The sequence below is a fragment of the Paraburkholderia metrosideri genome (assembly GCF_904848625.1).
Classification (GTDB): Bacteria; Pseudomonadota; Gammaproteobacteria; order Burkholderiales; family Burkholderiaceae; genus Paraburkholderia; species Paraburkholderia metrosideri.
Genome location: NZ_CAJHCP010000023.1, coordinates 1 through 57,671 on the forward strand (window position 1 = coordinate 1; position 57,671 = coordinate 57,671).

Here is a 57,671-nt window from a genome sequence, read left to right on the forward strand (position 1 = left end):
AGCACGAGGAGTTCGTCAGCATTCACCGCTGGCGCAAGGCCGATATCGCTGTAGAGGTTCCGATGCCAGTCGGTGATGTGCTGCTGCCACCTTGCGAAATTGCCGCCGCCTTTCTGGCGATATTCCTCTCCCGTCAGGACATCGAGACCGTCAATCGTGTGGACGGCCAGGTAGACCGGACAACCGTTGCTTAACGACTTGAAGCGCTGCGACGTGTGAAAGCCAGTGACCGAGATGAGGGCGGGGAGCTTTTCAAGGCTGTAGAAGTCATTCCATTCGGCTTCGCTGGTGGGATCGGCGAAGCTGCATTCGACGGTGTAGATCATCAGATTATCCTTCGTTATAGCTTGGCATAGTGCAGCAAACGATCCTTGTTAACTGCAGTAATGTAATGATAGGCTGCCATTTCCAATGGCATATAGCGATATAAAGTCATCCTTCGGTGATGTTTTATCAAGCTGACGTCGAACGCATTCCAACCGGCGAGACTTTGATGCGACGTAAGATCCCAAGCAATTCCGCGCTCCTGGCTTTTGAGGCCGCGGCCCGACACGGCAGCTTCGCCCGCGCGGCCGAGGAATTAGCGCTGACCGAGGGCGCCATTAGTCGTCAGATCGGTCGCCTCGAGGTGTTTTTGGGTGTCGTGCTGTTCAAGCGCGTCGGGAATCGGGTGAGGCTTGCACCCAATGGCACGCGATACGCGGTGCAGGTTCGTGAGATTCTGGATCGACTGGAGCGGGACAGCCTATACCTGATGGGGCAGCCTATCGAGGGCGCGAGCATTGATATTGCCGCCATTCCGACCTTCGCCATCCGTTGGCTTATCCCTCGACTGAAACGCTTTCAAAATATGCATCCGAACATTACCGTGCATATCGCCGAGCGTATGGAGCCCTTCATTCTTGCTGGTAGCGGTTTCGACGCAGCAATCCATTTTGAGCATCCCGCATGGGCGGGTATGCATCTACATAAGCTGCTGGAGGAGGTGCTTGTGCCCGTCTGTAGTCCGGCGCTCCTCGCGGACGCCGGTGAGAACCGATCGCTAGACGATCTGCCACGCCTTCACAGGCGGCAAAATCCGGACGCGTGGCAGCTTTATGCACAAGAGGCCGGCATCGTGCTGACCAATTCGGCGGTAGGCGCACGTTACGATCTCCATTCCATGCTGATAGAGGCAGCGGTAGCCGGTCTGGGGGTCGCGTTGGTGCCGCGTCTTTACATCGGGACAGAGCTTAAACAAGGCCGTCTGGTCGCGCCTTGGCCGGACGGCAAAGCGATTACCAAAAACTTCTGCCTCGTTCTTCCTGAGCCGATCGAGTTGAGTGAAGGGCCACTGCAGGCATTTGCGAAATGGATACTTGACGAAGCCCGGGGCCTGGCGGTTTAAAGCATCGCCTGGTGCTCCCTTGCAAGGCGATTCGACTCGCCTCGAATTGACCGTCGTGAATTGACGAACGGCCGTTGTACCTTGAAAACCGTCGCAGATGCAGCGCGGGGTCGACCGGCAGCAACGGGTCGCCAAGACTCGTTCGCCGTTCTCAGAAGCCGACGTTGGCCTGCACCGAATCACGAATGACAGCAAAGCGGTGCATTGCAGCCCCGCGGCGGATAAACGGCGAGCGTCAGCTAAGGCCGATAACCTGCCGGCCAGGTTGACGGGGCGAGCGTCGGTTGTACTCCGGACGCGGTCATGGCTGTGTGACGAGCTTGAACGGCAGTTCGTAGTCGTGCGCAATTCGCTTCTACAACTCGAGAGCGCGGTTACTCCGGGTCAGTCGGTTACGTACGTACGCAACCGCCGCCGCTGGCAACCCAGATCCCTCAATGGCAAGCCGCGCACGAGGTCAAGGCACGGTAAGCGTCGGATGACGGCTTATGAGTGTGCACCCGCACGTCGCATGATGCCCGTGCAGGGCAGTCGGGGCTCCGCCAAGCATGCTGTTCCCGTCCCCTTCCGCTATGGTCTGCGTTCCGTGCTCCTTGCATTCAACCGTGTCACCCTTGCGGGCAACCGGCTTGCCGTCCACGATGTCGACGTTCGAACCGGTTGTGACAGTGCCCCCGTACGGGGCAAGCGTATCGCCTACGACAATGACCTGACGAGCCATCGGTTCACTCCACGAAAAATATCCGGCTCATGATGCAGTGCCGTTCCTGAAACCCGCTGGCGGTCATTCGATCAACCGCACGACCCTAAACATTGGACAGAAGACAGTGCGATAACGAAATACGCTAACCACGTACCGCCTGTCGCTACGACAACAATCACGAGTACGCTGACCACGTGCGGTATGCGTTTGCGCAGGAGCCAGCTTGCAGAGATCAGGCTGTCTACAAAACGATCTCGCGTATGCCGGGCATGCCGGTTTCCGCGTTCGGGCTGCCCAGATATGTCCATTGCAAGTCGTGGGCGGCGACGTCGATGAACTGCGCCGTGGGCTGCGGAAATGCGTGATCCTTCTCGACGAACGCCTGGCGATCCCACCGGTTATACAGGGTGGCCATCGGATGATCGTCGGCTATACGACCTTCCCATATTCCGGTCTGCGGGCAACGCTGCTGTCCGTTGCACCGGACAGGCGAAGTCTGCTGAGCGACCTCGCGCAAAGAGCCGGTATCGATCATCTGCTTCAGGAAATCGTACCGCTGCGGGGGCAAGGCATAGGCTTCACCAAGGTAGTGCCATTGCACATGGTCGGCGGGGAGCCATTCGAATGACGGCGCCTCGAAGCGCTCGCCGGCCTGGTAGCGTTCAGGTGTGTTCCGCCGGGCGGGAGTCAACTGGGTTTTATCAGCAGATACCGGACCGTAGAGAGCAAGCCAATAGCCATCACGCGGCACAATCTGGTTACCCATAATCGCCATCGTGCTTTGTTCCAGCGGGGGCACCGCGTACCCGTGCGAGACGAATTCACGTCCTTGAAGCGCTGCGCCCTGCTGGGCTTTGGGCGTAGGTGTGACGGCCTTTGCAGCGTTAATCAACGTTTGTGTGTTGCCGTCCCACTTGGGCAACAGCGCAGGAGGCAGGGGGAGCACCTTGTCGAGGTTGGGCAGTTTCAGGCGTCCGTCGTAGAGTTTCAGGACGTCTCCAATCTTGCTGTATCGTTGGGCACGTGCCTTATCTATGTGACCAACCAGGTTTTCTCCCCTTGTAAGACCGAACCCATTGAATTCCGTCGATAAATTGTCCGCGCAGTCCGCACAACCTAGTTTGACTCCTTCGTGCAGAACATGAAGCGCTCGAGATTTCGATTCGGACGTGGTTCCACGGTATATATACGAGAGCTTGTCAGCGGCCGGACCATAACCTTGCGCGAGGGCACATTCCAGCATCTTGCTCGCAATGGGTAAATTCCCCCAAAATTCCCCGCGCGGGTCATCATAGGTTCCGGACATCTTATCCCCCAGAAACGCCATTGCTGCTGGACTTCCCATATCCGCCGCTCGCTGAAAGAAAGCGTAGGCACTGGTGGCGTCACCGCCCTTGACCATCCTGTTGAGGTGATACACACCCATCCGGTCGTAGGCATCGGGAATATTCAGCTTCATTGCTTTCTCGACCCACTGGATCGCGGCTTCAGGATCCTGCTGTGGCACCCCGGGGCGTTTGCTCAGAATCAATGACGCGAGATTGAGCATCGCTTTCCAGTGGTTTCGCTCGGCCGCCTGCAGATAGAGCCGATACATCTTCGCGTAGTCGATCCTGTCGATAGGGACGCTCGGATCATCCAGCGCCAGTGCCTGCTGAAACCACATCTCGGCCTGCGGATCGAGGGGCGGAACCTGTTGTGCCTCATAGACGCAGTTGAATTCCTTGCGATGCGGATCGAAGAGCGGGAGTTTCTCGTAACGTGGCAGGTCAGACATGGCAGTGGTCAGCTTGTTACCCAGAGAGGTCAGGGCACCTGCGTGAGCCGAAGTTACCAGCATCAGCAAGGCAGCGGTGGCAATACACAACGCATTGAGAAATGCTTTCATGCGAGGTCCGGTCAGGCGGGAACGGATTGGGTTGAGGACGGTACGGAGATTGAGCCGTACAGGGTGGTGGTCGAACGGTGATCTTCAAACGGCAGCAGGAAGCCCGTCATGGGCTGTCCCTTCCTCATCTTCGACAAATTGTCGTTCATAGTCTTGGTCCACAGCTTAAATACATCCGGTAAGTCTTTCGGATCACCGCTATATGCAACATCACCACCGGAATGCAGCGCAAACACGCGCTGACGCAAATCGGCAGCATAGAGTTGACCCGTCGCAGCAATATTGATCTCGCTGTCGACTGACATACTGCGCTGATTCAGGTTGGCGCTGCCTACGGTAATAAACACGTCATCGATGATCATCAGCTTCGAGTGGATGTAGATTTCGCGATAAGCCATGTTGTGGTCTGCATCAGCGCCACTGGTGCGCAGGCGGGCGACACTCACCTCAAGACCTAGCGTTCGTTCGAGATCCTCCGTGCTGGGGCGGTCAAGTACCTCACCATGTCCTCTGGTACTTTTTCCATAGACAGAATTGAGATTACCCGTGTCCGCCAGATCGCCCTGTTCAGCCATCGACGAACCGGCTCCAAGTAAGGTCAGTGCGTCGTAGGTACGCGGTACCATCTCTCCGCGCTCTGGATGTGGAATCACGATAAACAGGTGCAACTTCGGCATCTCGGTGACCGGTTGTTGTGACGTTTTCATCCAGTCGCTGCAATGCTTCTGTCGCGTCTTGATCAGATTCCGCGCAAACTCCGGGTAAAAGAAGTACTGGTTCTCGATGTAGATATAGTTGCGGGCGCTACTGGTCGCCTGGAAATAGACTTCCTTGATTGACTTCTCACGCTCATGGGGCTGCGTCCGCAGGATCTGGACAAGATGCGCCGGATTTCCCGCCACCTTCGGAATCTTTACCGGTGGCTCTGGTGGCGTCTGGAACGGAACCGGGTGACCGAGTGCCGCCGCCCATCCGTTCTCGAAGTTGAAGTGCAGTTGCGCAAGCGCCGGCCCAACCACACGGCATGCGTAGTCCTGATGCGGGCGACCATGCACATAGTGTTCGTGGCCCTCCCCATGCTGAGCTGCAGGTTTCGAAAAGCTGTTTCTCACCCCCTGGTAAGCCCTGCTGGCCAGGTTGTCCTTGTCAGGCGCTTGCTGCGTTGACAGTTCACGGGCCAGCTCGTCGCTGATCTGTTTATCCGACAGGACCTCACGTTTCGGATCATCTATCGCATGGGCGGTCCGGTCCCAGTAGTCCGTTACCGAATTCAGTCCCATGACGTAGCCGACCGCCTTGCTGCCGCTGTCGTAGGCGTAGTCGATCAGGACTGGCTTCTGGTGGTGCGTTGCAAATTTTTCCAGCTGGCTTTTCTCGTCGGTTACGCTGAGCGTGGCGCTGACGGGCTGGTCCTCTTCAGCAGGTGCAACGGCCCGCAAGGCGGTCGCATCGGCTTGCGAGACACCACGTAGGACAACCTGCAACCGCGGATTCGTGCCGCGTCCACTCTTGCCGCCCGGCAAGTTGACGTTCCACCAGTCGATGCAATATTGATTGCGCGTCGAATCCTTGTAGGGTGGGTCCTGCTGCAAAGCGTACCGCTGGATCGGGTGCCCCAGGCGGGAGACTGGGACGTCGGTCAATCCTGGCATGTTGTTCTGGACCTTGGACCCATCGTCGTCGTACCAGATCAGCAGGCGCACCGTGACCGGATTCTCCTTGCGCTTCGTGATCTCGTCGAGCAGCTCGCCGTAACGGATGCCGCGCGGCCAGGTGTCGCTGTTCCGCTCAAGCTCCATGCCCGGATCGAAACCCCAGCAGACGATGTCCGCCGACTGCCTCGCTTCCCGCAGGTCTTTGGCGATCTGTTTGAATCCATCTTCGCCGCAGATCATGAAGTTCAGGGTGTTGCCCCTGGTGATCGGGCACGTGCCGTCTCCGTGTCTTTCTTTAATGTCCCTGTGTTCAACGAGGAACTGAAGCGCACTCTTCGCCTGCCGGGTCTGCTCGTCGATAGCGACCTTTGCAGGCTTGTGAGTCTTGAGTGGGAACTGGGCCACGTCTAGGTCCTCTTTGATAAATAGGGTAGGCGTCGCGCTCAGCTATGCCGTTCGCCCATGTTCGTGAGCTGGTCGACGTGATCAGGATCGGTTGCAAGCGCGTCTTTCACGTTCAGGTCATATTCCGCGCCGTTGCTCAGTCGTGCCGTGTAGGCGGGTGTGCCAGCCAGGTGATCCTTCACGACAATCCGTCCGAACTCGTCCGTGACACCTTCGCCGATCTTTGCGCTGCCCTTGTATAGCTCGTATGGCTCGCTGGCAATCTGAGGCCCTTCGCCCTGGAGTGCCTGCAATGCGAAATGCAGTTGCTCTTTCTCGGGCGGCAATGCAGGAATCGTCGAAGTGCTCACGCTGTCCGGCCCGGTGAACGTCCGGTTCGCCGAATGGACCTCAAAGCCGCCCGACGTACCGTGCCTGATCTGCCCGGATGTCCACCGGGTATAGCTGCCACCGCCGTTGATCTCGACCTCCTGCTGCGCGCTGAGCGTGATCTTGGTCGCGGTCACCGTCACGTTCAGCTTCGCCAGCAGATTGATACTGTCCTTCAGCGCCTTCACATCGATGTCGCCTGCGGCAGCGACGAGTCGCATGCCTGCCTCGGTGACGAACAGGCGAAACGCGCGGCGCGCGCTGGCAAAGAAGCCACCGCCCGTGCTGATCGATACGTGCTCGCCGGTCGTGACTGAGGTGGTCTTGCCGCTACTCAGATGAATCTGCTCCGGCGTGCTGGTTGCGACGCCTGCGGGACTTGCGATCACGAGGTGCGGTTGCTCGAACTGCTTCAATGCTCCACCGCCCTGAATGGCCTTGGCCTGCGCTTTCAAGGTACTGGCGACTGCCTTCTGTTCGCCATCCTGTGCGCCTGCTGTCTGAGCCGACTGCGCGAGGCTCGCTGCGATATCCTGGGCACTCGCCAGCTGGAGGTTGACCTCATCGACGCTGAACGCGTCACCGGTTGCCCCTGAGCGCGGATGAGTCGTCAGTAGCAGCCCGCGCGCACCACGCACGGCCGCATTCCCGTCGGTGCGCAGTTCCACGCCTTCGCCGCGCTTCTCGCCGCGACCGGACGGCTCACTGACCCGCGTGATATAGCCCGCGTGCAGCCCCGATTCGAGGTGATCGCTGCGTATTTGCGTCTGCACCTGACCGGTGGTGTCGTCCTTGAGCCAGACGTTGTTCTGGCTGCCGCCGATTTCCTTGCTGACGAACCCCGACAGCATGTGCTGATCGGGTAGGTTCCATTGCGGCCGGTTCGCTCCGTTGCCCACGCGCGCCGTAATGAGCGGCCTGTCTGGATCACCGCCGAGAAACGATACGACCGCCTCGTCGCCAATTCTCGGCAGCTGGATACCGCCAAAGCCGTCGCTTGCCCACGGCTGCGCGACACGCACCCAGCACGAACTCTGGTCATCGCGTTGGCCGATGCGGTCCCAGTGAAACTGCACTTTCACGCGGCCCAGTTCGTCTGTATAGACCTCCTGTCCTCCTGGTCCGACCACGGTCACCGTCTGCAACTGCATGACGGGCTTCTGATGTTCAAACGGACTGCGAAACGGCACGGACTTGCGCTGGACCTCGATCTCGACGCGGAAAAAACCGCTTGATCCATCCGCGTGCGTCACGCTGGAAGCCGGGTTGTCCTGAGTGTTTTCACGCGCCTGGGCTAAACGGTTTTGCAGGCTGTGCGGGAGGTTGGCATGATGGCTCGATGCCGGAATGTTGTTCTCGATCAGCCACACCGTTTCGATGATCGCGAACTGCCGCCTGTCGGCAGCGTCGGGGTCGTGCTCGGGATGCCCGGTGAGTTCGAACCAGCGACCGGCGTCGATGCCGCGCACACCGCCGACACCGTAAAACCGCTTCGCCTCCGATTCCCATTGCTCCATACGAATCTTCGACAGGTGTTCGCCGCGTTCCTGTTTCAGGTAGCTATAGGATCCCGTGTATTCGTAGACTTCCAGTTCGTCCGGCAATTCGTGCGACACCGTGGGGATGCTGGTGCCTTTCGGATTGGCGAATGACGACGGGCTTTTGTAGTCGGCTGTGCGGGTTGTCAGCACCGCGCTGTGCAGGGTGCGCTCGCTGGACCAGTGAACCAGTGCGTCCAATTCGCTGTTCGTACCGTAGCGGGAAAACTGCACCGTCTGCGGCGCAAGCGGTTCAAATGTGTCAAGCCGGTCCGTAATCGTCAGCGTATGCGACTTGCCGTCCTCGCCCTGTGTCCAGAAGCCGAACAGTCCTTCCTCTTCGATCAGCCGATGAGCAAAATTCCAGTCGTCTTCATATTGTGTGCAGTAGGACCTCGGCGGTAACGGCGTCGAGAGTTTGAACTGGAAGTGAGCTTTCGCTTGGGGGTGGGCATTGAATACATCGGTCAGGATGGCATCGGCGGACTTGTCCTGCCAGATACGCTGGTCGCGGCGGAATTTGAGGAAATTCATCCACGAAGCAAAACGGATCGAATAACTGGTTAAGCCGCCTTCTGATCCAAGTCGCCGCACGCCGAATACATAGCCATGAAAGGGGCGATAGGATTTATCCGCCTGTTGAAGCCACAGGGTTACCGGCTGGCCGATCAGTTTCTTAAGCTTGATATTGCCGTTTGTTGACTGAACGTCGAGCGTGAATTCGAAATGCCGCCCGATTCGCGACCAGCCCACCGCCCGTTGCGGTAACAACACATTGCTTCCGAGCGGCGTGTCCAGTTTCAGCAGACGGTCCTGCTGGATCAGGCCACCCTGAATGGCTCTAACAATATCCTGCGCATCCATATCCCCCCCGGTGCATTTTTTCGTGTTTATTGTCGAAAGCGGCGGAGGATTTTGCGATCCGGAAGTCAATCGATTGACCGATAAAGCCTGCATTCCGACAGGAGATTCAATACCTCTAACACGTGCGGGCCGTATCCTTAGCGCAATAAAGTGCGTAAAGACCCTCCCTTAAACCAATCAGATACTAGAGGGGAGAGTTTCATCTGATCATATCAGGCTTTGTATAATTTCAAGGCAGATTGGTGACATGAATTAGCGGTTTTATGCTGGATGGATCTATTCCACTCGCCTCGGGACGGCGCGCTCAAGTTTGTCCTGTCTTGCGACAATCGTTTATCCGGAATAAATATTGACGAACCCGTCGACTTGCGAGGTGACTACGATTGAGTGATTCCGCGCAAACTTGCGTACCCGGGTTATCAGGTAAATCATTTAAAATAAATAAATCGCGAAAAATTTCGTAAATTTTCGGATTAAATTGTTCTGGGATTTGATACACCAAAAATCGTGTAAAATATTCGCTTCCACTGAAACAACTTCTCATTGGTTCTGTGCCGTTTTCCATGATTTTTCGGAGCTTGAGATGCCGCTACTTAACTGTTCGCGAACGATGGTCTCTGGTTCGGATGGACTGGTATCGCCGACATAGTTGAACCAGTGCATCCCACGCGCGATCGCGATTAGCGGCCGCAGGATCTCGCGGCCTGGCCGCGCGGTGTTCTCACCAAGTTGCTGCGAGCCTTGGCAATGCTGCAATAACGGCAACTGCTACCAAGCGAGGTTTGACGGCGTAACACTAAACGAACCCACACACGCTGCACAAATTCGAAAAAACGGACTTCACGACAAGAAGCTGGTGATGCGGATCGCTTCTGAAAGACAAGGATATCCGACCCAACGCAAGGCTGTAGTTCGGGATTAGCTGACATCCGACCAGATAGGGCGCATACGGCGAGTGGTGGACTGCAGACGGTGGTGATATCACGCGGCTCGATGTCAGCTTCCCTCTTCAGCGAACTCACCCTTTCGACCCACTGCAGTCAGATAACTTTCTCTAAACCGGTCAGTCAGCCGAACCCCCATTTTGCGAACTGGAGTGCCAAAAAGCGGCCGTTGGCGACTTCACCCAACGGCCATGAAGCGCCATTCGCCTAAGCCGTCGAGCGAACGTTGGGACGTCGGCTCCGCACCATCAAACGGCCATTCGACTTGCGAAGTTGATGGTTGCTTAATCGGCACGTAAGCGCCCTTTCCGACTTTGACGCACGGCAACGTGCCGCCCCACACGAGCCCCGTATGTATCGCAGGTAAATTAAGACTGGTTTTTCTGTTGACTCAACAGAAGTTGTTCCGCAAACGAGGCCGGTTTATCTGCGCTGACGACCGGCGTTCCAAAACGATTGAGCGTGACGCCAGTGAGCGCCTTGTTTTCATCGAGGCCAACGGGGTTGAAGGAAGCACCCGGCGCGAGTGCCGGCGCGCCGAGGGTCTTCGCACCGGCGCCTGTTGGCAGGTTACCGGAAAGGGTTCCGACAGCGACAAGAGGAATCGGGCCAATGCTCATCTCAAATCTCCAGAGTTAGGTAGTGCGGGTGAAAAAACAAAATTCTGTGCCCCACGTCAGCAGGCCCTGTCCTTGGCATCGGGTCGGTGCGGGCTTTCTGATCCATTCAGAGTCACCGCTTCGATGGGTGAACAAGAAGATCGAAAGCCTCATCGATATAGTGCGTCAACGGATGCGCTGCCTCTTCCTGGCGCCAGTTTTCCTTGGCGAACCGAAGCGTACCCATCGCCATCATGGCGGTCAGACGTAAAGCGGGTCGCCGGGCCGGATCCGGCCATAGTTCGTACATCGCCTCGGCCAGCACATCCTCCAGCTGAACATGCAGCGCTTCCTTGCGTAACCGCAGTGTCTCGATCGATCGCAGGATCCGATCCGCCATCACTGACTCGGTGGTCTCGTACATCGAGGCCAGGATCAAAAAAGTCTTCCGGGCGGCATCAAGCGGCGATTGCTTGGGCGATTGCTGCAAAAAGGTAGGGCGCAGAAGGCGCGGGATATTGCCGCTCTCGTGCGCAAGCAGAACCTCTTCTTTCGACTTCAGATAGTAGAAGAAGGTGCGTCGCGATATCCCCGCTGCCGCAGCGATCGCATCGAGTGTCGTTGCCTCGTAGCCATTCTCTATAAAGAGCTTCAGACCGGTTTTGGCGATCAACTCGAGCGTCAACTGGCGTTTGCGTTCGCGCAGGTCACTCGTGGCGTTCTCTGTATCAATCATCGTCGTTACTTTGATGGCCGCTGAGATTCGACCTTTTCCGCTCGGAAAGAGGTCTTCACTTGCCGGTGATATAGGCCAGGGGACCGTTCCATCTCTATCGGAACGCGGTGCTGGTCAAAGGGAGGCACGGCGGCCGGCAACTCCCGTCTTTGGGATTATGCCGTAGCCGTCGATCGCCTCTCATGCGTGCCAGCCTCGAAACGAGATGCTTGGATTCCGCGATGACCTCGCGCCGAACCAGCGGACACCATTGCTCCTGGATTCTCGCCGTGCGCCCGGACACCTCATTTCGACGCGTCTTATTTCTTGACATTATTACACTCAGTGCGATAAATTGCACTAAGTGTAATTCACTTTCGGAGTCAAGAACATGAAATCGTCAAAGGTCTGGTTCATCACGGGTACATCGAGCGGGTTTGGCCGTGTCTGGACGGAAGCCGCCCTGAAGCGCGGCGATAAGGTGGTGGCCACGGCACGTCACGTGGGCGAGCTTGACGAGCTTGTAAAGGTTTATGGGGAGGCAATCGTGGTCCTGCCGCTCGACGTGACAGACCGCGAGGCCGTGTTCGGCGCGGTCGCCCACGCGCACCGGCAGTTCGGACGCCTGGATGTGATCGTGAGCAACGCTGGCTACGGTTACATGGGGGCGATCGAGGAACTGGAACCCGAGCAAGCGAAAGCGAGCTTCGACACCAATGTGTTCGGAACACTCTGGGTGATTCAGGCCGTGTTGCCGATCCTGAGGGCGCAGGGCAGCGGCCATATCTTTACCGTGTCGAGCATCGGGGGCGTCATCGCTTTTCCGACGGGAGGGACTTATACGGCGACCAAATTTGCCGTCGAGGCCATGTCGGAAGCATTAGCAGCCGAAGTGGCTTCGTTCGGCATCAAAGTCACCGTCCTGGAGCCGGGTCACTTCACCACCGGGTTTCGCTCGGCAGTGCAATCCCCGCCGGCTATCACAGCGTACGATCTCGTCCGTCGGGCCATTCGCTCGTCGTTCAAACCCGAGGATTTTGGCGATCCGGCTGCGACAGCAGCGGCGATCTTCGAAGCCGTGGATGCGGATGAGCCGCCGCTTCGCCTGGTGCTCGGTTCGACGACGATCGCGAAGTTCAGGGCGGTCTATCAGGCACGGTTGAGCAACTGGGACAAATGGGAAGCCGTATCGAACGCGGCTCAGGGCGCGCGGCAGGCTTAAGGCAGCGTTGTGTCCCCTATGTTGGCGACGAGGTTCATGTGACGATTAATTTCGAAGGTATCAAGCAATAGATCTTCGATTTTTCTTTGCGCGCAACGGATTTTTACCGACTTGCGTTGATTCGAACACCTGGATGGAATAACGCGAAAATGAAGCTGCTGCTGCTGGGTGCGACAGGATTGGTGGGAAGCAGAACACTGGCGCTTGCGCTTGCTGACGACGTCTTTTCCGAGGTGATTGCGCCAACGCGTCGGCCGCTGGCGCCGAACGACTGGCTAGTGAATCCGGTCGGGGAGTCCTTGGAAAGGCTTGTGCCGAATCTGATGTCGTATCGGCCCGATGCGGTCATATGCGCATTGGGAACGACTCGGGCAATAGCAGGCTCGAAAGAAGCGTTTCGTTACGTCGACTACGAACTGCCTGTCGCCATCGGGAAGATGGCGCACGCCGCCGGCGTGGCGAGATACGCGATTGTGACGGCCATGGGGGCATCCACACGGTCCATGAGCTTTTACTACAGGACCAAAGGAGAGGTCGAGAGAGACATCCGGAAAATCGGTTTTCCATCCCTTGCGATCTGCAAGCCCAGTCTTATCGACGGTGAACGAAATGAAAAAAGGAAGGCGGAAGGCGCCGGACTGGCGTTGCTTCGCGTCCTGGGGCCGGCTCTCCCGAGGAAATTCCGTGTCAATCCTGCGGATGCCATTGCTGCTTCGTTGATCGACGCCGTTATTACAGGAAAAGCGGGGTGTCGTTGGATTTATTCAGAAGAAATGAGTTGAACCCGTGCGACCCCGGGTTCCTCCGAGCCAACAGGGCGGTGTTACAGATCGGCAATTGACCAATGCATACGGACACGAAAACGTAAACGTTCTTCCGTTTGGAATTCCGCTTCGCTTTTTAAGCAATTGCTTCGTTGCGTATGAATGTCTCATGTCGGCGAGACAGCGGATCAGCAGATCCTGACTGAATGACTCAAACGGGTCGAGTCTCTGCCTTTTGCATCCCGGTCGCGATTGGCGATTGATCTCGGTCCGCGTCGGACCGGGTTCGGCCAGGAGGCGACATTCGACACATCAGGCGAAATCATCGAAAATCGGCGATACTGCGATTATAGGTTACTGGTTAGCAAGTGCAAATAGTTGAGTCGGGTTACATTGCAATGCGCTTAGTTCAGGACCATTTCGTTTTATACAGAATCTTAGAAACCGAAGTAAAAGTAATTGATTATCTATCGCTTCCGACAAGGGGTTGAGAGTTGGGGAAAATAATTTTTTTGTTGATGTTGCCTACACTCCTCGTCATTGTGCCGTATGGAATGGTGAAAATCGGCAAAGACGCCGAAAAGTGGCAGATAGAGATCAATAAAATATTAGAAACAAAAGGCATTCCTCAATGCATGCATTTTTTCTACTCAAAGGGAGCAGTTGCATTTGAAGCGATTTCTCAAATAGTCCTCACTGGAACGTTTCTGTTCATGAGCGCCGCGTGGTTGTGGGCTCCCTCGAAGCAGCCAAATGATCGTCTGGCTGCAATCGTGCTTGGCATAATTTTTTTGCCCGCAACAATTTTCTTTGGAAAGAAGGCTTGCGACACTGTTCGAATTTGGTGGAGCATCAACACACCCGCAGTAACGCTTTCAAAAACTGGCTATAAACACGGGAATTTTCAATTCCCGTGGGCTTTCGTTGCAAACGTAACTGCGACTAGTGGATACAGGAGAGTGCCATCGATCGTGGTGACATTTAAAAACGTCAATGGAAAATCAGAGAGGGATGTAATTAACTTGTCGCTATTGAGAGACCGGCATTTGGAGGCCTACATCAATGCCTACATGTCAACTTCTCAAGAGAACTGACGGGACGACAATTTTTAGCAATGGGAACAACCCGTGACCGGTTACTTGCCCGTGCTTTTGAGTGTCTGCTTCGGAGCGCGACCGCTGGCCGCTCCGGGGCGACAGGCGCCCTTCGAGCTATTCCGACTTTGGAAGCGTTCTGCTCGTCAGAATGCGAAGCAAAAGGGGTCGAAAGAAGCTGGGCAAGGCTTTCGGCGAAAACGGGGTTTTATACATAGAGATACGGCTACCAACGTCATCATGGCGTCCCTGGAAAGCGCTACCGGGTTGAATGTCTGGCGCTTTATCGCAGGGATCGGTATCGGCGTCGAACTGGTGACGATCGGCACCTACATTTCCGAACTGGTGCCCAAGCAGATTCGCGGCCGCGCATTCGCGTGTGAGCAGGCGGTGGGTTTTACCGCTGTGCCTGTGGTGGCGTTTCTGTCGTTTCTGCTGGTGCCGCGTACGCTGTTCGGCCTCGACGGCTGGCGTTGGGTCGTGTTGATCGGCGCCCACGGCGCATTGTTTGTCTGGTGGATCCGCCGCGCACTGCCGGAAAGCCCGCGTTGGCTTGCGCAGCAGGGGCGCGTTGCCGAAGCCGATCGCGTGATGACGCAACTCGAAGCGAAGGTGCGCCGCGAATACGGCCGCGAGTTGCCGCCGCCCGCGCCTGCGGTGCCGGTTGCACCGCGTGGTAGTTTCCGCGATATGTGGGTACCGCCGTATCGCAGCCGCACGCTGATGATGACGATCTTCAATATCTTCCAGACGGTGGGTTTTTACGGCTTCGCGAACTGGGTGCCGACATTGCTGATCAAGCAGGGCATCACGATTACCACGAGCCTGATGTACTCGAGCGTGATCGCGCTGGCTGCGCCGTTAGGTCCGGTGATCGGGCTGTTTATCGGCGACCGCTTCGAGCGCAAGACCGTGATCGTGGTGATGGCCGGCGTGAATATCGTCTGCGGGCTGTGGTTCAGTCAGGCGTCGGGGGCGGTGTTGCTGGTGAGTCTCGGCGTGTGCCTGACGCTCGCGGGCAACATCATTTCGTATAGCTTTCACGCGTACCAGGCAGAGCTTTTTCCGACCAGCATTCGCGCGCGGGCGGTGGGCTTTGTTTACTCGTGGAGCCGTTTTTCCGCGATTTTCACGGCTTTTCTAATTGCTGAAGTGTTAAAGCAGTTCGGTACGGCGGGTGTATTTGTGTTTATTGCCGGCGCAATGTTGATCGTGATGCTGGCGATTGGATTGATGGGACCGCGAACCAAAGGTCTCGAACTGGAAAAAATCTCCCGCTAGCTGGCGGGTAGCTGGCAGGTAGAGACCAGGTGCGGGAAGGTCTGGCAAGAGCGGCGATCCAGTCGCCGTTCTGGCCAGCACGCTGCCTGGTTAGCGTATCGACGAAGGATGACGCGCGAGCGCGGTCACCTTCATCGTCATATAGGGGAATAACGGCAGACCCGAGAGGATCGTGTGGAGTTCGTCGTGAGACTCGACGTCGAACACGCTGTAGTTCGCGTACTCACCGACCACCCGATGCAACTGCTGCCACTTTCCTTGCCGTTGCAGATCTTGCGAGTAAGCCTTTTCGCGGGCCTTGATTTCGTCGGCCTGCGCCGCCGGCATGTCGTGCGGAAGGTGTACGTCCATTCTGACGAGATAAAGCATTGTTTTCCTCTGCGAAATAAGACGCTCCCGCCGGCCAGATGACGGGAGAAGTCGAAATGGTCAGGTTGCGTTGAACTAGTGTGTTCAGGCGTTTTTGTCGCGACGATAAAAGGCGAGCTTGTCTTCATCGATATGAAGGCCCAGGCCCGGGCCTTCCGGCAAATGAAGATCGAAGTCCCGATATTGCGGCCGCGCAGTGACGATGTCGTCTTTCACGAGGAGCGGGCCGAACAGTTCGGTGCCCCAGGCAAGTTGGGGAAGCGCGCAGAATCCATGCGCTGACGCGATCGACCCAATACTTCCTTCCAGCATCGTCCCGCCGTACAGCGAGATACCGGCGGCATCCGCAATAGCGGCTGCGCGCATCATTCCGTAGATACCGCCCGACTTGGCGATCTTCAGCGCAAACACGTCGGCACACGCGTCGCGTGCGAGTTCGAGTGCGTCTTCGGGGCCTGTCACGGCTTCGTCGGCCATGATCGGCACGATGAAGCGCGCCGCCAGCCTGGCGAGTGCTCCGCGCTGTTCGCGCGGCGTGGGTTGTTCGATCAGGTCGACGCCAGCGGCTTCCAGGGCGGCGATGCCGAGCGTGGCGTCAATTTCGCTCCATGCCTGATTCACATCGACGGTGACTTTGGCGCGGTCGCCGAGCGCCGACTTGATCTTCGACACGTGAGCGACGTCGTCACGAACGCTGCGCCGGCCAATCTTCAGCTTGAACGTATTGTGGCGACGTTCGGCGAGAAGCATTTCGGCTTCTTCAATGTCCCGTTGCGTATCGCCGCTGGCGAGCGTCCAGAGAACCGGCAGCGTCTTGCGGACCGCGCCGCCGAGCAGTGTAGAAACCGGAACGTTGAGGCGTTTGCCCTGAGCGTCGAGTAATGCCGTCTCGATGGCACATTTGGCGAAGCGGTTACCTCGGGCAACCTTGTTCAGCTTCAGCATCGCGCTGTTGATGTTGGTCGCGTCCTGCCCAATGAGCGCGGGTGCAAGGTAAGTGTCGATGGTCAGCTTGATGCCTTCGGGACTCTCGTCGCCGTATGACAGACCGCCAATCGTGGTGGCTTCGCCAAGGCCCTCGATGCCGTCGCTCGAGCGCAGGCGGACGATGACGAGAGTTTGTTGCTGCATCGTCGCCATGGCTAGCTGATGCGCGCGAATGGTCGGGAGGTCAACCAGAATCGCTTCGACGGAGGTGATTTGCGGGTTCATACCTTGGATGGCGGAGTGGACGGGTTGGTGCAGTATTGCCCGCCTGATAATCGGCTGTCCAACACCATTAACGTCTAGTGCCATACCGCAGGGGTATGACAGGCGTTAGCGGCCCCGTTCCGTATGGGGTGTGTAGGGTATTTTTTCTTCGTCGTACAGCCGATAGACGAGTTCCAGCATGGCCTGGATGTCCCGCGACTCGTCGAGCGCGCGCATGCTCATGATGATGGGCGACACCAGCGTCGGGTCGTCCAGTTCCTTGTAGCTCACGTCGTCCCGTTTCAGGCCGTTGACGCTGCTCGGAACAATAGAAATGCCTTCTCCCGCTGCGACGAGCCCGAGCGCGATCTGCAATTCCCGTACTTCATAAATTCGCCGGGGCTTCAGAGCACGGTCGTGAAAGGCCGCCAGCACCTGGTCTGCGTAACTGGGGCGCGGCGCCTTCGGGAAGATGATGAGTGTTTCCTGAACCAGATCGCGAAGTGCAAGAACGGACTTGCCAAGTGAAAGCGGATGCCCCTCGGGCAACGCGACGATCATCTGCTCTTCGCGGAGAATCACCCGGCGGATGTTCGTGTCCTCCAGCCGGATACGGCCGAAGCCGACGTCGATGCGGCCGTCTTTTAGCGCCCTGATCTGGTCCATCGTCGACATTTCGTGGAGGCTGAGTTCGACAGTCGGGTTCTGGTCGCGAAAGCGCCGGATGATTTTCGGCAGCATGCCGTACAGCGTCGAACCGACAAAACCGACTGACAGGCTGCGCTCGATATTGCCCACGCGCCTTGTCATGGATTCGAGGTCGGCTGTCTGCGCCAGCAACTGCGCGGCATGCGAGTAAAAGAACTTACCGGTCTCCGTGAGCTTCAGCGGGCGCGAGTTGCGCTCCAGCAACTGCACCCCCAGCGTCTCCTCGAGTTGTTGGATTTGACGGCTCAAAGGTGGCTGGGCAATGTTGAGCCGTTGCGCCGCGCGCGTGAAATTGCGTTCCTCGGCCACCGCGACGAAATAACGAAGATGCCGCAGTTCCATTTCAATACCTCCTGGATATAGCCCGATACCAAATCAGTGTTGGACGCGGCTTTGTACTGTCCATTATTCTGCTTTCACACTCTGTTTCAGCACCCAATTATACCTTTCAGACATATCTAGACCAGTGCCGAATCAAGGGTTAACCCACACAAAACAGAGATTCAGGAGCAGACATGAGCGTCAAAGTGTTTGATACGAAGGAAGTGCAAGACCTGCTGAAGGCCGCTGCCAACCTCGGCAGCCAGGACGGCAATGCTCGCGCCAAGCAGATCGTCAATCGCCTGCTCGGCGACCTGTTCAAGGCCATCGACGACCTCGACATGACGCCCGACGAAATCTGGGCCGGAGTCCACTACTTCAACAAGCTTGGACAGGACGGGGAAGCTGCGTTGCTGGCTGCGGGTCTCGGTGTGGAAAAATTCCTCGACATTCGCATGGACGCCGAGGATAAGGCGGCCAGAATCAGCGGCGGCACGCCCCGCACGATTGAAGGCCCGCTGTATGTCACAGGCGCACCGGTGCGTGATGGCGTCACGAAGATCGACGTCGATCCGGACGAGGATGCCGGTCCGCTGGTTATCCGCGGCACGGTGACGGGGCCGGACGGCCAGCCGGTTGCGGGCGCAGTGGTCGAATGCTGGCATGCCAACTCGAAAGGCTTCTATTCGCACTTCGACCCGACGGGCGCCCAGAGCGAGTTCAATCTGCGCGGTGCAGTCAGCACGGGAGCCGACGGCAAGTACGAATTCCGCACGCTGATGCCGGTCGGCTACGGCTGCCCGCCGCATGGCGCGACCCAGCAACTGTTGAACGTGCTGGCCCGCCACGGCAACCGTCCCGCGCATGTGCACTTCTTCGCCACCACTGACAAGTACCGCAAGCTGACGACGCAAATCAACATTGAAGGCGATCCGCTGATCTGGGACGACTTCGCGTACGCAACCCGTGAAGATCTGATTCCGCACGTGGTCGAAAAGACCGGTGGCATAGCGCTCGGCATGAAGGCTGACGCATACAAGGAAATCGAGTTCAACATCGAGTTGACTCCGCTGGTTCAGGGCAAGGATAACCAGCTGGTCAATCGGCTGCGCGCGTCCGCCACGGCCTGAACGTTCGACGCGCGTTCAACGCGCGTTCACGCGGCTGCTACGTCCGTACCCCTGCTGCCGCCCAATTCTCCGCTCAATTTTTCTACACCGATGCGCGTGCTCCGCCAGGAGCACGCGCAGGGAGAAACTCATGTCTGCCACTATCGACAAAGCCCAGCAGCTGGATGAACTGCTGAATACCGCTGTTCAGGATGACAGGGAAAACGGCGTATTCCGTTGCCGCCGCGACATCTTCACCAACGCCGATCTGTTCGAACTCGAGATGAAGCATATCTTCGAGAGCAATTGGGTTTATCTCGCGCATGAAAGCCAGATTCCCAATAACAACGATTACTACACCACGTGGATTGGCCGCCAGCCGGTCGTCGTTACACGTGACAAGACTGGCGAACTGCATGCGGTTATCAACGCGTGCGCGCATAAAGGCGCCATGCTGTGCCGCAAGAAGCACGGCAACAAAGGGACCTTCACGTGTCCGTTCCATGGCTGGAGTTTCGCCAACACCGGCAAGCTGCTGAAAGTGAAGGATGTGAAGACCACCGAATACCCGGTGCAATTCAATACCAACGGCTCGCACGATCTGAAGAAAGTCGCGCGTTTCCAGAGCTATCGTGGCTTTCTGTTCGGTAGCCTCAACGCGGACGTGATGCCGCTGGAGGATTACCTCGGTGAGACCAGAGTCATCATTGATCAGATCGTCGATCAGGCTGCCAACGGCCTCGAAGTATTGCGCGGCAACTCTTCGTATATCTACGAAGGCAACTGGAAGATGCAGATGGAAAACGGCTGCGACGGTTATCACGTCAGCACCGTGCACTGGAACTACGCGGCGACGATGGACCGCCGTAAGGTCGATGGCACCAAGGCAGTGGATGCGAATAGCTGGAGCAAGTCGGTAGCCGGCGTATACGGGTTCGACCACGGCCACATCCTGCTGTGGACTCAAACGATGAACCCGGAGGTGCGGCCGGTCTATCAATACCGCGACGAAATCAAACAGCGTGTTGGCGAGGTGCAGGCGGATTTCATCGTCAACCAGACCCGCAACCTGTGCCTGTATCCGAATGTGTTTCTGATGGACCAGTTCAGCACGCAGATTCGCGTGGTGCGTCCGATTAGCGTCGACAAGACCGAAGTCAGCATTTTCTGCTTTGCGCCGAAGGGCGAGAGTGCAGAAGATCGTGCTACCCGTATCCGCCAATACGAGGATTTCTTCAATGTCTCGGGCATGGGCACCGCCGACGACCTCGAAGAATTCCGTGCCTGCCAGGCCGGTTATGCCGGTACCACCGCGCTGTGGAACGACCTGTCGCGCGGTGCGCCGTTGTGGGTCGAAGGTCCCGATGCGAATGCGAAGACGATGGGATTGAAGCCGCGTATCTCCGGCGAGCGCAGTGAAGACGAAGGTCTTTTCGTCTGCCAGCACGAATACTGGGTGCACGTGATGCGTGACGCGCTGAAGAAGGAACACGAGGAGGCGCTGGCATGAGCTTCGACCACCAGAAGATCTGCGCGGTGCTGTACCGCGAAGCGCGCCTGCTCGACGACCGTCAATGGGACGACTGGCTTGCCTGCTACACCGTCGATGTCACGTACTGGATGCCGGCATGGGATGACGACGATCAACTCACCGACGACCACGAGAGCCAGATTTCGTTGATGTACTACCCGGACCGTGGCGGCCTGGAAGACCGCGTGTTTCGCATCAAGACCGAGCGAAGCGGCGCTTCGATGCCTGAACCGCGTACCAGTCACAACGTCACCAACGTGGAAGTACTGGCGCAACGCGATAACGAAGTGGACGTGCGTTACAACTTCAACACGCTCAGCCATCGCTATAAGAGCACCGATCAATTCTTCGGCACGATGTTCGTCACGCTGCGAAAGGTGAATGACGCACTGTTGATTTCGTACAAGCGAATCGTGTTGAAAGACGACTATATCCGCCAGGTACTCGACATTTATCACGTTTGATATCGGGTACCGGAAGGAAACAGGAAGCACAGGAGGCAAGATGTCCAGCTACAACATTGCACTGAATTTCGAAGACGGCGTGACCCGCTTCGTCACCTGCAAGGCAGGCGAGAAGGTGCTCGATGCCGCATTTCGCGCGAAGATCAACCTGCCGATGGATTGCTCCGACGGCGTCTGCGGCACCTGCAAGTGCCGCGCAGAAAGCGGCCGGTACGATCTCGGCGACGATTACATCGAAGATGCGCTGAGCGAAGACGAAAAGGACAGCGGTCTGGTTCTGACCTGCCAGATGGTGCCCGAAAGCGACTGTGTGATTGCGGTGCCGGCATCGTCTACTGCATGCAAGACCGAGCAGAGCAAATTCGCAGCGACGGTTTCGAAGGTGGAGCAGCACAATGACGCGGCTGTCGTACTCGAACTCGAGGTGGACACGTCAGCGCCGGTATTTTTGCCGGGGCAGTACGTGAATATCGACGTGCCCGGCAGCGGCCAGCATCGTTCGTATTCTTTTTCGTCGGCACCGGGCGAATCGAAGATCAGTTTTCTGATCAAGAGAATCAGTGGCGGCGTGATGAGTACGTGGCTCGAATCCGCGCAGCCAGGTAGCAAGGTGGAATTGACGGGGCCACTCGGCAGTTTCTATCTGCGCGCAGTGGAACGGCCGTTGCTGTTTCTCGCGGGCGGCACGGGACTCGCACCATTCCTGTCGATGCTGGAAGTCCTCGCGCGCACGAATTCACAGCAGAAGATTCACCTCATTTACGGTGTGACCCGGGACCTCGATCTGGTACAGGTCGACGCCATTGAAGCGTATGCCGCGCAACTGCCGAATTTCAGTTTCAGTACGGTCGTCGCCGACGCGGATTCGGGCCATCCCCGCAAAGGTTGGGTGACGCAGCACATGCCGGCCGAGGTGCTGAACGATGGCGATGTCGATGTTTACCTCTGCGGGCCGCCGCCGATGGTCGACGCCGTGCGCAAGCATTTCGACGACAACGGTGTGAAGCCGAACAGCTTTCACTACGAGAAATTCACGCCCAACGCGAGCAGCGCACCCGTCGCTGCACCGAGGGCTGCATGATGACGCAACGATTCGCAGGCAAGGTGATGGTCGTGACCGGTGCGGCGCAAGGCATCGGTCGCGGTGTCGCGCTTCGTGCTGCGGCCGAAGGTGCGAAGGTGTTGTTCGTCGACCGTGCCGACTTCGTGTCCGAGGTGGCCAGTGAAGCGAATGACGCCGACACGGCGGGATTCGTCGCCGACCTCGAGACATACGAAGGCGCGGCGTCCGCGATGGCGTTTGCGGCAAGCCGGTTTGGCGGCATCGACATTCTGGTCAACGGTGTGGGTGGGGCGATCCGCATGCGTCCGTTTGCCGAGTTCGAGCCGGCGCAGATCGACGCGGAAATTCGCCGCTCGTTGATGCCGACGCTGTACGCGTGCCACGCGGTATTGCCGTATCTGCTGAAGCGGGGCGCTGGAACGATCGTCAATGTGTCGTCGAATGCGACGCGCGGTATTCGTCGTGTACCGTATTCGGCGGCCAAGGGCGGGGTCAACGCGATGACACAGTCGCTGGCGATGGAATATGCTGCACACAACATTCGCGTGGTTGCCACTGCGCCAGGCGGGACCGATGCGCCGCCGCGACGCGTTCCGCGCAACACCGCCGGCGATAGCGAACAGGAAAAAACCTGGATGGGCGAAGCGGTAAAACAGGTGACCGACTCCACCTTTTTGAAACGCTATGGCAGTATCGACGAACAGGTCGCGCCGATTCTGTTTCTCGCGTCCGACGAGGCCGGCTATATCACCGGGACGGTGTTGCCGGTGGCCGGTGGCGATACGGGCTGAACGAGGGGGAGTCATTATCACGTTGGCATTCGAATTTGCGAAGAGTGAAGGAGCACGCTTTGTCTAACGATATTCGCGAGCGGGCAACCGGTGACGTGGTTTCGGTGCTGCCAGCGCGGGCCGACGACCTGACACGGCTTCGAACGTTGCTTGAGAACAGCGAGCCCATCGTCACGGTCATCGGCAAATACAACCACGGTAAAAGCCGCTTGCTGAACGAACTGATTGGCCGCGACATTTTTGCGGTTGCCGACAAACGCGAAACAGTGGCATTGTCCGACAGCGTGCATGAAGGCGTGCGTTGGCTAGACGCACCGGGTCTCGATGCGGATGTCGGCACCGAAGACGACCGTCACGCGTTGCACGCTGCATGGCTGAAGTCCGACATTCGCCTGTTCGTGCATGCCGCCAAAGAGGGCGAACTCGATGCAAAGGAATTGGCACTGCTCGCCGAATTGGATGAAGACGGTGGCCGGACCCGGCGATCGACGCTGTTCGTGCTGTCGCAGATCGATCAGTTAGCCGACGATACTGAACTGGAGAAGGTAAGCCGCCGGATCGACACGCAATGGCCCGGCGTCGTGCTCCATGCGGTCTCCGCTACGCGCCATCGAAAAGGGGCAGAGGAAGGCAAGAAGCTGCTGCTGGAGAAAAGCGGTGTGCCGTCGCTGCGGGTCGAGCTTGGCGCGGCCCTCGCTCGCGTACCCGCAGCGCGAGCCCATGAAACTGCGCTGCTGTTTGCTGAAATCCGCAAGGAACTCGTCGAGCTTCTCGCTGTGCAGCAAGAATCGCGCGATGGGTTGAGCCAGACACAGAACCAGCAACGGCTCGAATTCGACGCCGGGCTGCAGACTGTGATCGGCAAAGTGAGTGTCGATATCGAAGCGATGCTGGATGCACTCGGCACCGACCACGCCATCATCCCGGACACCGCAAAGGATGCGTACGCGATTACCGCAGGCAAGCTGGAGCGCGCTCACATCCAGATTGCGTACTCGCGCGCCTGCATCGCGATCGACAGCTTTCTTGCCGGCCACGGCGTGATCGGCCTGCCGGCAGAGCAGGAAACCGTCGCGCGTGCGCTCAACTCGGTCATGGTCGCCGTGATGGGCGTGTCGGTGAAGTTTCGCAAGGACCTGCGCCGGATGTTTTGCGAGCCGTCGGGCCGCGAACGCATGCAGCGCGATTTCAGTCACTACTATGAGTTGTCCGCCGACAGAAAGGCGCTGGCGGCGCGAATCGCCGCCGGCGAATCAGCCGTGATCGCTTGCGAGAACGCGTTATCCGCTTTGCGCGCACTGGAGCACACCGGATGAAAGCGGACGCGAGCAATGAACAGCGCTTTATCGCCGACGTGGATGCGTTCGAGTTCATCGCGTGCGAACTCGATACCATATTGCATTTACTGGAAGACTGGCTTGCGCGACTGACTGACAGTCTGCAATTGCATGGCCTGACAAGTGCCGGATTGACGGAACGCAATCCGTTGGTCACGCAGGCCGACGCCATTAACTCGCTGCTGCGACATAGCGTGCCTGCTTGGGCTCGGCAATGGGCCAGCCTGAAACCTGCGCAGGCATTCGCCGAATCGTTCGACGACAAAGTACTGCTGCTGGTATTCGGCAAGTTCAACGCCGGGAAAAGTTCGTTCTGCAATTTCCTCGCGGATCGGTTCGCGGCATATGGCAAGACGGTGCAGTACTTTTATCTCGATGGCGGCCGCATCGTCGAGACATTGAAGCCTTTCAAGGAAGGCGTGACGGAAACCACCGCACGGCTGCAAGGCGTCTGTCTGGCCGGCAAACTCGTGCTCGTGGATACGCCGGGACTGCATTCGGCGACATCTGATAATGCGGCGCTGACTCAACGGTTCACAGATAGCGCTGACGGCGTGTTGTGGCTGACCAGTTCCACGTCGCCCGGGCAGGTCCAGGAACTCGACGAGCTGGGCCGGGAGTTGCATCGCAACAAGCCGCTATTGCCGGTCGTGACGCGAAGCGACGTGTATGAGGAAGATGAGATTGACGGTGAAATTCGCAAATGTCTGCGGAGTAAAACTGCGCAGAATCGTGCCGAACAGGAGGCTGATGTCACGGCGCGTGCGGCGGAGAAACTCGTAGCAATGGGCGTGGCTACGAGTCTTCTGAAGACGCCCGTGTCGATTTCGACGTACCTGGCCCGTGCACTTCAACACACGCCGGCCGCAATGACCGAGTCGGGATTCGAGAGGCTTTACGCGGCGCTTCTCGATGTGGTTGAGCCGACCCTGGCGTATAAGCAGCGCAAGCTTGCTGAGATGTTCCTGCATCACCTGGAAGAGAACGTGATGAGCACGTTGTGCGTCGATGCCATGTCGATGCTGGCGGAGTTGGAGGCTTTGTCCGAAGCTGCGTTGAGTCAGCTTGAGCGACAGCAGGAGCAGATCACTCAGGCTGTGTGGCGCAGCGTTATGCCGACCTTGCCCGATCTGCTGGAGCAGCACGCGGCAACACGCGATGTGACTGCCGTCTGCAATGGCCTGACGCAATCTATCCTTACTTCGTTTTCGCGAGAAGTGAGCGGGCAGTTGGGTGATTACGTCATCGAACTCGAAGCCGACGTTGCGGCACTCCGATTGACTGACGACGCTCAGTTCGAGGACATCGTGATCGCACCTTCAGTTGCAACCGGACACGTGCGCACGGTGATCGGGGTCGACTATCAGCGCCTTCATGCCGCGCTCGGAAAAGCGATTCACAAGTACGTTGTTCAACTATCCAGCCATGCAGTTGGACAGTGCCACGCTTCCGTCAAGCTGTTGATGCAACGCGCTGCGGGTCTGGAAGACTCGTTGCGAGTGCACGAAGACGATTTGCTCAGGCTGAAGGTGAAGCTCCGGCATGACTTTGCTTTGAACGAATAATAGAGATTGATACAAGGGCGTTCGGTATCGTCGTGCTTCGGTTTCAGTCAACCGAAAGCATAGACGGGCAAGACGCTTCAAGATGCAGAACGACATCGACCGGTGCGTAGCGCAAGGCTACGGACTCTACTTACTCAGCCCCTAGGCAGGGTGAGGTCGCGCTGCCTGCGTGCTGTGTACCAAGACTGTCTGCGCGAGATGGGTTTCGGGTGGGGGCAGGAGCGAGCCGCTCCGCTACCACGAGACACAGCGATTCTGTCCGGCGTGGGGCACGCCGGATAGGCCATCATTGAACATTACGGTGGGGAACCTGCGTTGCCCCTTACCGGCAGTTTCGATGCCGTTGCGAAGTTGGTCGAACTCGAAATCACGCCAGATGGGACGGGCCGCTCGCATGGAACAGCGAGGCCATTTCAGCCCGCTACCTCGAATCAAAAATCAGCATCGTTGCAGTCGATCAGGTCAGAGTCCGGTTGCAACGGAATTTGACAATTCTTCATACAATATATATAGATATCCCGCCCTATTTCCGATAGCCTGACGCCGGACATGCTGGAATAGGGATTCATGGAAGGAGATCAGGACTACGCAATTGGTCCGTGCCGTTGCTGTACGGATTCATGCAGAGGGTACGCAGCCGTGGCGGCTACGCGCGCCCGCATCGTTCAGTGCGCAGTCGGGCCCGCTCATCGTGAGGGTGAGGGTGAGGGTGTCGGCTTGCGACCGCGTATGAAAAGAGGCGCGTGAATGGACCCGCGCCTCCTGGAGCATTACACCCGCGAGCTGCGCTATCTGCGGGCGCTAGCCGCGGAGTTCGGTGCCGGGCATCAGAAGATCGCAAGACGTCTGGGCATGCAGGCGGGCGAGATTGGCGACCCCTATGTGGACCGCCTCGTGCAGTCGTCGGCCTTTGTGAACGCGCGCATGCAGATGCGCTTCGATGACGAATTCCCACGGCTCACCCAGGCACTGCTGTCCTGTGTCTATCCAAACTACCTGTCGCCCACTCCGTCTATTGCAGTGGCGCGGTTTTACCCGGGTGGCAAGGCAGGCGACCTGGTGTCCGGTCACCGCATCGCACGCGGCACCCTCGCTGCATCGAAGCTTTCCGACGGGGAGAAAACGGCCTGCCAGTTTCGTCTCTGTCACGACGTCACGCTGTATCCGCTCTTGATCGAAGCGGGGAAGCTGGGCGGCATTCCGCCGGATGTTCCTGGCATGGACCGCTTCGTGCCACCCCACCGGCGCGTGCGAGGCGCGTTGCGTTTGCGCATCCGCACGACCGGCGATGTGCCGATCGGGCGCCTGCAGGGACTGGACCGGCTACCTGTTTACCTGGCAGGCGACACGAAAACCGCATCGCATCTGCACGAGCTCATTCACACGGCCGCTGTTGCCACGGTGGTCGGCGAGCCTGGACGGTTCAGCGAGGCCGGCTACACATTTCACGCTGTCGCGTCGAATGCCGTAGTGCAGGAGGGAATTGGGCCTGACGAGAGCGTTCTGCCGCTTGCCTCGCGCAAATTTCTCGGCCACAACCTGATACACGAATATTTCGCGTGCCCGGAGCGATTTTATTTCTTCACGCTCGCCGGTCTGCAGGCTGGCCTGCGCAACATCAGCGGTTACGAAGCAGAGATCGTGATCCTGCTGGACCGTCCTGCGGGAGATCTGTCGGATCGGGTCGACGCGTCGATGTTCGCGCTCTTCTGCGCCCCAGTGATCAACCTCTTTCCCGTGCGTACCGAAAGCGTGCCGATCCGCGAAGGTAGCGCGGAAGTCCCTCTGGTCCCGGTCCAGAAAGCGCCGCTCGACTTCGAGTTGCACTCGTTGGACCTGGCACGCGGACAGGTCAGCGAAGAGTCGGAGGTGCTGGAATTCCGTCCGCTGCATCAGGCGCTGTTGCACGACGAAGGCGGTCACGGGCGTTACTTCACGGTGCGTCGCGAGCAACACCTTGCCACGACTCAGGGCCGCCGGTATGGCACGCTCTCGACGTACGTCAGCACGGAGTCCTTTCTGTCGCTCGTCGGCCCGGATGGACAGGCGTACGACAACGGAGAAGACGGCGAGATCCATTTCCTGTCGGTGGACGCATGGGTGACCAACCGCGATCTGCCCGGGCTGCTGCGCTGCAATGGCGTGCGTGACCTGGAAATGCGTCAGTCTGCGCCCGTTTCAAGTATCGGACTGATACGGCCACCCGGCAGGCCCAAGCCGCCGTTTGCCCAGGGCCTGAAGGCGTGGCAGTTGCTGATGCAGCTCGACATCGATCATTCGGTCTTCGACGACCGGTATGACGAGCCGCACCCCGGTGAAGGGTTGCGCAGTTTTCTGCGGCTGTATCTCTCCGATGACGCCGTCGCCCATCGCAGACAGGTCGAGAGTCTTATCGCCGCGACGCTCACACCGGTCAATCGCATCATCCCGAACCAGCAGCCACCGGTCGCGCGAGTACTCGAATGTGGGATCACGTTTGACGAAAGCAGCTTCGATGGCGTGAGCCCCTATGTCTTTGGTCTCGTGCTGGAGCACTACCTGGCCCGGCACGTCTCGATGCATTCGTACACGGCGACCGTGCTGGGTTCAAAGCAACGTGCGCGCATTGCAGAGTGGCCACCCCGTCCGGGTACGCGCAGCGTGGTGTAGGCACGCCCGCGCGAGGCGGGATCCATGTTTTCGCACGGCCAGGACCGTGCCTTTGCCGAGGAGAAGTCCCAGATGTTCAAACCGTTGCAGGCCCGGACCCTGAGCGTGGCGTCCGACGCGTTGCCTACCTGGGCTGGCGAGGCCGTGCTCATTCCCCAGCGCGTGCATGGCACCGAGGCCCTCGGCAATCTCTTTGATTACCGGGTGGAGCTGGCCACGCTGGACAGCCCGACATGCAGGCTGTCGGATGCCCAGCCGCTCCTCATTGCCGACCGGCTGATCGGCAAGTCCGTCACCATTTCGATCGAGTTCGAGGGTAACGGTACCTTCGTGCCGGGGTTACCCGGCAACCTGGGGGCCGCGAATGTCGGTGCCGGGGTGCGCACGATTACCGGCCTGATCACCGGGGTTTCAAGCACGGGCAGTGACGACCGCCGTGCGTACTACCAGTTCACGGTACGCCCCTGGTTGTGGCTGGCCACACAGAACTGCGAGAGCCGTATCTACCAGAACGTCAATGTCGTCGAGGTGACCGAGGCGATACTCAAGGGCGGGCAGTATCCGTGGCCCTGTGAACTGCGGCTGGGTGCCGTGGGCCTGAAAAGCAACGTCTATCCGCAGCGCGACTACGTCCGTCAATTCTGGGAAAGCGATTACGATTTTCTGACGCGAATCTGGCGCGAGTGGGGGATCTATTACCTGTTCGACGGGATGACGCTGGTACTTTGCGATTCGCCGGGTTCCCACAAGAAGCACCATAACGCGTACGACACGGTACGGTATCAGGCGCCCGGTGACCGGCGTATCGACGAAGAGCACATTCACCAGCTCAACGTCACGCGACAGATCACGGCCGGCGACGTCACGCTCAACGACTACGACTACACCCGCTCACTCGGCAGGTTCGACGTGAACCAGTCGCAGTACAGCAACGCGTCGTTCGACAACATCGAGCAGTACCACTGGGGCGAATACTCGCAGCCGCTCGCGGGTGCCATGGGCCTGTCTGGCGAACCCAACGACTATGACACCGAGGGCGCGTACCTCGCACGCGTGCGGGTGAACGCACTGCGTTGCCGGCGGCTGCGCGCCTATGGCTCGGGTAATCTGCGTGGCCTGACCACGGGCAAGACGTTCCGGCTGGAAGGGCATCCAGAGCGCGAAGTCAACGCGGAATATCTCGTGGTGTCGACCTCGCTCGAGGTCCGCAATCCGGACGAGATTACGCGCTCGCCGGGGGACCGGGCGCAGTATCAGTGCGTGATGGATTTCGTGCTGCAGCCGGCCAGTGCGTTCTTCAAGAACCGGCTGAGGAAGAAGCCGCAGGCGCATGCCGAAACCGCTGTGGTAGTTGGCCCCGCGAACCAGCCGGTGTGGCTCGATGGCTATGGGCGTACCAAGGTTTCGTTTCTCTGGGACCGGCGCAGCAGCCGGGATGAGAATTCGAGTTGCTGGGTGCGGGTGGGTCTGCCGTGGCACGGTGGGCCGCACAGCTTTATCGCGGTGCCGCGTGTCGGCGACGAGTTGACGATCGAGTATCACGAAGGCGATCCGGACAAGCCGTACATTTCGGCGAGCAAGGTCAACGAGTTCAACCCGCCGCCGTTCGAGCTGCCGAAGAACCGGGCGCTTACAGGGCTGGTGAGTCACAGTCTCGGAGGCAAGGGCCACAACTACGTGGTGACCGACGATACGTCAGGCCAGCAACAGGTCCAGGTCGCGAGCGATCAGGCCAGCTCGCGCCTCGTGCTCGGGTACAGCACCAGGATCGACTACGGCGTGGGGCGCCAGCAGGCAAGGGGGCTAGGCTGGGAGCTGGCCACGGACGCGTGGGGTGTGCTGCGTGCCAATCGGGGCATGCTGATTACCACGGAGGCCCGCAGCGGTGCGCAGGCCCCAGTCAAGGACATGGGCGAGACGGTGCAGCGCCTGACCCAGGCGCGTGATACCCACGAAAGCCTGGCAGAGCTGGCGCAGCAGAACAACGTACAGGACCAGGGCGCAGACCAGAGCGAGATCACGGCCGTCCTTAAGGCACAGAACGATGCAATCCGTGGTCGCGCGAAAAGCGGACCCAATGATTTCCCGGAATTTGCCGAAGCCCATGTCACGATCGCAAGTCCTTCTGGTATCCAGACGACCACGTCCGGTAGCACGCATATCGCCAGCGGCGAACACCTGGCGTTAACCACGGGCGATCACCTTGGCATTGCCGCTGGCAAGTCGTTGTTTGCGACGATTCGCGAGAAGCTGCGGATTTTTGTTTACCAGGCTGGCATCAAGCTGATTGCGGGCGCCGGCTCGATCGACATTCAGGCGCTCAGCGATGCCGTTAACGTTCTCGCGAAACTCAAGATTCATCAGAGCGCGCAACGTATCGAGATCTGGGCTGAGCAGGAGCTGTCGCTACGTGGAGGCAAGAGCTATATCACGCTGAACGATGGTGGCATCGAGAGTGGGACACCAGGCCAGTGGCAGTCGTATGCAGCAACCCATCAGATGCCGGGGCCAAAGAGCGGGCCCGGAGATGTGCCCGCTGCGCAACTCAAGATCTGCGAACTGAGCGCAACAAAGGCCACGGCCCAGCATGCCGCTATTGTGCCGCTTTCCTGAGGTCTCCATGCAAAGCCAGACACATATTGAGGCATGGGAGAGCAGCACGCATCTGCTGGCCGATCGACTTCTAATCCAGGACTGGCTGCGCGATCTGCCATGGCAGGTTGTAGCGCCCGAATTCCTGGCCCAGGAGGCACACCTGCTACCCGTGGTCCTTCAGCTTGACGAGCTTGAACCCCCGCACCGCAAAGAGGTGCAACAGCAACTCGCCATGAGCGATCCGTCGAAGGTTGCGCCAGCCATGCTGATTGGAAGCGATCTGAGCACCGGTGCGCTGGCACGGCAGCTTGCCCGACATGTGACGGTGACGCTTTCAGACGGATCGCATGCGCTGCTACGCCTGGCCGATCCCGAGGTTTTCATCCACCTGCTGTGGGTATTGCCGTTGCCGCACCTGGCTTCGCTCTGTGAGGCGGCAAGGCAGTGGTCAGTGCCACTCATGGGCGAATGGTTCGAGCTCCAGTTTGATAATCGTCCTGAACCTGCCTGGGACACGTTGTCAGAGGAGTCCTCGATCGCCCTGGTCAACGTTGGCCTGGTCAACGATGTGCTAGCTACCCTTCCCGAGCCAGGCGGCATCAAGGAACTCTGGCGCACCGGACAGCAGTGTAATCAGTGGCTCTGTACAGCGCAGACCCGGTTCGGGCTGACAGATGCCGCTGACTGCGTGGCATTCGCCCGCCATGGCGTGCTCCTTGGCAATGGCTTCACCCATCACCCAGTCCTTGCGCCCCATCTGGAAACGGCACGGGAAATTCCAGGGGCCTACGCTCAGCAGACCGCTCCCATCTCGCAGCGCGAGTGGAACCGCGTCATTGCAGACATCGAACAATCCAGCCAGAAACGGAACGCATCGTGACCAACACAAATTCCTCTCCGAATCCGCTTGCCCAGGCCATGGCAACCGCACAGGGCAAGTGCGAGTTTTGCGAAAAATCCGGCCTGGCGATTCTTCCAGTACGTCCGGCTGTCATGCGCCCTGATTCGGGTGCGCCACAGCTACCTCAGGCTCTGCGACCGACCGATGGTGAAGGAGGCAAGAGCCTGCTGCTTCAAGGTCCGGGGGCCCAATATACCGGGCGCGTCTTGCGTAGCGGGTATCTCTATGTCTACGACGAGCGTGGGACGTGGGACAAGTACTGGATTACCGAACAGGGCTACCTGATGAAGACGCCGGCGGACAAGCCCATCAATGCGGCCTATACCACGGGGCGGGAGCCATGCGACAAGACTGGACACAAGGAAATCGCGGCGTGCATTACGGTCAGCAATCCAAATGGTGCAGCACGTATCTGGATCGCGTACTCCGACGTCGAGTGGACTCCACGTGTGCTGAAGTCGAATCAGGACGAGGCATACCGCAAACGTCACATGCGCGTGTTTGATGTCAAGGCTTGGATGGACAGGCACAAGGATACGCACGCACAGACGCTCGATACTGTCGCGTCGGTGGTGGCGGAATATGCACCCAAAACTTCGGTCGAAAAGTTCGCGTTCTCTTCGTATCCGTTCCAGTCCCGCGCTTCAACAAAGGACAACCTGCTTGGCGCGGCCAGAACGCTGGGACCCGGACCTGGAGTCTTGCTGATGATTGACGATCCGGCGGGCATGGCTGCCGAGATTGGTACCCGTCTTGGCGAATTGCACCAGATGTTCATGGCGCTCGATGAACGCTCCCGGAAGACGGCTGTATCAACGGCAATCCTGAGCTTGCAGGGCGCGGTGTCGGATCGTGCCGAGCTCACTGAGATTGTGGCCGGCGATGAACTGGAAGCGGACAGCCACCTCGTGCCGGACGGCCTTGGACGCTTCACGTATGACCCCAATCCACCGAAGCTGCCGGAAACCGGAGCGTCCGATCTGCAGCGTGCGGCCAACAATTCGTGGACGAAGTACCTGAACGACTACAACGAACCCGCACGCAGCGCGTGGCAGAAGGAGTTCGACGGCGAGTACGACAGCTTTTGCAACAAGATGATTCTCCCCCTGGCGAAGTCTCATGCCGCGTGGATGGAGAGCGGGCTGATGTCAAACTACTTCGACTGCCACTATGACGGAGCGTCAGCAGACGTCGGTCTGGTCTACGCGCGCGTACTCACGACATGCATGCAGGGTACCGAACAGTTCAAGCCGTGTTCAGACCTGTACATCAAGTGGCTGAGTGGTACGTATTTCGATGAGAAAAACATCACGCTCCGCGCAATTGTGCTTAACCTTGAAACCAACAGGAAGAAACTGACCGATAGTCTCAAACCGGATGTCGCCTGGCAGGCCCTCGGGTGGGATTCGATGTTTGGTACCTTCAATAATTCGATCGACAAAGTCGCGGCGCAAGCACAAGAAGTGCTCGGCAGACTTCTGACCTCAATGGGTGGTTCGATTACCCACGTGTTGCAAAGCGCGATAGACGGGCCGGTGCGCCACGGGCTGGTTGCGCTGGGGATGGTCAGCCAGCGGCCGGTGGTCGCGGTGGAACTGAGCGGCTCGTACAAGGCGTTCCGAACTTCACTGATCCGCCAGTTGCTGAAATCAGCCGGCGTCAAGAAGATGAACGAAAACGCAATCCAGCGCGAAGTATCGCTGGCGTTGCGCCGACTGCAGATCCGTGGCGAGCCGATGGGCAAGCCCGTCTCCTCGAAATTTCTGGTGATGATCGACGAGGATACGATCCGGGGCATGCGAAAGGGATTGACCAAGAACGAACAGGCGAAGTGGATTTCCGGTTCGTTGCGTTCTGCGGAAGAAATTGAAAATCTGAATCTTTCTGCGTGGCGCGACCGTGTCAACGTTCCGGAGATGAGCGCGCACGTTGGAAAATCTCTGCCTTTTATTGGCAATGCGCTTGCAGGTTATTTCCAGTGGGCGGCCTACCAGAAGGTATCGACGGATCTGGCTGGATCGATGAAGGATGACGGGCTAGAGAATAAGACGAGGCTTGGCGCGGCCGTACTCGCCATTAGTGCGACTGTGGCGGACACCATTGCCCGATCGGCGGGAGCTCTGGCGGAAACGACGTTGAAGGCTGGGCGCGCTGCAGCTTTGCATGCGGCAGAGGAGATATTAGGAGTTGTTTCAAAAGCGCTGGGGATATTCGCAGCCGGCGTCAATGCAGCTTGGGATGCGAAGAATGCTAGAGAAGCCTATCAGCAGAAAAATTATGCATTGTCGATAACGCTTGGGATTTCGGCTCTGTCTGGCCTTGCTGCGGCAGGTTTCATCGTGGCAGGTCTTGTTATTCCAGCCATCGTCGCGACGCTCATCTTCATCGGTGCGGGTATCGTTGCCTCGTACCTTGCGGACGACAAGGTCGACAAGTGGCTCAAGCGCTGCTACTGGGGGGTACTCGATGCGAGGGACCGCTACCAGAACGCGGAAATGGAAATCAAGGAACTTTCTATCGCGACCGGGGGATGACATGGACTATACGGGGCTGTATGCAAAGAAATATCGGATCAACCGTAAACTGACAGTCGAGGAACGGTCTAGCCAGCTTCACCAAAATGAAAGGCTGGACATCACGCCGTTCTACAACCTTTCGGTGATCCGGATGAACTCGACCTACCTGGAATGCGTTGACCGGTGGTTTATTTATCGAGGCTCGATGACGGCAATCTGCTTGCTTTTCATCGCGTTTCCTGTCTCGATGATATTGGGTCCATTATTTATGTCGGAGCCGAGACATCTTATTCCGACAGCATCTGACTCCGGGTGGATGATGATTTGGGTCACTATTTCGATTCCATTCTGGCTTGCGATGGGATGGCTGCTTCTGAAGGAGTCGTTCCGTCACACCCACTTTCCAGTCCGCTTTAACTACCGGAACCGGATGGTGTACGTGTTCAAACCCAACGGAACCGTATTCAAGGCGAAGTGGCGGGACATCTTTTTCACGCTGGGGCGGTGTGAGCGAATGGCCGGCGCGCAGAACTGGGACATTCGTGGGCACGTGCTCGACAAGGATGGCGAAATTGTGCTCGACACCTTTGCACTCCCCGGCGACAACATCACGCTTAGTCAGTTGAAGCACGAGTGGGAATTCTTCCGCCGCTACATGGAGGATGGCCCAGCCGCAATCCACCGGGACGTCTTCTGGTGTCACGATATCGCCGAGCGACGCGAAACGTACAAAGCTGGACTCGTGACTTTGCTTTTTGCTTTAAACGGACAACCTATCGGACAGGTTCTGTTGTCGCCAATTTTCTTTGCCGCCTCGCTAGGCCGTTGGTTCGCAATGCGCACCAGCAAAATCCCGGTGTGGCCAGAAGACGTCGAGGCCCATTGCAAGTTCGATCAGAACGATCCATTTCTGCGTGATGCCTCAAACAATCCCGAAAAAATTCCGATGGAACCGCTCTCGGTTGCCAGAAGCCGCAGCGAATAGTTGGGGCGAACAGGTTTCCGCTCCATTCCACGAATCTTAGGTACTACATCGAAGGATTACCATGGCCCTTCCTGTTGCTGTCCTGGGAGACGGCACAGATCACGGCGGAACGGTTGTCACCGCCTCAGATACTCACACGATCAACGGCAAACCAATTGCCCGTCTGAATGATCTGGTCGACTGTCCGGAGCACGGCATCAACCGGATCACTGAAGCCCATCCGACTCTGACGGTTGGCGGAATTCGGGTGGCGCTTCATGGGCACCACACTGAATGTGGGTGTGCCCTCATCAGCAGTACCGTGGCGAGGGTAGGATGACAGATCGCGCCCAATTCCTGGGAGGCAAAGGCCGGGACGTAGCAACGGTCGAAGATGCTTCAACCCTGGCTGAGCGCGTCGACGCCGGATCCGGGGAAAGGAACTACACAATTCCGCCCGGTGAACCTTTTGCCCAGAGGCTTGCGAAGGTACGGGCAGCACAAAATCCACTGCTCGAAGCGGCGCGTCCGTTGCTGCGCGCGCAGGCCGACATACTCGACAAGCTCGACCGGGAGACCGGTGATCTGCTTCGCGAACTTATCAAGGATGAGCTGAAAGCATTCCAGAAGCTCTGTGAACAGGCGAACATCCGACGTGACCACATGCTGGGTGCGCGCTACTGCCTGTGTACGGCGCTGGACGAAGTGGCCATGGAGGCGTTACTCGCCAACCGTAGCCAGCAGAATGTCAATACGTGGTCAACGGATTCACTCGCCATCTTCGTCCACGAAGACAACAAGGGTGGCGACAAGATCTACCTGCTCGTCGCACGTCTATTGCAGGACCCGGACGAGCATCACGATCTGCTCGAAGTGATCTACCGCACCCTGAGTCTCGGCTTCGAGGGCCGTTACCGTCACGAGCGCAACGGCCATCGCAAGCACGAAGTCGTGCGGCAGCGCATCTACAACGAAATCATGACTCGACGTAGCCCAGCTCCCCCGGAGCTTTCACCGCACGCCGGAAGCGATGTATCGCCCAAACGCCAGTCGTTTTATGACTTCCCCGTGTGGATTACAGTCACCGCGCTGACGCTCATCCTGCTTGGCATGTGGGGCTACTCCAAGTACCAGCTCGTGATGCGAGCCGACGCTATCCAGAAGCAGATCGATGACATCGCGCGCATGACGCCGCCACCCGCGACACCGAAGCTGCACCTGAAGACGCTGCTGAAGAACGAGATCGCCGCAGGTATCGTGAGCGTGAACGAAGACGCGCAGCCCAGCGCGGTGACATTCCGCGGCGATTCGATGTTCCCGCCGGGCGGCGTTACGGTCAATGCCTCAATGGGACCACTGCTCGCGAAGATTGCTGCCGAGATCATCAAGGTGCCTGGCAAGGTCACAGTGCTGGGCTACACGGAGAACCTCCCGATCCACCGCCGCGCGTTTGCGTCCAATGACGCGCTGTCCGCCGAACGTGCCACCCAGGTGCTGCAGATGCTGCAGGCGGACGGCATACCCGCCAGCCGTCTCGAAGCTGCCGGCAAGGGCGAGGCCGACCCTGTTGCCGATAACCGCATGATGCAGGGCCGTGCACAGAACCGTAGGGTTGAAATCCATGTCTCGGAGTGACCCAGGCGCAGCAATGACATGGTATGCAGGCCGACGCCAGCAGATGGTCGTGCCGTTCTTTCGAGACCCGGCTGTGTATGTTGTCGTTGCGCCCGAATCGCCCGAACACACGTGCGTCGCCTATGAGCAGCATTGCTGGTGGGCCGGTCATACACGGTTTTCTGTCTTGGTCGTGACGGGCGAGGTGATCTGATGGAGCGTGCAGCACGACAGGACGCAGTCCTCTTTGAAGGGATACTGTCACTGGCGTTGCTTGAGCATCTGCAGGCCGAGCCCTGGCGGTACGGCTTCCTGTCGATGATGCGTCGTATCGGCGCGAATCCGGCGATTGATCCGATCGGTACCGCCGCGTTGCCCAATGCAGAACCTTTCCGCCTGGGCCAGCGGCCGAGCCTCGTGTTTGCACCGCGTGAGATCGCGGATGCCTCCGTGAAAGACGGCAAGCTGCACATGCGTCTCTTCGGCCTCGGCATGCTGGGACCGAATGGGCCGCTGCCGATTCACGTGACGGAGATCGCGCGTGAGCGTGAGGAACATCGGCGGGATGCAACGCTCAGCAATTTTCTCGATATCTTCCATCACCGGTCGCTGACGCTGCTGTACCGCGCGTGGGCAACGGCGCAATCTGCAGCAAGTCTCGACCGGCCCGGGCATGACCGGTTTTCTCTCTACGCCGCCTGTCTTTCAGGCTATCCGCTCAGGCAGAACCGGCCGTGGCCGCTGCCCGCGCACGCGCGCCTGTCGGCGGCGCCGCATCTCTCGCGCGAGGCGCGCAATCCCGACGGGCTGCGCAACGCACTCGCCCATTATTTTGGCGTGCCAGTCAGGATCGACGAGTATGTCCTCCACTGGATGGCGCTGGCGGCTGATAACTGCTGTGTCCTGGGCGAGCATCGGGCATCGTCGTTCATGGGCTCAGGAGCCGTGATGGGTGAACACGTGCCGGACCGCCAGTACCGCTTTCGCATCGTGATCGGTCCGCTGGATGTTGAGGACTATCACCGCTTCACGCCCCAGGGGGCAGACCTGTTGCGGCTGATCGAGTGGGTGCGTGCGTTCGTGAGCGAAGAGTTCGACTGGGAACTGGAGCTGCAGATCAAGCCGCGGAGCGCGCCTCCTGCAGTGCTGGGTGGTCCGCAGCAACTCGGCTGGTCCGGCTGGATGGGGCAGTCACCTTCACCCGAACCCATTACGGGGATGCGCTTCGAGCCGGAGCGCTACGTGCAGCAGTTACGGCAGAACGCAGCGAGGCAGGAAAGGAACGAACCATGAGCAACAACCGGAAGAAGAGCCAGGATAAGCCGGATCCGCTCAGACCATCTCCGTCAAATGCCGCACAATCGCCGCTGTCACGGCCATCTTGCCGTGCTGCGCGCGCTCCAGCATCCCCACATCGCGCCTCGCGTCGCTCTGAGGCAGCGGCAACACACGCAATGCGTCGTCGCGCGTCCACGAAGATCGCTTGAGCAGCGGCACCACCGCGACGCCAATACCCTGACGCACCAGTTCCGCAATCCCTTCGAGCGAGTTGAGTTCGAGAAATTCGTTGACCTTGAAACGCTGCTTGCGGATTGCACGGTCGATGACGACGCCGGTTCGTTGGGTCCGGTCGAAGCGCAGGAAGCGTTGTGTCTTCAGCAACTCCGGCACCGACGCGGGAACCATATTGGCGTTGGCGAGCAGCACGATGGGTTCTGAATAGACGGGGGTCCATTGGACGCTGGCCGGGCGGCGGCCTGGCGTGTCGATGATCACCGCTGCGTCGATCTCGCCCGCATCGACGCGCGCGGCGAGGTCGACGGATTTTGCCGCCATGATTCGCACGTCGAGATTCGGGCGCGCGATTTTCAGATGGGCTGCCGCTTCGGCGAGCGCGCCCACCACCGACTCGATCGCACCGATCGACACCGGCCCGACATGCTCTTCGAGCCCGCCGGCGGTCATCTTCATTGCCTCATATAGCGACAACAACTGCTGTGCATGCGGTAGCAGGCTTTTGCCCATTGCATTGAGCATGACCGAGCGGCCGCAGCGGTCGAAGAGTTCGTGTCTGAACTCGGTTTCGAGTGCGCGCATTTGCATGCTGACCGCCGACTGCGTCAGCGCCATCTGCTCGGCGGCCACCGCAAATGACCCGTGACGCGCAACGGCGACGAAGGTTCGGAGAAAACGAATGGTGCTCAAAGTCGACCTCTCATACATCAAATATTTTGAAGCGAAGTACAAGAAATTTTAGGCTTTCTTTGATGATTGCGGCTATGGACAATGGACAGACGAAAGACGAGTCCGTATCAGGCACAAGGCATGGCGGCGGCCCGGCAGATTTGCGATGTTATTGGGCTGCCTGAATCCCCCTAAAAACAACGAGTTGCCGTGCTCAAGGAGACGTAAATGGATGTATCCGTTCGACGACGCCAATCTGATGTGCTGTCTGCCGGCGCCCCAGCCGCCACGCGAATCAACGCACGAGTGATCGTGGTGGCCACGATCGGCAACGCGCTGGAGTGGTTCGACTTCACGGTCTTTTCGTTCTTTGCCGCGATCATCGCGAAGCAGTTTTTCCCGAGCGATAACCCCACCGCGTCGCTGCTGGCGGCGTGGACAACCTTCGGCGTGGGCTTTCTGACAAGACCGCTTGGCGGGATCGTTCTCGGCAACTATGCGGACCGCCACGGACGCAAATCCGCGCTGATGGTCACGATTTCGTTGATGGCGGTCGGTGTCGGGATCATCGCCTTCGCGCCGACCTACGCGCAGATCGGCATCTACGCGCCGATCCTCATGCTGATCGGCCGCTTCTTGCAAGGCTTTTCCGCTGGCGGCGAGGTAGGCAGCGCGACTGCATTTCTGGTCGAACATGCGCCGGTGGAACGGCGCGGCGTGTACGGCAGCTTCCAGATGATCAGCCAGGCGTGCAGCATGCTGCTCGGCGCGCTGACCGGCGTGGCACTGACGCGCATCCTGAGCGCGGAGCAACTCGATCAGTTTGGCTGGCGCATTCCGTTCATGCTCGGATTGCTGATCGTGCCGGTGGGACTCTACGTGCGTTCGAAGCTCGATGAGTCGCCCGTTTTCATCCGTCACACGAAACGCCTGCCGACCGCGAAGTCGCCATTTTTCGAATCGATCCGGCACTGGCGGGCGATTTTCGCCGGTTTCGGTCTGACGGTGTACGGCACGATCGGCACGTACATCTTCTATTACTACATGCCGAGTTACGCGACCCGGTCGCTGGCTATCCCATTTGCGGACAGCGTCATTGCGTCGTGTTGCGCGGCGCTCGCGTATATCGCCGCGACGTTCGCGTCGGGGATGATGTCGGACGTGATCGGCCGGAAAAAGCCCATGCTGGTTTCCACGATCCTCAGTCTGCTGATCTCGTGGCCGCTGTTCGCGCTGCTGACCCGTCATCCGACGCTGCCGGTGCTGATTCTGGTGCAGTGCTGCCTGATGGCATCGCTCGGTCTTTTCCAGGGATCGTACTGCGCATTCGTCTGCGAACTGTTTCCGTCGCATGTGCGTTCGACCGGGATGGCCATGGGTTACAACTTTGCGGTGATGATCTTCGGCGGCTTCGCGGGTGCGATTGCCACGCTGTTGATCAAATTGACCGAAGACAAACTCGCAGTTGTCTACTACGGGCTATTCGGCTGCGTGATCGGATTAGTCACGATTGCGCAACTGAAGGACCGGTCGAAGCAGGCTCTCATGTAATCGATCAAACGTGATCACTGATGTCGCGCGTTTCGCGCCTCACACCATTGCCGATAAAGAAGGAGCATTCATGAAAATCATCCCCGAGATCAGCCACGCCAAAGCCGAAATCCAGGCGATTCGCCGCGATATTCATGCGCACCCGGAGCTTTGCTACGAAGAGAACCGTACTGCCGACGTCGTCGCGCAGAAGCTCGAATCGTGGGGAATCGAAGTCACACGCGGGCTCGGCAAGACAGGCGTGGTCGGCGTGTTGCGCAATGGCTCCAGCCGCAAATCGATTGGTCTGCGTGCCGACATGGACGCGCTTCCGATCCAGGAACTCAACGCGTTTGAGCATGCGTCACAGCACGCCGGCAAGATGCACGCGTGCGGCCACGACGGCCATACCGCGATGCTGCTCGGCGCGGCGCAGTATCTGTCGCAACATCGCAATTTCGACGGCACGGTGGTGTTCATTTTCCAGCCGGCCGAAGAGGGCGGTGGCGGCGCGAAGGCGATGATCAAGGACGGCCTGTTCGAACGTTTTCCGGTAGACGCGGTGTTCGCGCTGCACAACTGGCCCGGCATGCCCGCCGGCGAATTCGGTGCGCGCGTCGGTGCGACTCAGGCGTCGAGCAATGAATTCCGGATTCAGGTGAAGGGTGTCGGCGCTCACGCGGCGATTCCGCACAATGGCATCGATCCGGTATTCACTGCGATGCAGATCGGCACCGGTTTGCAGAGCATCATGACGCGCAACAAACGCCCGATCGACGCTGCGGTGCTGTCGATCACGCAGATCAACGCGGGCGCAGCCGTCAACGTGATTCCCGACACGGCGACACTGGCCGGCACGGTGCGCACGTTCTCAGTGGAGGTGCTCGATCTGATCGAAAGCCGCATGAAGCAGCTGGCCGAAGCAACCGCGCTCGCTTACGGATGCAGTGTCGAGTTCTCGTTCCGGCGCAACTATCCGCCGACCGTCAACACCGAGAAGGAAACGCACTTCGCGCTGGGCGTGATGCAGGACATCGTCGGCAACGATCATGTGGAAACGAATATCGACCCCACGATGGGCGCCGAAGATTTCTCATTCATGCTGCTCGAAAAACCGGGCTGTTATGCGTACATCGGCAACGGTCATGGCGATCACCGCGACCACGGTCATGGTCTCGGCCCCTGCATGCTGCACAACACTAGCTATGACTTCAACGACGACGTGCTGTCGCTCGGCTCGACCTACTGGGTGCGTCTGACCGAATCGTTTCTGACGCCCGCGTAATCTTCCGGCCATTTGCAAACACCTGCTCGACGGGCACACCTATGAACGAAGCGCAGTATTTTTCATCGTCCTATGCGAACGCCCGGGAGCGGTATTTGCAGGCTGCCGCCGCGATTCAGGCACCAGTTGAAAGGCATGTGATACCCGGCTACCAGGGACTGGAAGGGGAGGACCTGTCTACCGACGTCGTGCGGCTCGGCCCCGGCAGTGCGCGGCGTCTGCTCGTTCTGACGTCGGGCACGCATGGGGTGGAAGGGTTTTGTGGCTCGGCCGCGCAAATCGCGTTGCTGCGTGACCGGTCGCTGCACGCGTTGCTCGACCAGCTGGATGTCGCGATCCTCGTGGTTCACGCTATCAATCCCTATGGCTTCTCGCATCTGAGCCGCACGAATGAAGATAACGTCGATCTGAACCGCAACAGTATCGATTTCTCGGGGCCGTTGCCGCTGCCGGTCAATCCCGCGTATGACGATCTGCACGCACTGCTGGTGCCGCCGAGCTGGCCGCCATCGGACAAAAATGCGCGGGCGATTGCTGACTACATTTCGCAGCGCGGCGAGCGGGCTTATCAGCAGGCGCTGACGATTGGCCAGTACCGCCATGCCGACGGAATGTTCTTTGGCGGTGATCGTTCCGTGTGGAGCACGCGGCTATTGCAGAGGCTGTTCGAGCAGCACGGTTCTGCGTGTGACAGCATCGGCTGGATCGACTTTCATACGGGACTGGGTCCATACGGACACGGCGAAAAGATCTGCGTGGGCCAGCTTGGCAGTGACGAATTGCGGCGTGCGCGCAAGTGGTGGGGTGCCGACGTGACAAGTCCACTCGACGGCACGTCGGTGGCGGCGAACGTGGCGGGTCCGGTACTCGATACGCTGCGGCGAACCTGCACGCATGCCGACACCACGGCAATCGCCATCGAGTACGGCACGGTTCCGCTGGTCGATATGTTGCACATGCTGCGTGCCGATGCGTGGCTGCGCCGGCATCCGCACGCAGAGAAACAATATGTCGACGCAATTCACGATGCCGTGCGTGAGGCGTTCTACTGCAATGACGATGTCTGGCGAGGGCTGATTCTCGGTCAGGCACGCGTGGCGATTCTGCAGGCGGTTACCGGTCTGGCGCGCGAAGCGGCGCGCGACGCGTGATTGAAAAGGGGGTACAGTGCGCCCTCAAACCGATTGAAGCGGGTTTTGTTCTGTATGAGTGTCGACGCTGGGCAGCGTAACCAGTCGTCGGGGAAAGGAGTCGCGCATGTCATTTACAACTCGTCCGGAATTGATCGGCACATTCGGTATGGTGGCCTCGACGCACTGGCTGGCAAGTGCATCGGCAATGGCCGTGCTGGAAAAAGGCGGCAACGCATTCGACGCAGCGGCCGCAGCCGGCTTCGTTTTGCAGATTGTCGAACCGCATCTGAACGGTCCGGGTGGAGAACTGCCGGTCGTGTTCTATAGCGCGCGCGAAAAGCGTGTGCGCGTGTTATGCGGACAGGGTGTCACGCCCGCCACGATGACGATTGCGCGTATGCGCGAACTGGGGCTCGACGTCGTTCCTGGTACGGGGCTGCTGCCTGCGGTCGTTCCCGGCGCATTCGGCGGCTGGATGGCGATGCTGCGCGACTACGGGCAACTGCCGCTCGAGGACGTGTTGAGCTACGCCATCGGTTACGCGGAAAACGGCTATCCGGTACTGCCGCGAATGACATCGTCGATTCTCGCCATCAAGGACTTTTTCCGGACCGAGTGGCCCACTTCGGCCGAACAATGGCTGCGCAATGGCGATGCGCCGATGCCCAACCAACTGTTCGCCAATCCCGCAATCGCCGAGACCTATAAGCGTATTCTGCGAGAAGCGAAGACCCACGGTGACCGCGCCGCGCAATGCGAACATGCGCGCGAAAGCTTCTACCGTGGCTTCGTGGCAGACGCGATTGATCAGTACTTTCGTTCGACACCGGTACTCGATACGTCGGGCCAGCGTAATCATGGCTTGCTCAATGCGGACGATCTGGCGCGTTGGGAGCCGTCGTACGAAGAGTCAGTGTCGTACGACTACGAGGGCTTTCGCGTTCACAAGACGGGGCCGTGGGGGCAGGGGCCGATGTTCCTGCAACAGTTGGCGCTATTAAAAGGCTTCGACCTCGCGGCAATGGACCCTGCTGGGCCGGAGTTCGTCCACACGGTCATTGAATGCTCAAAACTCGCCTTTGCCGACCGCGAAGTGTTCTACGGCGACCCGCTGTTCGCCCATGTGCCGATGGAAACGCTGCTGGGCGACGCGTATAACGATGAGCGCCGCCGGTTGATCGATCCCGCGCGTGCGTCGTTTGAATTTCGTCCTGGCACGCTCGGCGACAGTGAACAGCGTGCGGCGAAGATCGTCGCCCACGCCGGCAGGCAACAGTCGGGCGGTTTCGGCCAAGGCGAGCCGACTTACGCGCCGTTGCCTGAACTGCGCGGCGACACGGTTCATCTGGATGTCGTCGACCGCTGGGGCAACATGGTCTCGGCAACGCCATCGGGTGGCTGGCTGCAGGCATCGCCGGCAGTACCGGGTCTTGGCTTTAACATCACCACGCGCGCGCAGATGTTCTGGATGGAAGAGGGCTTGCCATCGTCGCTGGGTCCGGGCCGCCGCCCCCGCACCACGCTGTCGCCGACCCTCGTTACGCGCGACGGCATGCCTTACGCCGCGTTCGGTACGCCAGGCGGCGACCAGCAGGACCAATGGTCGATGCAGCTTTTTCTGCGGCACGTGCATGCCGGCATGAATCTCCAGGCGGCCTCCGAAGCGCCTTCATTCCAGACGGCCCATTTTCCGGGTTCGTTTTATCCACGAGCGATGCAATTGGGCAAGATGTCCGCCGAGTCCAGCTTTCCGCAGAGTACGCTGGCAGAGTTGCGCTCGCGTGGCCACGACCTGAGCGTCACCGAACCGTGGTCACTGGGCCGGGTCTGCGCGGTCGGAATCAGAAACGGTCTGATGCGTGGCGCGGCAACGCCTCGTCAGATGCAGGCCTATGCGGTGGGGCGATGAGTTTCGCCGACTGCCTGTTCTATTTGCCATCAAGCGCCGTAATGCAATCTCCGCCGATCCTGACGCGTCCCTGAAATGACCACGACCCACACGATAACCAAGCCTCCGGCGATTCAAACCTCAGCGTTACAAAGCCGCTGGTTGCTGGTCTTCATACTCGGCTATTTCGCGCTGATCGCCGACGGCGCCGACGTGATGATGTACGGCCTCACGCTCACGCGCATCAAGGAAGAATTCGGGCTGACCAATGTCGAATCTGGCGCACTGGGCGGTTTGACGTTGGTCGGCATGGCAATTGGCGGAATTGCCGGCGGCTGGGCGAGCGACCGGCTGGGCCGCGTGCGGGTCGTCGCGTGGGCGCTCGCGCTGTTCTCTGTTGGCGCGGGGCTGCTGGGTTTCACGCACAACTTTGTCGAATTCGCGGCGGTGCGCTTCATCAGTGCGTTGGGCATCGGCTGCATGGTGCTGGTGACGACGCTGGTGGCCGAATACGTCCCCACGGAACGGCGCTCGCTGATTCTCGGCGTATTGCAGACCGGCATTTCGGCGGGCTACATCGTCGTGATTGCACTGAGCAACTGGATTTTGCCGCATTACGGCTGGCGTACGCTGTACTACCTGTCCGCGTTGCCGGTGCTGCTGGCGCTGGTCATCAAATTCGCCGTACCCGAACCGGCAAGCTGGCAGGCGAGCCTGATCGCTTCCCTCGACAGGGTGCGTGGATTCGCCGGTACGCGCTATTTTCAGATCTTCAGTCAACCGCAATCGCGAACGCTGTTCATCTTATGGACCGTGGCGTCCGTTTTCTTTCTTTCCGGGTTTTATGGGCTGAACAACTGGCTGCCGACCTATCTGGAAAAAGAACTGCATATGAAGTTCAGCACGATGGCCGGCTATATGATCGGAACCTACGTGGTGGCCTTTATCGGCAAGATCATTGCCGGCTGGCTAGGCGACCGCTGGAGCCGTCGCGGTGTCTATGTGCTTGGCTGCGCTGGCGCAGCGCTTTTTCTGCCGGTGATCATCTTCTGGCATACGCGCGAGAACATTATTTATCTGATGCTCGTGTTCGGCTTTATGTATGGTGTGCCATTGGGTACGGCCGGCACGTTCATGAGCGAGAGCTTCACTACCTCGATTCGCGGTACGGCAGTGGGCGGGTCTTATAACCTCGGCCGTTTCTGCTCGGGTGCGGCGCCGATTGTGATCGGTTTCGTTGCGACCCAGTTTTCCATCGGCATCGGCTTTCTGATAGTCGGCGCCGTGTTCTTTCTGAGTGGTGTCACCGCGATCTTCATTCCGGATCGTCTGTATGACACGCAGCAATAAGCGGGATGCCAGTCGAACAGCACGCGGCTAGAACAATTGTCGTTGACCCGACATCAGCGTCGTAAAGTCGTCGCGCAATAACGGCAGGATGGCATCGGCAACGGGTTGTAATTGCCGCGTCAAATAGTGTTCGTAGTCGATAGCGGAGCGCAGCGTTTCCAATGGCTCCGGTCCCGCAACGGTCATGACGTAGCTGATCCAGCCGCCGTTCTGGTATTGCAGCGGGCGTCCTTGTTGCCGGTTGAACTCGTCGGCAACGCGCGCCGCCCGTACGTGGGGCGGGACGTTGCGCTCGTAGTCACCGAGCGATCTGCGCAGACGCTTGCGATACACCAGTTGCTCGTCGAGCTTGCCAGCGAGCGTGTCGCGCACATAGTCGCGGACATAATCCTGATACGGCTGCTGCTTGAAAATGCGCTTATACAGTTCCTGCTGAAATTGCTGGGCGAGTGGCGTCCAGTCGGTGCGTACGGTTTCGAGTCCTTTGTAGACGATCTCTTCGGTGCCGTCCGGCAGAACGGTGAGGCCCGCATAGCGTTTCTTGCTGCCTTCTTCGGCGCCGCGAATGGTTGGCATGAAAAAACGCTGGTAGTGCCGTTCGAATTGCAATTCCAGTGCGCTGTCGAGTTCGAATCGTTCCTGCAGATTCTGCCGCCACCATCCATTGATACGCTCGACCAGCGCGCGGCCGATACGACCCGCATCGTCGTCGCTATGCGCATGTTTCAGCCAGACGAACGTCGAATCCGTGTCGCCGTAGATCACTTCATAACCTTCAGCCTGAATCAGCTCACGTGTGGTGTGCATGATTTCGTGGCCGCGCATGGTAATCGAAGACGCAAGACGCGGGTCGAAAAAGCGGCACCCGGTGGAGCCCAGCACGCCATAAAAGGCGTTCATGATGATCTTCAACGCCTGTGATAAAGGCTTGTTGTTCTCGCGTTTTGCTGTTTCGCGCCCTTGCCAGACCTGTCCGACAATTGACGGCAAACAATGGCTGACGCGCGAAAAGCGTGCGCCGAGAAAGCCTGGTACCGAGTGCTCGTCATCCGGTTGCAGCATGCCTTGCACGAGGCCGACCGGGTCGATCAGAAACGTGCGGATAATCGACGGATACAGGCTCTTATAGTCGAGTACCAGCACCGAGTCATAGAGGCCCGGCCGCGAATCCATCACGAAGCCGCCTGGGCTGGCGGCGCCGGCCACGTCGCCGAGATTGGGCGCGACGTAACCGAGCCGGTGCATGCGCGGCATGTAGAGGTGCGTAAACGCCGCAACCGATCCGCCGCTGCGATCCGCAGGCAAACCGGTCACACTGGCACGCTCCAGTAGAAACGGCAATAACTCGGTCTTCGCAAAAATGCGCGTGACGAGTTCGCAGTCTTTCAGGTTGTACTGGGCGAGGGCGGGTTTGTCTTCATCGAAACGGCGCTGGATTTCGTCCATGCGCTGATACGGATTGTCGATCGACTTGCCTTCGCCCAACACCGAGCGCGCGACATATTCGAGGCTGAACGAAGGGAAGCTCCACGTCGCCGACCGCAGTGCTTCAATACCGTCGATGATCAGCCGTCCCGCTGCGCCCGCAAAAAAATGATTCTGCGTAAGACCATGCTCGCGCCATTCCATTACTGCACCGCCGCGCCCGAGCCGTAGCGGTACGCGATATTGTTCGGAATGCTGCTGCAGCACGCGCAAATCGAACTGCACCAGATTCCAGCCGATGATGGCATCGGGGTCGTGCTGCTCCATCCAGGTGTTCAGCTTCTCGAGCAACTGGGCGCGGGTTTCGCAATAGTCGAGTGCGAAGTCGACGGCACTTGCGTCGCCATTCGGTGGTCCCAGCATGTAGACCTGACGCTGTCCGCATCCTTCGAGCGCGATCGAATAAAGCTCGGCGTGCGCGCTGGTCTCGATGTCGAGCGACACCAGCTTTAACGGCGGGCGATAACCCGAGGCGGGCTTCAATTCGCTGTTCAACAAGGGGCCGTTCTTCTGCGGCTCGCCGCCGAACCACACGGGTGCGGTGATGAATCGCTCCATCATGTAGCGCTCGGGCGGGAAGATGTCGGCCTCGTAGACATCGACACCGCCGTTTTTCAGGCGCTTTTCGAGGCCGGTCAACTGCCGGTACTGTGGACAGTAGAGCCCCATGACCGGCCGCTGCTGAAAGTCGCGCAGTTCAAGCAGCCGCAGATCGAGCGGGGCTTCGCGGCGCAGGATAGTTTCGGCGCGCTCGCGATGTTCGACAGGAACGAAAGCCACTGAAGGTTGGGGGCGCAGACGGATGTGCCGGGGCCCGCCGTCCGTTGCCAGCCAGAAATCTACCTCGGTGCCGGCGGGCGTGTCCCGCCAGTGTCGGGTCAGAATGAAGCCCTGCTCAAGTTCTGTCAAACCACCACCTCTAAACAGGCACTATCGCCCGGTGCGATTTTACCGCTTGCGGGATGGGCGGGCAGCGCGATCAAAAGCGTCAATGGCTCGTGCCGATGCGCGCATTCATGTGAAGGCGACCTGACTGCAGCCGCGCCGCACAGTCTGTATGATCGTGCTGCAACGATTCGTAGCGCGCACAGTATGCGTCAGTCAAACCTGTCAGGAATGGAGTGAATGAAATGACGTTGGGCAAATTATTTGTTGTCGTCGCGGTAGCTGCAACCAGCATGAGTGCTCATGCGCAAGTCGCCGGCACGCAGCCGTTGAGCGTCACAGTCGAACAGTCCAACGCGCTGTTGAGTGGTTGGAGCGTGAAGAAGAGCATCCTCGGCAAGGCCGTATACAACGACCAGAACGAGAAGATCGGTACGGTTCGCGATCTGGTGGTCGCGCCGGACGGATCGCTGTCGGCAGCAATCGTGTCTGCGGGCGGTTTCCTCGGCGTGGCGTCGCATGACGTCGCCGTGCCGATCGCCGCACTGGACCTTCGTGGCGGCAACTTCTATCTGGCTGGCGCGACGAGAAATGCGTTGAAGGCCACGCCTCAGTTCCAGTACAACAAGGTTCAGGCGCCGCCGAAGCCGAAGAAGGTCGCGGATCAGTAAGCGCACGAATAACGGTTAGCGGTTTCGAGGCCTTGAAACGAGGCCTCGTTCCGATCTTCCTGTCAGGCTTCGAGAGCAAGCGTTGCAAAGGTACCTAGCCAGTGCTCGCCCATATAGTCACCGGCAACATGCGGTAAAGCGCTTTGCAAATGACGTTCGGCGGTATCGAACAGCACTGTTCTGCGGATTTCGCCAGCAGGCAGCGCTCGCGCCAGCGAACGTTGGCACCACGCGCGGCTCAGATTCAAGCCGTCCAGATGCGCGATCTTGCCGTCGGTACGATCGGTTACCGTAACAGGCTCGAATAAGGTCGCGGGCTGCTTCGCGCCGAGATCCGGCAGAAAGCGTCCGAACCACTCGACGAATTGCGCAGGCGGCAACACGCGCCGCATCAACTCCGCTTCCATCAGCGAGGGCGACAGAAATTCGTCGCCGGCCGGCTCCCATGCCTGACACGCAACGTCGTTGATAAACCAGCGTTCGGCGGTATTCACAATCAACGCTTCGAGCGATTTACGCGAGGTTTGCCGCGCGAAATCGAGAGTAAGCGACAGCGCGAACGCCATATTGAAGTGCGTTCCCACTCGCAACGGGTACGTCGCCTTAGGCAGAAACTCTTCGAAGCGTTCGACAAAGGCGTCGGTCAGCGGCGCAAAAGTTTTCGACCAGCGCGCGGCATCGGCGAGTTTCAGCGACTGCAGTTGCGCGCTGAGTGCGAGCAGCCACGCCCAGCCATAGGGCCGCTCAAAGCCGCGATTGTGCGGCAGATCGAGATACGCCAGTTCTCCCGCGACATGGCTGTCGGTGAAGTGTTCGTTCACCACGGCCACGATACGCGCGGCTTCGGGCAGATCGGGAAAGCGTTCGAGCAGATGCAGGATCAACCAGTAGCCATGCACGCATGAATGCCAGTCGTAGCTGCCGTAAAAGATTGGATGTAACGCACGCGGGCCTTGTACGTCTTGCGGTCCGGCGAGTGAGTGCGTCAGCTTGTTCGGATATTCGCGCGTCAGGTGGGAGAGCGCGAGATTGGCGAATCGGGACGCAAGTTCGGCAGTGAGTTGGATGGTCATCGGCGGCTCCTCGGAATCAAAAGCGGAAAACCAGCAGGTATAGCAGTATGGTGTTGACGATCAGCAATAGCAAAGCGGTCGGCCATTGCGCCTTGATCACGCCATTCTGGTCTTTCAGTTCCAGCAGCGCGGCGGGCACGATATTGAAGTTCGCGGCCATGGGGGTCATCAACGTGCCGCAGAAGCCGCACAGCATACCGATCGCGCCCAGAATCGCAGGGTTGCCGTGGAATTGATGCACGATCAGCGGCAAGCCGATACCCGCGGTCATCACCGGAAAAGCGGCGAAGGCGTTGCCCATGATCATCGTGAAGATTGCCATGCCGAACGTGTATGCGGCGACCACTGCGAACGCGGAGTCGACCGGAATCCATGTTTTCACGAGATCGGAGACGACGTGGCCGACGCCCGCTACCGCGAATAGCGCGCCCAGCGCGGCTAGCATCTGCGGAAGAATGGCTGCCCAGCCAACGGCGTCCATGGTATGCCGCGCGTCCTTCAATGCATGTACCGGTGAATCGCGCAACATGAAAAGCGCGGTCCCGAATGCGACTAGCGTACCCAGCACCAGCGAAATCAGCGTGACGTTCTTTGCTTCGACAAAAGGCGCGTATTTCAGCGTCAATGTACCGAGCAACGTAATGACCGGAATCAGCAGCGCAGGAATGAATAATTTATTGCCGAAACGCTGCGCCTTGGTTTCGCGGCGCGTGGCGGCGGCTTCGCTATTGTTGTCCGACTTGCCTTTGCCTAGCTTGCCGGAGCCGGCGATCAACGCGAGGGCGATTGCCAGACACCCCGTCACGAAATGCGGCAGTTCTCCACCGAACATAAACGTAATGGCGTAGATGCCCCAGAACAGAAAATTGACTACCCGACGCGGGTTCGAGCGGTCTTGCAGATTGAACAGCGCAAACGCAGCAAACATCAAACCGGCGAGCACGTAGAGAGATTCGAGCTTGATCATCATCGGGCAGCCCCTCGCCCCAATGCATTCATCTTGTGCGACAGATTCCGGTCGAGCAGCATCAACCGGATCAGATGAATCACGAGGGCGGCCACGGCGGTCGGAATCGCCCATACCGAAACCTGCAACGGCTCGACCACAATACCGTTCTGTTCGAGAAAGCCTTTGATCAGCAGGATCGACTGGATCGCAATGAAAATGTCTTCGCCGAAGAACACCGCGATATTGTCGACCGCCGACGCATTCGCGCGAATCTGCTGGCGCACCGCATCGGGCAATTCGCCGTAGCGATTGGCGGCGGCCGCTTCGGCCATCGGCGCGATCAGCGGACGCACCATCTGCGCATGGCCGCCGAGCGACGTGAGTCCGAGTGCGGCGGTGATCTGGCGAATCAGGAAATACAGCATCAGCACGCGGCCGGTGGTGGCGGCGTGCAAGCGTGAAATAAGGTGCTTTGCCTGTTCCTTGAGGCCGTTTCGTTCGAGCAGTGCGATGACCGGCAGCGTGAGCCAGATCAGGCCCATGTAGCGGTTATCCGCGAACGCCTTGCCGAAGGCACTCACGATGTCCACCGGATTCAGGCCGCCGGCCACGCCAGTGGCGACCCCCGCGATGGTCACGACCAGTAGCGCGTTGAAACGCAATGCGAAGCCGAGTACGACAATCGGCACGCCAATCAAAACCCACATTCCGTTCTCCTCGCCGTGTCGTCGCAATTCTTTTTACCGTGTGGTACTGCCGCCGCACGGGCGACGAAATCTAACACGATCATTTATCGACAAATAGTCAATAAATTGTGTTTTGCGGGTAAACGCCAGGAGTTGAGGCGCCAAGATGGCGTGATTGTTTGCCGACTGGCGCAGCCGACGTGCCGTTTCGTTTCGGCGGATATTGACGGTCATGCTGGTTCTGGCGACACATTGCCGCCAGAACCACTCGCGGCTATGAAATGCCGAGTTGCCGTGCGGTGGCGTCGATAGCGGTTTTCGCTTTCGACACGATTTCGTCGATCTCCGGTTTGCTGATCACGAGCGGCGGCGACAGCAGCATGCGGTCGCCGGTCGCGCGCATGATCAGGTTGCCGTTGAAACAGAAATCGCGGCACAGCGTGCCGACCTCGCCGCCATTTGCAAAACGCTTGCGTGTGGCCGGTTCCTGCGCGAGTTGCAGACCTGCCACCAGACCCGCGCCGGCAATTTCGCCGACAATCGGATGATTGGCGAAAGTATCGCGCAATGTCTTCTGAAAGTAGGGACCTGTATCGGTCTTCACGCATTCGACGATCTTCTCATCGCGCAGGAGTTTGAGATTGGCGAGCGCCACAGCCGCGGCGACCGGATGACCGGAGTAGGTGAGGCCGTGATTGAACTCGCCATGGTCGATCAGGGCCTGGGCGACGCGATCGTGCAGGCCGACTGCGCCCATCGGCACATAGCCGCTTGTCAGGCCCTTTGCCAGCGTGATCAGATCCGGCTCGAAACCGAAGTGCTGATGTGCAAACCATTCACCCGTGCGGCCGAATCCGCCGATCACTTCATCGGCGACCAGCAACACATCGTACTTGCGGCAAATACGCTGGATTTCCGGCCAATAGGTCGACGCCGGAAAGATGACGCCGCCCGCGCCCTGGAAAGGTTCACCAATGAAAGCGGCTACGTTTTCCGCGCCCATTTCGAGGATGCGGGTTTCCAGTTGCCGTGCGCGAGCCAGTGCGAATTCTTCGGGCGTCAGATTGCCTTGGGCTTCACCGAAGAAGTACGGTTGATCGATATGCACGATGTTCTCGACTTTCGACGGCATCTGTTCATGCATATAGCTCATACCGCCGAGCGTGCCGCCCGCGATTGTCGAGCCGTGATAACCGTTCTTGCGCGAGATCACGAATTTCTTCGAATGCTTGCGCTGAGTCGCCCAATACTGATGAACGATCCGCAGCACGGTGTCGTTGCCTTCCGAACCGCTGTTGCAATAGAAGAAGTGATTGAACGGTTCAGGCGCGAGTTCGGCGAGCAGCGCCGACAGTTCGATCACAGGCGGGTGGGTCGTCTTGAAGAAGGTGTTGTAGTAGGGCAATTCTTGCATCTGCCGATAGGCGGCATCGGCTAGTTCTTTGCGGCCGTAACCGACGTTGACGCACCATAGCCCCGCCATGCCGTCGATAATCCGGTTGCCGTCCGAGTCCCACACATACACGCCCTGCGCTTTGACGATCACGCGGCTGCCGCTGCGATTGAGCGCGCCCATATCCGAAAATGGGTGGATGTGATGCGCGGCGTCGAGGGTGCGGTATTCGGCGGTGCTGCGTCGCGCCCGGTGGGTGGGCTGGCTTGCTTGTGCCGGTTGCACGTCAGTAACTTCTTCGGTTCTGTAGCTCATACAGCCTCCAGTTAAACATGCAGCAGCAAATGCCGGCGTTCCCACGAACTGATCACGCGGAAAAACGCCTCGTATTCAGTCTCTTTCAATGCAAGGAACGCCTTCACGAACTTCTCGCCGAGTACTTCGGCAATCGGCTCGCATGCGGCCATTAGCGTCAAACCTTCTTCCAGATTGCGCGGCAACTGATACGGCAATTCATAGCCGTCGCTGAGTAGCGGCTCGGTCGCTTCGAGCTTCTGCGTCATGCCGAGATAGCCAGCGGCAAGCGTCGCTGCAATCGCCAGATACGGATTGCAGTCCACACCAGGAATGCGATTTTCGATCCGACGCGCGGCTGGACCCGAGTGCGGGATGCGGAACCCCACCGTCCGGTTGTCGTAGCCCCACGCGACATTGATCGGCGCGGCCATGAAGCGCGATAAGCGGCGATACGAGTTGATGTACGGCGCGAAGATCGGCATGAGCGCTGGCGTGTATTTCTGCAAGCCGGCCACGTAGCCCGTGAAAAGCGAGGTCGGTTTGCCATCCGCAGCGGTAAAGACGTTGCGGCCGGTTTCTTCATCGACGAGACTTTGATGCATGTGCATGGCGGAACCAGGTTCGCCTTCCATCGGCTTCGCCATGAATGTCGCGTACATCTTGTGACGCAGCGCGGCTTCGCGCACCGTGCGTTTGAACAGGAACACGCTGTCGGCGAGCTTCAACGGATCGCCGTGCATGAAATTGATTTCCATCTGCGCCGCGCCGACTTCGTGAATCAGCGTATCGACTTCCAGTTCCTGTACCTCGCAGTATTCATAGATATCTTCGAACAGCGGATCGAACTCGTTGACTGCTTCGATCGAATACGCCTGACGCCCGGTTTCCGGGCGGCCCGTGCGTCCAATTGGCGGCTGCAGCGGCAAGTCCGGGTCCTTGTTCATATCGACCAGATAGAACTCCAGCTCCGGCGCGATGACCGGCTTCCATCCTTTGGCTTGATAGAGTTCGAGCACGCGGCGCAAGACGCGGCGTGGCGAGATCGCGACGGGCGTGCCGTCGAAGTGGACGCAATCGTGAATTACCTGCGCGGTGGGGTCGACGGCCCATGGAATCATCCGGATCGTGCTGGCATCGGGCACGCAGACCATATCCGGATCGGTGACGCCGGTGAGTGACCCATCTTGCGGGTAGTCGCCGGTCACGGTCTGGATCATTACCGCTTGCGGCAAACGCATCGACTCACCGGATTCGAACTTGCTGCGCGGAATGATCTTGCCGCGCGCAATCCCGGCCATATCCGGGATGATCGCTTCGATCTCGGTGACGTGGTGCTTCTTCAGAAATTCGTCGATGTCATGCATGATTTTTTCTCTCGGTGTTGTTCTGTTTGCTTGCGCGACCGGCGCAGTCATGCGTGACGACCGCGGATGCCGTGGCGCGGCCTGTTCTGCTAGACATCCGGGCACGGCACGCAGCGCCGAACGCGCGAAAAATCGCGGTGGATAGCGCGTTGCTGGCGCGCTTCCATTCCGGGTGCCACTGCAGACCCAGAGCGAAAACTCGTGCCCCGGTAACGCTCACCGCTTCGATCAGACCGTCCGGCGCGGTGGCTTCAATCGTCAGCCCCTCACCTAATCGCTCGATGCCCTGAGCGTGCAGCGAATTCACCCGCGCTTCTTTCATGCCGTGTGCAACGCGCTGCAATAAGCCGCCTGGCATGAGTGCAATCGAATGTGCGGGACCGTATTGCGTATCGAGTCCGTTCTCCTGGTTCTCGCGATGGTCGTTGAATCCCTTCGTCGTATGAACGCGTTGATTCAAGCTTCCGCCGAACGCTACGTTCATTTCCTGAAAGCCCCGGCAAATGGCAAGCACGGGCACCCCCGCAGCGATTGCCGCACGCAGCAGGGGCAATGTCGTCGCATCGCGCGCGGCGTCGTGCAGGGTGCCGTGCTCGCTTTCATGGCCGCCGTAGCGGTGCGGTTCGATGTTCGAGTAGCTGCCGGTCAACAGCAGGCCATCGATCACGGATAGCACTTCGTCGCTCGACTGGCGCGCACCGAGTGCGGGCAGCAGCATGGCGAGCGCGTGTGAACCGTCGACGATTGCATCGATGTATTTCTCGCCGACGACATGAGAAGGGTGGACGCCCATCATCGTTCTGTCGGCGCTGATACCGACCAATGGTTTGTTTGGCATAGCTATAGACGTGTTGAGTCCCCGCTGTACGCGGTACCAATTACGTTAGATAAAGCGCGGCAACGATTTTCCGCCGGGCGTAATACGAAGTACGTCAGGCCGCCGGCATCATGCAGGCGGTCAGGGTCGACGCAAACGTGCCGCGCGAGCTAACAGAATGAGTCGTTCGACTCGATCTGCACGACAATGCACAGGCGGCATGAAGCACCGCTCTGATCAAGAGCGTTCGCGCAAACCGAAGAAAATGAACGACGAAAAGGAGAGAGGCGCTACGGCAGCAGTGACGCGACTTCATCGGTACGCACAGCGATAAACGCGCGCGCAGAAATGGAGTTGTGACGTCGAACTGAGCGACGGGAAAGAATAGGGAAGACGGACAGAGCGCGGCGGAACGCAAGGCTGCCGCTGCTGCCGTCGGCGATAGCGCCGTCAGTGCGAAGACCACTCGCCTGACTGCGACTCCATATCACCAAAGGGCCTCGGACTCTCACGATTACACTCGACTGGCGGTGTTGAACGTTGGACGATCGTCGTAAAAAGTATTCACGAATCGCACTATTCGCGGTACTGCGAAACACGCTTTAACCGCGTGCAACGCAAACGGGACGATCCTTCATAAGCCAGCATATACGAGCCAATATGGCCGTCAAATCTTTTTTAAGCGATATGTAAGGGCTTTCCCGATTGACGTGGCTCTATTCCAGATCGTTGCGGGGTGATCGTGCGCACGCATGACACGCACGCATGACGCGACATCGCGGCGCGACACTAGAGGTAACGGGTTGATTCACTAGCCGATGTTTCATTGCAAAACATCGCGGATGCAAACGCGAGCCACTGCCTAAGCGCAGTGGCCACGTTGATACGTCACTGCCCGGTCAATCTGGCTCGCACGGTGTATTCACCTTCATTGCCCTCATCTTCGATCATATGAGCCATGGCGGTATTGAAATCGGGCGGCAATGGCTCGACTGGATAGCCGCGCTTTTCCCAGGCGTCGAGGCCGCCTTTCAGCGCGCGAATATGATGAATGTTCTTGCGATGCAACTGGCTCACAATTCGCTTCGCCGTCGCTTCATTCGGACATACGCAATAGACGACAATCGGCCGCTTCAGCAGTTCAGGATGAATCGGATCAGGCGAATCGAGATCCAGTGGACGTGCGCCCGCAATCCGATGCGATTCTTTTTCGCGCACGCTGGGTGGACGCGCGTCGAGAATCAGCGGCGGCTCGTCGGACTTCATCAACGCATCGAGCTGATCCGGTGTAATCCGCGTGTGCGCGAGCCAGCGGCGAAATTGCAGGCGACGTACCCAGCGATACAGCAACGCTGCGATAAAGATAGCGGCGAACGCATCGAAAATCGTGCCGCCGTTCTGTCTCACGAGCAGCACCAGTTGCACGATCTGATCATGCAACGCCGCGCCGCCGATCACCCACACGCTCGCCCATAGCGTTGCACCGACCAGATCCCACCACAGAAACACGCCGACGCTGATGGCGGTCGTGCCGAGCAACGGCGCGGACACCAGACCGAGTCCCG

44 protein-coding genes and 2 pseudogenes (1 of these 46 running past the window's edge) are annotated in these 57,671 nt (G+C 58.9%); 26 read left to right on the plus strand and 20 right to left on the minus strand.

All coding sequences use genetic code 11. From position 1 onward, the window contains the following. A pseudogene (locus LMG28727_RS32285) lies at nucleotides 1-326 on the minus strand (sugar ABC transporter); the annotation flags it as partial. 167 nt (nucleotides 327-493) lie between these two features. On the opposite strand from LMG28727_RS32285, the gene LMG28727_RS32290 reads away from it, so the two are divergent. Beyond that, complete coding sequence (locus tag LMG28727_RS32290) at nucleotides 494-1,387, plus strand: LysR substrate-binding domain-containing protein (protein ID WP_201646405.1); 894 nt, start codon at nucleotides 494-496, stop codon at nucleotides 1,385-1,387. A 457-nt stretch (nucleotides 1,388-1,844) separates the two neighbouring features. Here the strand turns inward: LMG28727_RS32290 and LMG28727_RS32295 are convergent, their stop codons facing one another. From LMG28727_RS32295 to LMG28727_RS32320, 6 genes are all read right to left on the minus strand, one after another. Continuing rightward, on the minus strand, nucleotides 1,845-2,108 hold the full coding sequence (locus LMG28727_RS32295; RefSeq protein ID WP_201646368.1) for a PAAR domain-containing protein: 264 nt from the start codon (nucleotides 2,106-2,108) through the stop codon (nucleotides 1,845-1,847). A 223-nt stretch (nucleotides 2,109-2,331) separates the two neighbouring features. Further along, nucleotides 2,332-3,978 carry a tetratricopeptide repeat protein gene (locus LMG28727_RS32300; RefSeq protein WP_407945892.1) on the minus strand — a complete coding sequence of 549 codons (1,647 nt, stop codon included), beginning with the start codon at nucleotides 3,976-3,978 and terminating at the stop codon, nucleotides 2,332-2,334. 11 nt (nucleotides 3,979-3,989) lie between these two features. After that, the gene (locus LMG28727_RS32305) at nucleotides 3,990-6,038 is read right to left on the minus strand and encodes a phospholipase D-like domain-containing protein (protein ID WP_201646369.1); all 2,049 of its coding nucleotides are present in this window, start codon (nucleotides 6,036-6,038) and stop codon (nucleotides 3,990-3,992) included. A gap of 38 nt (nucleotides 6,039-6,076) precedes the next feature. Continuing rightward, nucleotides 6,077-8,809 (minus strand): type VI secretion system Vgr family protein, encoded by a 2,733-nt coding sequence (locus tag LMG28727_RS32310; protein ID WP_201646370.1) that lies wholly within the window; start codon nucleotides 8,807-8,809, stop codon nucleotides 6,077-6,079. Nucleotides 8,810-10,121: 1,312 nt separating this feature from the next. Beyond that, a complete protein-coding gene (locus LMG28727_RS32315; RefSeq protein WP_201646371.1) occupies nucleotides 10,122-10,373 on the minus strand; it encodes a hypothetical protein in 252 nt (83 codons plus the stop codon). A 112-nt stretch (nucleotides 10,374-10,485) separates the two neighbouring features. Beyond that, entirely contained in the window at nucleotides 10,486-11,088 is a 603-nt protein-coding gene (locus LMG28727_RS32320) for a TetR/AcrR family transcriptional regulator (protein ID WP_201646372.1), read from the minus strand. A gap of 370 nt (nucleotides 11,089-11,458) precedes the next feature. On the opposite strand from LMG28727_RS32320, the gene LMG28727_RS32325 reads away from it, so the two are divergent. The 4 genes and pseudogenes from LMG28727_RS32325 to LMG28727_RS32340 all read left to right on the plus strand — a co-directional run. Further along, on the plus strand, nucleotides 11,459-12,289 hold the full coding sequence (locus LMG28727_RS32325) for an SDR family NAD(P)-dependent oxidoreductase (RefSeq protein WP_201646373.1): 831 nt from the start codon (nucleotides 11,459-11,461) through the stop codon (nucleotides 12,287-12,289). A gap of 149 nt (nucleotides 12,290-12,438) precedes the next feature. Then, the gene (locus LMG28727_RS32330) at nucleotides 12,439-13,071 is read left to right on the plus strand and encodes an NAD(P)H-binding protein (RefSeq protein WP_201646374.1); all 633 of its coding nucleotides are present in this window, start codon (nucleotides 12,439-12,441) and stop codon (nucleotides 13,069-13,071) included. Between the two features lie 536 nt (nucleotides 13,072-13,607). After that, nucleotides 13,608-14,147, plus strand: coding sequence for a hypothetical protein (locus LMG28727_RS32335; protein ID WP_201646375.1), 540 nt, complete (start codon nucleotides 13,608-13,610; stop codon nucleotides 14,145-14,147). A gap of 222 nt (nucleotides 14,148-14,369) precedes the next feature. After that, nucleotides 14,370-15,428, plus strand: a pseudogene (locus tag LMG28727_RS32340) (MFS transporter); the annotation flags it as partial. Nucleotides 15,429-15,518: 90 nt separating this feature from the next. Here LMG28727_RS32340 and catC read toward each other — a convergent pair. From catC to LMG28727_RS32355, 3 genes are all read right to left on the minus strand, one after another. After that, nucleotides 15,519-15,797 carry a muconolactone Delta-isomerase gene (gene catC / locus LMG28727_RS32345; RefSeq protein WP_201646376.1) on the minus strand — a complete coding sequence of 93 codons (279 nt, stop codon included), beginning with the start codon at nucleotides 15,795-15,797 and terminating at the stop codon, nucleotides 15,519-15,521. 84 nt (nucleotides 15,798-15,881) lie between these two features. Beyond that, nucleotides 15,882-17,009 carry a muconate/chloromuconate family cycloisomerase gene (locus tag LMG28727_RS32350; protein WP_201646377.1) on the minus strand — a complete coding sequence of 376 codons (1,128 nt, stop codon included), beginning with the start codon at nucleotides 17,007-17,009 and terminating at the stop codon, nucleotides 15,882-15,884. 105 nt (nucleotides 17,010-17,114) lie between these two features. After that, nucleotides 17,115-18,038 carry a LysR family transcriptional regulator gene (locus LMG28727_RS32355; protein ID WP_201646378.1) on the minus strand — a complete coding sequence of 308 codons (924 nt, stop codon included), beginning with the start codon at nucleotides 18,036-18,038 and terminating at the stop codon, nucleotides 17,115-17,117. A 173-nt stretch (nucleotides 18,039-18,211) separates the two neighbouring features. Between LMG28727_RS32355 and catA the strand changes: the two genes are divergently transcribed. The 15 genes from catA (at nucleotide 18,212) to tssG (ending at nucleotide 38,409) form a co-directional block, all read left to right on the plus strand. Next, a complete protein-coding gene (gene catA / locus LMG28727_RS32360; RefSeq protein WP_201646379.1) occupies nucleotides 18,212-19,147 on the plus strand; it encodes a catechol 1,2-dioxygenase in 936 nt (311 codons plus the stop codon). Between the two features lie 130 nt (nucleotides 19,148-19,277). Then, the gene (locus LMG28727_RS32365) at nucleotides 19,278-20,636 is read left to right on the plus strand and encodes a Rieske 2Fe-2S domain-containing protein (RefSeq protein WP_201646380.1); all 1,359 of its coding nucleotides are present in this window, start codon (nucleotides 19,278-19,280) and stop codon (nucleotides 20,634-20,636) included. Further along, the gene (gene benB, locus LMG28727_RS32370; RefSeq protein WP_201646381.1) at nucleotides 20,633-21,121 is read left to right on the plus strand and encodes a benzoate 1,2-dioxygenase small subunit; all 489 of its coding nucleotides are present in this window, start codon (nucleotides 20,633-20,635) and stop codon (nucleotides 21,119-21,121) included. The genes LMG28727_RS32365 and benB overlap by 4 nt, the downstream gene beginning before the upstream one ends. 40 nt (nucleotides 21,122-21,161) lie before the next feature. Continuing rightward, nucleotides 21,162-22,202, plus strand: coding sequence for a benzoate 1,2-dioxygenase electron transfer component BenC (benC, locus tag LMG28727_RS32375; RefSeq protein ID WP_201646382.1), 1,041 nt, complete (start codon nucleotides 21,162-21,164; stop codon nucleotides 22,200-22,202). After that, nucleotides 22,199-22,975 (plus strand): benzoate diol dehydrogenase BenD, encoded by a 777-nt coding sequence (gene benD / locus LMG28727_RS32380; RefSeq protein ID WP_201646383.1) that lies wholly within the window; start codon nucleotides 22,199-22,201, stop codon nucleotides 22,973-22,975. The genes benC and benD overlap by 4 nt, the downstream gene beginning before the upstream one ends. Before the next feature lie 59 nt (nucleotides 22,976-23,034). Beyond that, complete coding sequence (locus LMG28727_RS32385) at nucleotides 23,035-24,291, plus strand: GTPase (protein ID WP_201646384.1); 1,257 nt, start codon at nucleotides 23,035-23,037, stop codon at nucleotides 24,289-24,291. After that, entirely contained in the window at nucleotides 24,288-25,877 is a 1,590-nt protein-coding gene (locus LMG28727_RS32390) for a GTPase (RefSeq protein WP_201646385.1), read from the plus strand. Before LMG28727_RS32385 ends, LMG28727_RS32390 begins: the two co-directional genes overlap by 4 nt. Before the next feature lie 747 nt (nucleotides 25,878-26,624). After that, nucleotides 26,625-28,526, plus strand: coding sequence for a type VI secretion system baseplate subunit TssF (gene tssF, locus LMG28727_RS32395; protein ID WP_201646386.1), 1,902 nt, complete (start codon nucleotides 26,625-26,627; stop codon nucleotides 28,524-28,526). Between the two features lie 24 nt (nucleotides 28,527-28,550). Next, a complete protein-coding gene (locus tag LMG28727_RS32400; RefSeq protein ID WP_236592526.1) occupies nucleotides 28,551-31,139 on the plus strand; it encodes a type VI secretion system Vgr family protein in 2,589 nt (862 codons plus the stop codon). Between the two features lie 7 nt (nucleotides 31,140-31,146). After that, nucleotides 31,147-32,001, plus strand: a complete 855-nt coding sequence (locus tag LMG28727_RS32405; protein ID WP_201646387.1) for a DUF4123 domain-containing protein — start codon at nucleotides 31,147-31,149, stop codon at nucleotides 31,999-32,001. Next, nucleotides 31,998-34,556: a T6SS effector BTH_I2691 family protein gene (locus tag LMG28727_RS32410; protein WP_236592528.1), complete on the plus strand. Its 2,559-nt coding sequence runs from the start codon at nucleotides 31,998-32,000 to the stop codon at nucleotides 34,554-34,556. Before LMG28727_RS32405 ends, LMG28727_RS32410 begins: the two co-directional genes overlap by 4 nt. Nucleotide 34,557: 1 nt before the next feature. Then, on the plus strand, nucleotides 34,558-35,523 hold the full coding sequence (locus LMG28727_RS32415; RefSeq protein WP_201646388.1) for a DUF6708 domain-containing protein: 966 nt from the start codon (nucleotides 34,558-34,560) through the stop codon (nucleotides 35,521-35,523). A 61-nt stretch (nucleotides 35,524-35,584) separates the two neighbouring features. After that, the gene (locus tag LMG28727_RS32420) at nucleotides 35,585-35,842 is read left to right on the plus strand and encodes a PAAR domain-containing protein (protein WP_201646389.1); all 258 of its coding nucleotides are present in this window, start codon (nucleotides 35,585-35,587) and stop codon (nucleotides 35,840-35,842) included. Continuing rightward, nucleotides 35,839-37,137, plus strand: coding sequence for a type VI secretion system protein TssL, long form (gene tssL / locus LMG28727_RS32425; RefSeq protein ID WP_201646390.1), 1,299 nt, complete (start codon nucleotides 35,839-35,841; stop codon nucleotides 37,135-37,137). The genes LMG28727_RS32420 and tssL overlap by 4 nt, the downstream gene beginning before the upstream one ends. A 192-nt stretch (nucleotides 37,138-37,329) precedes the next feature. After that, a complete protein-coding gene (gene tssG, locus LMG28727_RS32430) occupies nucleotides 37,330-38,409 on the plus strand; it encodes a type VI secretion system baseplate subunit TssG (RefSeq protein WP_201646391.1) in 1,080 nt (359 codons plus the stop codon). Nucleotides 38,410-38,448: 39 nt separating this feature from the next. Here tssG and LMG28727_RS32435 read toward each other — a convergent pair whose 3' ends face one another. Next, nucleotides 38,449-39,321, minus strand: a complete 873-nt coding sequence (locus tag LMG28727_RS32435) for a LysR family transcriptional regulator (protein ID WP_201646392.1) — start codon at nucleotides 39,319-39,321, stop codon at nucleotides 38,449-38,451. A 207-nt stretch (nucleotides 39,322-39,528) separates the two neighbouring features. Here LMG28727_RS32435 and LMG28727_RS32440 point away from each other — a divergent pair, with 207 nt between their 5' ends. The 5 genes from LMG28727_RS32440 (at nucleotide 39,529) to LMG28727_RS32460 (ending at nucleotide 46,486) form a co-directional block, all read left to right on the plus strand. After that, nucleotides 39,529-40,851, plus strand: a complete 1,323-nt coding sequence (locus LMG28727_RS32440) for an MFS transporter (protein WP_201646393.1) — start codon at nucleotides 39,529-39,531, stop codon at nucleotides 40,849-40,851. 70 nt (nucleotides 40,852-40,921) lie between these two features. Further along, entirely contained in the window at nucleotides 40,922-42,115 is a 1,194-nt protein-coding gene (locus tag LMG28727_RS32445) for a M20 aminoacylase family protein (protein WP_201646394.1), read from the plus strand. A 41-nt stretch (nucleotides 42,116-42,156) separates the two neighbouring features. After that, a complete protein-coding gene (locus LMG28727_RS32450) occupies nucleotides 42,157-43,266 on the plus strand; it encodes a M14 family metallopeptidase (RefSeq protein ID WP_201646395.1) in 1,110 nt (369 codons plus the stop codon). Nucleotides 43,267-43,372: 106 nt separating this feature from the next. Then, on the plus strand, nucleotides 43,373-45,157 hold the full coding sequence (locus LMG28727_RS32455) for a gamma-glutamyltransferase family protein (RefSeq protein ID WP_201646396.1): 1,785 nt from the start codon (nucleotides 43,373-43,375) through the stop codon (nucleotides 45,155-45,157). Between the two features lie 75 nt (nucleotides 45,158-45,232). Further along, the gene (locus tag LMG28727_RS32460; RefSeq protein WP_201646397.1) at nucleotides 45,233-46,486 is read left to right on the plus strand and encodes an MFS transporter; all 1,254 of its coding nucleotides are present in this window, start codon (nucleotides 45,233-45,235) and stop codon (nucleotides 46,484-46,486) included. A 27-nt stretch (nucleotides 46,487-46,513) separates the two neighbouring features. Here LMG28727_RS32460 and LMG28727_RS32465 read toward each other — a convergent pair whose 3' ends face one another. After that, nucleotides 46,514-48,880, minus strand: a complete 2,367-nt coding sequence (locus LMG28727_RS32465) for a DNA polymerase II (RefSeq protein WP_201646398.1) — start codon at nucleotides 48,878-48,880, stop codon at nucleotides 46,514-46,516. A gap of 221 nt (nucleotides 48,881-49,101) precedes the next feature. Between LMG28727_RS32465 and LMG28727_RS32470 the strand changes: the two genes are divergently transcribed. Then, nucleotides 49,102-49,527 carry a PRC-barrel domain-containing protein gene (locus LMG28727_RS32470; RefSeq protein WP_201646399.1) on the plus strand — a complete coding sequence of 142 codons (426 nt, stop codon included), beginning with the start codon at nucleotides 49,102-49,104 and terminating at the stop codon, nucleotides 49,525-49,527. 62 nt (nucleotides 49,528-49,589) lie between these two features. On the opposite strand, the gene LMG28727_RS32475 is transcribed toward LMG28727_RS32470, so the two are convergent. The 8 genes from LMG28727_RS32475 to LMG28727_RS32505 all read right to left on the minus strand — a co-directional run. Beyond that, on the minus strand, nucleotides 49,590-50,600 hold the full coding sequence (locus LMG28727_RS32475) for a DUF2891 domain-containing protein (protein ID WP_201646400.1): 1,011 nt from the start codon (nucleotides 50,598-50,600) through the stop codon (nucleotides 49,590-49,592). A gap of 16 nt (nucleotides 50,601-50,616) precedes the next feature. After that, the gene (locus LMG28727_RS32480) at nucleotides 50,617-51,567 is read right to left on the minus strand and encodes a DUF979 domain-containing protein (protein ID WP_201646409.1); all 951 of its coding nucleotides are present in this window, start codon (nucleotides 51,565-51,567) and stop codon (nucleotides 50,617-50,619) included. Beyond that, nucleotides 51,567-52,256 (minus strand): DUF969 domain-containing protein, encoded by a 690-nt coding sequence (locus LMG28727_RS32485; protein ID WP_201646401.1) that lies wholly within the window; start codon nucleotides 52,254-52,256, stop codon nucleotides 51,567-51,569. The genes LMG28727_RS32480 and LMG28727_RS32485 overlap by 1 nt, the downstream gene beginning before the upstream one ends. A gap of 253 nt (nucleotides 52,257-52,509) precedes the next feature. Next, nucleotides 52,510-53,943, minus strand: a complete 1,434-nt coding sequence (locus tag LMG28727_RS32490; RefSeq protein WP_201646402.1) for an aspartate aminotransferase family protein — start codon at nucleotides 53,941-53,943, stop codon at nucleotides 52,510-52,512. A gap of 11 nt (nucleotides 53,944-53,954) precedes the next feature. Further along, on the minus strand, nucleotides 53,955-55,289 hold the full coding sequence (locus tag LMG28727_RS32495) for a glutamine synthetase family protein (RefSeq protein ID WP_201646403.1): 1,335 nt from the start codon (nucleotides 55,287-55,289) through the stop codon (nucleotides 53,955-53,957). Continuing rightward, nucleotides 55,282-56,127: a gamma-glutamyl-gamma-aminobutyrate hydrolase family protein gene (locus LMG28727_RS32500; protein ID WP_201646404.1), complete on the minus strand. Its 846-nt coding sequence runs from the start codon at nucleotides 56,125-56,127 to the stop codon at nucleotides 55,282-55,284. Before LMG28727_RS32500 ends, LMG28727_RS32495 begins: the two co-directional genes overlap by 8 nt. A gap of 269 nt (nucleotides 56,128-56,396) precedes the next feature. Beyond that, a complete protein-coding gene (locus LMG28727_RS34425; RefSeq protein WP_407945893.1) occupies nucleotides 56,397-56,618 on the minus strand; it encodes a hypothetical protein in 222 nt (73 codons plus the stop codon). 376 nt (nucleotides 56,619-56,994) lie between these two features. Continuing rightward, nucleotides 56,995-57,671: the 3' portion of a VTT domain-containing protein gene (locus tag LMG28727_RS32505; RefSeq protein WP_236592530.1), read on the minus strand. The gene runs 346 nt beyond the window's last position; the window shows 677 of its 1,023 coding nt (coding positions 347-1,023); its start codon lies off the right edge, out of view — the gene reads right to left on this strand; its stop codon occupies nucleotides 56,995-56,997.

What these genes read in the sequence shown, in the direction of transcription:
- tssG (WP_201646391.1), top strand. Translation starts at nt 37,330, where the DNA reads ATGGAGCGTGCAGCACGACAGGACGCAGTCCTCTTTGAAGGGATACTG.
- catC (WP_201646376.1), bottom strand. Translation starts at nt 15,797, where the DNA reads ATGCTTTATCTCGTCAGAATGGACGTACACCTTCCGCACGACATGCCG.
- LMG28727_RS32355 (WP_201646378.1), bottom strand. Translation starts at nt 18,038, where the DNA reads ATGGAACTGCGGCATCTTCGTTATTTCGTCGCGGTGGCCGAGGAACGC.
- LMG28727_RS32470 (WP_201646399.1), top strand. Translation starts at nt 49,102, where the DNA reads ATGACGTTGGGCAAATTATTTGTTGTCGTCGCGGTAGCTGCAACCAGC.
- LMG28727_RS32400 (WP_236592526.1), top strand. Translation starts at nt 28,551, where the DNA reads ATGTTTTCGCACGGCCAGGACCGTGCCTTTGCCGAGGAGAAGTCCCAG.
- LMG28727_RS32455 (WP_201646396.1), top strand. Translation starts at nt 43,373, where the DNA reads ATGTCATTTACAACTCGTCCGGAATTGATCGGCACATTCGGTATGGTG.
- LMG28727_RS32480 (WP_201646409.1), bottom strand. Translation starts at nt 51,567, where the DNA reads ATGATCAAGCTCGAATCTCTCTACGTGCTCGCCGGTTTGATGTTTGCT.
- LMG28727_RS32325 (WP_201646373.1), top strand. Translation starts at nt 11,459, where the DNA reads ATGAAATCGTCAAAGGTCTGGTTCATCACGGGTACATCGAGCGGGTTT.
- tssL (WP_201646390.1), top strand. Translation starts at nt 35,839, where the DNA reads ATGACAGATCGCGCCCAATTCCTGGGAGGCAAAGGCCGGGACGTAGCA.
- LMG28727_RS32450 (WP_201646395.1), top strand. Translation starts at nt 42,157, where the DNA reads ATGAACGAAGCGCAGTATTTTTCATCGTCCTATGCGAACGCCCGGGAG.
- LMG28727_RS32440 (WP_201646393.1), top strand. Translation starts at nt 39,529, where the DNA reads ATGGATGTATCCGTTCGACGACGCCAATCTGATGTGCTGTCTGCCGGC.
- tssF (WP_201646386.1), top strand. Translation starts at nt 26,625, where the DNA reads ATGGACCCGCGCCTCCTGGAGCATTACACCCGCGAGCTGCGCTATCTG.
- benD (WP_201646383.1), top strand. Translation starts at nt 22,199, where the DNA reads ATGATGACGCAACGATTCGCAGGCAAGGTGATGGTCGTGACCGGTGCG.
- LMG28727_RS32490 (WP_201646402.1), bottom strand. Translation starts at nt 53,943, where the DNA reads ATGAGCTACAGAACCGAAGAAGTTACTGACGTGCAACCGGCACAAGCA.
- LMG28727_RS32420 (WP_201646389.1), top strand. Translation starts at nt 35,585, where the DNA reads ATGGCCCTTCCTGTTGCTGTCCTGGGAGACGGCACAGATCACGGCGGA.
- LMG28727_RS32310 (WP_201646370.1), bottom strand. Translation starts at nt 8,809, where the DNA reads ATGGATGCGCAGGATATTGTTAGAGCCATTCAGGGTGGCCTGATCCAG.
- LMG28727_RS32415 (WP_201646388.1), top strand. Translation starts at nt 34,558, where the DNA reads ATGGACTATACGGGGCTGTATGCAAAGAAATATCGGATCAACCGTAAA.
- LMG28727_RS32330 (WP_201646374.1), top strand. Translation starts at nt 12,439, where the DNA reads ATGAAGCTGCTGCTGCTGGGTGCGACAGGATTGGTGGGAAGCAGAACA.
- LMG28727_RS32390 (WP_201646385.1), top strand. Translation starts at nt 24,288, where the DNA reads ATGAAAGCGGACGCGAGCAATGAACAGCGCTTTATCGCCGACGTGGAT.
- LMG28727_RS32405 (WP_201646387.1), top strand. Translation starts at nt 31,147, where the DNA reads ATGCAAAGCCAGACACATATTGAGGCATGGGAGAGCAGCACGCATCTG.
- LMG28727_RS32300 (WP_407945892.1), bottom strand. Translation starts at nt 3,978, where the DNA reads ATGAAAGCATTTCTCAATGCGTTGTGTATTGCCACCGCTGCCTTGCTG.
- LMG28727_RS32485 (WP_201646401.1), bottom strand. Translation starts at nt 52,256, where the DNA reads ATGTGGGTTTTGATTGGCGTGCCGATTGTCGTACTCGGCTTCGCATTG.
- LMG28727_RS32460 (WP_201646397.1), top strand. Translation starts at nt 45,233, where the DNA reads ATGACCACGACCCACACGATAACCAAGCCTCCGGCGATTCAAACCTCA.
- catA (WP_201646379.1), top strand. Translation starts at nt 18,212, where the DNA reads ATGAGCGTCAAAGTGTTTGATACGAAGGAAGTGCAAGACCTGCTGAAG.
- LMG28727_RS32290 (WP_201646405.1), top strand. Translation starts at nt 494, where the DNA reads ATGCGACGTAAGATCCCAAGCAATTCCGCGCTCCTGGCTTTTGAGGCC.
- LMG28727_RS32475 (WP_201646400.1), bottom strand. Translation starts at nt 50,600, where the DNA reads ATGACCATCCAACTCACTGCCGAACTTGCGTCCCGATTCGCCAATCTC.
- benB (WP_201646381.1), top strand. Translation starts at nt 20,633, where the DNA reads ATGAGCTTCGACCACCAGAAGATCTGCGCGGTGCTGTACCGCGAAGCG.
- LMG28727_RS32320 (WP_201646372.1), bottom strand. Translation starts at nt 11,088, where the DNA reads ATGATTGATACAGAGAACGCCACGAGTGACCTGCGCGAACGCAAACGC.
- LMG28727_RS32350 (WP_201646377.1), bottom strand. Translation starts at nt 17,009, where the DNA reads ATGAACCCGCAAATCACCTCCGTCGAAGCGATTCTGGTTGACCTCCCG.
- benC (WP_201646382.1), top strand. Translation starts at nt 21,162, where the DNA reads ATGTCCAGCTACAACATTGCACTGAATTTCGAAGACGGCGTGACCCGC.
- LMG28727_RS32335 (WP_201646375.1), top strand. Translation starts at nt 13,608, where the DNA reads ATGGTGAAAATCGGCAAAGACGCCGAAAAGTGGCAGATAGAGATCAAT.
- LMG28727_RS32315 (WP_201646371.1), bottom strand. Translation starts at nt 10,373, where the DNA reads ATGAGCATTGGCCCGATTCCTCTTGTCGCTGTCGGAACCCTTTCCGGT.
- LMG28727_RS32445 (WP_201646394.1), top strand. Translation starts at nt 40,922, where the DNA reads ATGAAAATCATCCCCGAGATCAGCCACGCCAAAGCCGAAATCCAGGCG.
- LMG28727_RS32295 (WP_201646368.1), bottom strand. Translation starts at nt 2,108, where the DNA reads ATGGCTCGTCAGGTCATTGTCGTAGGCGATACGCTTGCCCCGTACGGG.
- LMG28727_RS32500 (WP_201646404.1), bottom strand. Translation starts at nt 56,127, where the DNA reads ATGCCAAACAAACCATTGGTCGGTATCAGCGCCGACAGAACGATGATG.
- LMG28727_RS32495 (WP_201646403.1), bottom strand. Translation starts at nt 55,289, where the DNA reads ATGCATGACATCGACGAATTTCTGAAGAAGCACCACGTCACCGAGATC.
- LMG28727_RS32365 (WP_201646380.1), top strand. Translation starts at nt 19,278, where the DNA reads ATGTCTGCCACTATCGACAAAGCCCAGCAGCTGGATGAACTGCTGAAT.